General features: G+C 70.7%; 55 protein-coding genes and 1 pseudogene. 25 read left to right on the top strand and 31 right to left on the bottom strand.

The genetic code is table 11. The features are described 5' to 3' along the window. Positions 1-177: FAD-binding protein (locus IEZ19_RS38730; protein WP_229841301.1), on the bottom strand; the 177-nt coding region annotated here is incomplete at its 3' end. A gap of 100 nt (positions 178-277) precedes the next feature. Further along, complete coding sequence (locus IEZ19_RS38725; RefSeq protein ID WP_189316087.1) at positions 278-1,174, bottom strand: RNA polymerase sigma-70 factor; 897 nt, start codon at positions 1,172-1,174, stop codon at positions 278-280. A 270-nt stretch (positions 1,175-1,444) separates the two neighbouring features. Between IEZ19_RS38725 and IEZ19_RS38720 the strand changes: the two genes are divergently transcribed. Both IEZ19_RS38720 and IEZ19_RS38715 read left to right on the top strand, forming a co-directional pair. Then, the gene (locus tag IEZ19_RS38720; RefSeq protein WP_189316086.1) at positions 1,445-2,176 is read left to right on the top strand and encodes an SDR family oxidoreductase; all 732 of its coding nucleotides are present in this window, start codon (positions 1,445-1,447) and stop codon (positions 2,174-2,176) included. A 35-nt stretch (positions 2,177-2,211) separates the two neighbouring features. Then, a complete protein-coding gene (locus IEZ19_RS38715) occupies positions 2,212-2,658 on the top strand; it encodes a cupin domain-containing protein (RefSeq protein WP_189316085.1) in 447 nt (148 codons plus the stop codon). A 15-nt stretch (positions 2,659-2,673) separates the two neighbouring features. Here IEZ19_RS38715 and IEZ19_RS38710 read toward each other — a convergent pair whose 3' ends face one another. From IEZ19_RS38710 to IEZ19_RS38700, 3 genes are all read right to left on the bottom strand, one after another. Then, positions 2,674-3,156 carry a cupin domain-containing protein gene (locus tag IEZ19_RS38710; RefSeq protein WP_189316084.1) on the bottom strand — a complete coding sequence of 161 codons (483 nt, stop codon included), beginning with the start codon at positions 3,154-3,156 and terminating at the stop codon, positions 2,674-2,676. Positions 3,157-3,225: 69 nt separating this feature from the next. Then, the gene (locus IEZ19_RS38705) at positions 3,226-3,990 is read right to left on the bottom strand and encodes an SDR family NAD(P)-dependent oxidoreductase (RefSeq protein WP_189316083.1); all 765 of its coding nucleotides are present in this window, start codon (positions 3,988-3,990) and stop codon (positions 3,226-3,228) included. A gap of 24 nt (positions 3,991-4,014) precedes the next feature. Further along, positions 4,015-4,488 carry a carboxymuconolactone decarboxylase family protein gene (locus IEZ19_RS38700; protein ID WP_189316082.1) on the bottom strand — a complete coding sequence of 158 codons (474 nt, stop codon included), beginning with the start codon at positions 4,486-4,488 and terminating at the stop codon, positions 4,015-4,017. A gap of 223 nt (positions 4,489-4,711) precedes the next feature. On the opposite strand from IEZ19_RS38700, the gene IEZ19_RS38695 reads away from it, so the two are divergent. Together IEZ19_RS38695 and IEZ19_RS38690 are read left to right on the top strand one after the other, a co-directional pair. Next, a complete protein-coding gene (locus IEZ19_RS38695) occupies positions 4,712-7,174 on the top strand; it encodes a SpoIIE family protein phosphatase (RefSeq protein WP_189316081.1) in 2,463 nt (820 codons plus the stop codon). Positions 7,175-7,272: 98 nt separating this feature from the next. Then, positions 7,273-7,899 carry a PadR family transcriptional regulator gene (locus IEZ19_RS38690; RefSeq protein ID WP_189316080.1) on the top strand — a complete coding sequence of 209 codons (627 nt, stop codon included), beginning with the start codon at positions 7,273-7,275 and terminating at the stop codon, positions 7,897-7,899. A gap of 72 nt (positions 7,900-7,971) precedes the next feature. Here the strand turns inward: IEZ19_RS38690 and IEZ19_RS38685 are convergent, their stop codons facing one another. After that, positions 7,972-8,400, bottom strand: coding sequence for a type II toxin-antitoxin system Rv0910 family toxin (locus IEZ19_RS38685; protein ID WP_189316079.1), 429 nt, complete (start codon positions 8,398-8,400; stop codon positions 7,972-7,974). Between the two features lie 490 nt (positions 8,401-8,890). Between IEZ19_RS38685 and IEZ19_RS38680 the strand changes: the two genes are divergently transcribed. From IEZ19_RS38680 to IEZ19_RS38670, 3 genes are all read left to right on the top strand, one after another. Continuing rightward, positions 8,891-9,469, top strand: coding sequence for a Clp protease N-terminal domain-containing protein (locus IEZ19_RS38680; protein WP_189316078.1), 579 nt, complete (start codon positions 8,891-8,893; stop codon positions 9,467-9,469). A gap of 222 nt (positions 9,470-9,691) precedes the next feature. Next, complete coding sequence (locus IEZ19_RS38675; RefSeq protein WP_373297121.1) at positions 9,692-10,684, top strand: EamA family transporter; 993 nt, start codon at positions 9,692-9,694, stop codon at positions 10,682-10,684. 178 nt (positions 10,685-10,862) lie between these two features. Further along, positions 10,863-11,810 (top strand): DMT family transporter, encoded by a 948-nt coding sequence (locus tag IEZ19_RS38670; protein WP_189316076.1) that lies wholly within the window; start codon positions 10,863-10,865, stop codon positions 11,808-11,810. A gap of 196 nt (positions 11,811-12,006) precedes the next feature. Here the strand turns inward: IEZ19_RS38670 and IEZ19_RS38665 are convergent, their stop codons facing one another. After that, positions 12,007-12,639, bottom strand: a complete 633-nt coding sequence (locus tag IEZ19_RS38665) for an FMN-binding negative transcriptional regulator (protein WP_189316075.1) — start codon at positions 12,637-12,639, stop codon at positions 12,007-12,009. Continuing rightward, positions 12,639-13,322, bottom strand: a complete 684-nt coding sequence (locus IEZ19_RS38660; protein WP_189316074.1) for a pyridoxamine 5'-phosphate oxidase family protein — start codon at positions 13,320-13,322, stop codon at positions 12,639-12,641. The genes IEZ19_RS38665 and IEZ19_RS38660 overlap by 1 nt, the downstream gene beginning before the upstream one ends. 35 nt (positions 13,323-13,357) lie before the next feature. On the opposite strand from IEZ19_RS38660, the gene IEZ19_RS38655 reads away from it, so the two are divergent. Next, positions 13,358-14,689, top strand: coding sequence for an aminotransferase class I/II-fold pyridoxal phosphate-dependent enzyme (locus IEZ19_RS38655; protein WP_189316073.1), 1,332 nt, complete (start codon positions 13,358-13,360; stop codon positions 14,687-14,689). A 462-nt stretch (positions 14,690-15,151) separates the two neighbouring features. Here IEZ19_RS38655 and IEZ19_RS38650 read toward each other — a convergent pair whose 3' ends face one another. Further along, complete coding sequence (locus IEZ19_RS38650; RefSeq protein WP_189316072.1) at positions 15,152-16,081, bottom strand: DMT family transporter; 930 nt, start codon at positions 16,079-16,081, stop codon at positions 15,152-15,154. Between the two features lie 74 nt (positions 16,082-16,155). Between IEZ19_RS38650 and IEZ19_RS38645 the strand changes: the two genes are divergently transcribed. Further along, complete coding sequence (locus IEZ19_RS38645; protein ID WP_189316071.1) at positions 16,156-17,058, top strand: LysR family transcriptional regulator; 903 nt, start codon at positions 16,156-16,158, stop codon at positions 17,056-17,058. A gap of 6 nt (positions 17,059-17,064) precedes the next feature. Here the strand turns inward: IEZ19_RS38645 and IEZ19_RS38640 are convergent, their stop codons facing one another. Next, positions 17,065-17,532, bottom strand: coding sequence for a pyridoxamine 5'-phosphate oxidase family protein (locus tag IEZ19_RS38640; protein WP_189316070.1), 468 nt, complete (start codon positions 17,530-17,532; stop codon positions 17,065-17,067). Positions 17,533-17,618: 86 nt separating this feature from the next. Between IEZ19_RS38640 and IEZ19_RS38635 the strand changes: the two genes are divergently transcribed. After that, positions 17,619-18,263 carry a cysteine hydrolase family protein gene (locus IEZ19_RS38635; RefSeq protein ID WP_189316069.1) on the top strand — a complete coding sequence of 215 codons (645 nt, stop codon included), beginning with the start codon at positions 17,619-17,621 and terminating at the stop codon, positions 18,261-18,263. A gap of 3 nt (positions 18,264-18,266) precedes the next feature. Here the strand turns inward: IEZ19_RS38635 and IEZ19_RS38630 are convergent, their stop codons facing one another. Then, a complete protein-coding gene (locus IEZ19_RS38630) occupies positions 18,267-18,746 on the bottom strand; it encodes a Rieske (2Fe-2S) protein (protein WP_189316068.1) in 480 nt (159 codons plus the stop codon). Between the two features lie 194 nt (positions 18,747-18,940). Here IEZ19_RS38630 and IEZ19_RS38625 point away from each other — a divergent pair, with 194 nt between their 5' ends. From IEZ19_RS38625 to IEZ19_RS38595, 7 genes are all read left to right on the top strand, one after another. Next, positions 18,941-19,705, top strand: coding sequence for a HipA family kinase (locus tag IEZ19_RS38625; protein WP_189316067.1), 765 nt, complete (start codon positions 18,941-18,943; stop codon positions 19,703-19,705). Continuing rightward, positions 19,702-20,151: a DUF3037 domain-containing protein gene (locus IEZ19_RS38620; RefSeq protein WP_189316066.1), complete on the top strand. Its 450-nt coding sequence runs from the start codon at positions 19,702-19,704 to the stop codon at positions 20,149-20,151. The genes IEZ19_RS38625 and IEZ19_RS38620 overlap by 4 nt, the downstream gene beginning before the upstream one ends. A gap of 160 nt (positions 20,152-20,311) precedes the next feature. Next, a complete protein-coding gene (fabG, locus tag IEZ19_RS38615) occupies positions 20,312-21,073 on the top strand; it encodes a 3-oxoacyl-ACP reductase FabG (RefSeq protein ID WP_189316065.1) in 762 nt (253 codons plus the stop codon). A 20-nt stretch (positions 21,074-21,093) separates the two neighbouring features. Further along, positions 21,094-21,855 (top strand): SDR family oxidoreductase, encoded by a 762-nt coding sequence (locus IEZ19_RS38610; protein ID WP_189316064.1) that lies wholly within the window; start codon positions 21,094-21,096, stop codon positions 21,853-21,855. A 217-nt stretch (positions 21,856-22,072) separates the two neighbouring features. Continuing rightward, positions 22,073-23,650: an ABC transporter substrate-binding protein gene (locus tag IEZ19_RS38605; protein WP_189316063.1), complete on the top strand. Its 1,578-nt coding sequence runs from the start codon at positions 22,073-22,075 to the stop codon at positions 23,648-23,650. A gap of 92 nt (positions 23,651-23,742) precedes the next feature. Next, entirely contained in the window at positions 23,743-24,426 is a 684-nt protein-coding gene (ung, locus tag IEZ19_RS38600) for a uracil-DNA glycosylase (RefSeq protein ID WP_189316062.1), read from the top strand. A gap of 106 nt (positions 24,427-24,532) precedes the next feature. Beyond that, on the top strand, positions 24,533-25,051 hold the full coding sequence (locus IEZ19_RS38595; RefSeq protein WP_189316061.1) for a hypothetical protein: 519 nt from the start codon (positions 24,533-24,535) through the stop codon (positions 25,049-25,051). A gap of 30 nt (positions 25,052-25,081) precedes the next feature. Here IEZ19_RS38595 and IEZ19_RS38590 read toward each other — a convergent pair whose 3' ends face one another. The 3 genes from IEZ19_RS38590 to IEZ19_RS38580 all read right to left on the bottom strand — a co-directional run bounded on the left by IEZ19_RS38590 (position 25,082) and on the right by IEZ19_RS38580 (position 26,796). Next, positions 25,082-25,537, bottom strand: a complete 456-nt coding sequence (locus tag IEZ19_RS38590) for a flagellar biosynthesis protein FlhF (RefSeq protein WP_229841299.1) — start codon at positions 25,535-25,537, stop codon at positions 25,082-25,084. Between the two features lie 113 nt (positions 25,538-25,650). Next, positions 25,651-26,163, bottom strand: coding sequence for a DinB family protein (locus IEZ19_RS38585; RefSeq protein ID WP_189316059.1), 513 nt, complete (start codon positions 26,161-26,163; stop codon positions 25,651-25,653). A gap of 42 nt (positions 26,164-26,205) precedes the next feature. After that, positions 26,206-26,796, bottom strand: a complete 591-nt coding sequence (locus IEZ19_RS38580; RefSeq protein WP_189316058.1) for a TetR/AcrR family transcriptional regulator — start codon at positions 26,794-26,796, stop codon at positions 26,206-26,208. Positions 26,797-26,882: 86 nt separating this feature from the next. Between IEZ19_RS38580 and IEZ19_RS38575 the strand changes: the two genes are divergently transcribed. Together IEZ19_RS38575 and IEZ19_RS38570 are read left to right on the top strand one after the other, a co-directional pair. Next, positions 26,883-28,061 carry an FAD-dependent monooxygenase gene (locus IEZ19_RS38575; protein WP_189316057.1) on the top strand — a complete coding sequence of 393 codons (1,179 nt, stop codon included), beginning with the start codon at positions 26,883-26,885 and terminating at the stop codon, positions 28,059-28,061. Between the two features lie 10 nt (positions 28,062-28,071). Then, positions 28,072-28,983 carry a Gfo/Idh/MocA family protein gene (locus tag IEZ19_RS38570; RefSeq protein ID WP_189316056.1) on the top strand — a complete coding sequence of 304 codons (912 nt, stop codon included), beginning with the start codon at positions 28,072-28,074 and terminating at the stop codon, positions 28,981-28,983. Here IEZ19_RS38570 and lnt read toward each other — a convergent pair. From lnt to tgmA, 4 genes are all read right to left on the bottom strand, one after another. Beyond that, positions 28,901-30,475: an apolipoprotein N-acyltransferase gene (gene lnt, locus IEZ19_RS38565; RefSeq protein ID WP_189316055.1), complete on the bottom strand. Its 1,575-nt coding sequence runs from the start codon at positions 30,473-30,475 to the stop codon at positions 28,901-28,903. The genes IEZ19_RS38570 and lnt overlap by 83 nt on opposite strands. A gap of 73 nt (positions 30,476-30,548) precedes the next feature. Then, positions 30,549-31,034 carry a nuclear transport factor 2 family protein gene (locus IEZ19_RS38560; RefSeq protein WP_189316054.1) on the bottom strand — a complete coding sequence of 162 codons (486 nt, stop codon included), beginning with the start codon at positions 31,032-31,034 and terminating at the stop codon, positions 30,549-30,551. A gap of 66 nt (positions 31,035-31,100) precedes the next feature. Further along, complete coding sequence (locus tag IEZ19_RS38555) at positions 31,101-32,039, bottom strand: MvdC/MvdD family ATP grasp protein (RefSeq protein WP_189316053.1); 939 nt, start codon at positions 32,037-32,039, stop codon at positions 31,101-31,103. Positions 32,040-32,066: 27 nt separating this feature from the next. Continuing rightward, positions 32,067-32,258 (bottom strand): putative ATP-grasp-modified RiPP, encoded by a 192-nt coding sequence (tgmA, locus tag IEZ19_RS38550; RefSeq protein ID WP_229841298.1) that lies wholly within the window; start codon positions 32,256-32,258, stop codon positions 32,067-32,069. Positions 32,259-32,487: 229 nt separating this feature from the next. Between tgmA and IEZ19_RS38545 the strand changes: the two genes are divergently transcribed. Continuing rightward, a complete protein-coding gene (locus IEZ19_RS38545) occupies positions 32,488-33,228 on the top strand; it encodes an SDR family NAD(P)-dependent oxidoreductase (protein ID WP_189316051.1) in 741 nt (246 codons plus the stop codon). A gap of 24 nt (positions 33,229-33,252) precedes the next feature. On the opposite strand, the gene IEZ19_RS38540 is transcribed toward IEZ19_RS38545, so the two are convergent. From IEZ19_RS38540 to IEZ19_RS38525, 4 genes are all read right to left on the bottom strand, one after another. Beyond that, positions 33,253-33,804: a chloramphenicol phosphotransferase CPT family protein gene (locus tag IEZ19_RS38540; protein WP_229841297.1), complete on the bottom strand. Its 552-nt coding sequence runs from the start codon at positions 33,802-33,804 to the stop codon at positions 33,253-33,255. A gap of 26 nt (positions 33,805-33,830) precedes the next feature. Further along, entirely contained in the window at positions 33,831-34,010 is a 180-nt protein-coding gene (locus IEZ19_RS38535; protein ID WP_189316049.1) for a hypothetical protein, read from the bottom strand. A 244-nt stretch (positions 34,011-34,254) separates the two neighbouring features. Next, positions 34,255-35,130 (bottom strand): undecaprenyl-diphosphate phosphatase, encoded by an 876-nt coding sequence (locus tag IEZ19_RS38530; RefSeq protein WP_189316048.1) that lies wholly within the window; start codon positions 35,128-35,130, stop codon positions 34,255-34,257. 132 nt (positions 35,131-35,262) lie between these two features. Further along, positions 35,263-35,733: a winged helix-turn-helix transcriptional regulator gene (locus IEZ19_RS38525; protein WP_189316047.1), complete on the bottom strand. Its 471-nt coding sequence runs from the start codon at positions 35,731-35,733 to the stop codon at positions 35,263-35,265. Positions 35,734-35,860: 127 nt separating this feature from the next. Between IEZ19_RS38525 and IEZ19_RS38520 the strand changes: the two genes are divergently transcribed. After that, positions 35,861-37,030 (top strand): thiolase family protein, encoded by a 1,170-nt coding sequence (locus IEZ19_RS38520; RefSeq protein ID WP_189316046.1) that lies wholly within the window; start codon positions 35,861-35,863, stop codon positions 37,028-37,030. A 5-nt stretch (positions 37,031-37,035) separates the two neighbouring features. Here IEZ19_RS38520 and IEZ19_RS38515 read toward each other — a convergent pair whose 3' ends face one another. Further along, positions 37,036-37,818: a TVP38/TMEM64 family protein gene (locus tag IEZ19_RS38515; RefSeq protein ID WP_189316045.1), complete on the bottom strand. Its 783-nt coding sequence runs from the start codon at positions 37,816-37,818 to the stop codon at positions 37,036-37,038. Between the two features lie 337 nt (positions 37,819-38,155). On the opposite strand from IEZ19_RS38515, the gene tuf reads away from it, so the two are divergent. The 3 genes from tuf to IEZ19_RS38500 all read left to right on the top strand — a co-directional run bounded on the left by tuf (position 38,156) and on the right by IEZ19_RS38500 (position 41,166). After that, entirely contained in the window at positions 38,156-39,325 is a 1,170-nt protein-coding gene (gene tuf, locus IEZ19_RS38510) for an elongation factor Tu (protein WP_189316044.1), read from the top strand. A 112-nt stretch (positions 39,326-39,437) separates the two neighbouring features. After that, on the top strand, positions 39,438-40,277 hold the full coding sequence (locus IEZ19_RS38505) for a patatin-like phospholipase family protein (RefSeq protein ID WP_189316043.1): 840 nt from the start codon (positions 39,438-39,440) through the stop codon (positions 40,275-40,277). A 43-nt stretch (positions 40,278-40,320) separates the two neighbouring features. Then, complete coding sequence (locus IEZ19_RS38500) at positions 40,321-41,166, top strand: spermidine synthase (RefSeq protein ID WP_189316042.1); 846 nt, start codon at positions 40,321-40,323, stop codon at positions 41,164-41,166. A gap of 96 nt (positions 41,167-41,262) precedes the next feature. Here IEZ19_RS38500 and IEZ19_RS38495 read toward each other — a convergent pair whose 3' ends face one another. Further along, positions 41,263-42,264, bottom strand: a complete 1,002-nt coding sequence (locus IEZ19_RS38495) for a DUF8017 domain-containing protein (protein WP_189316041.1) — start codon at positions 42,262-42,264, stop codon at positions 41,263-41,265. 137 nt (positions 42,265-42,401) lie between these two features. Then, positions 42,402-42,586 (bottom strand): annotated as a pseudogene (locus IEZ19_RS53810) (integrase); the annotation flags it as partial. 167 nt (positions 42,587-42,753) lie between these two features. Here IEZ19_RS53810 and IEZ19_RS38490 point away from each other — a divergent pair. Next, on the top strand, positions 42,754-44,340 hold the full coding sequence (locus tag IEZ19_RS38490; RefSeq protein ID WP_189316040.1) for a Na+/H+ antiporter: 1,587 nt from the start codon (positions 42,754-42,756) through the stop codon (positions 44,338-44,340). 12 nt (positions 44,341-44,352) lie between these two features. Here the strand turns inward: IEZ19_RS38490 and IEZ19_RS54260 are convergent, their stop codons facing one another. The 6 genes from IEZ19_RS54260 to IEZ19_RS38465 form a co-directional block, all read right to left on the bottom strand. Continuing rightward, entirely contained in the window at positions 44,353-44,559 is a 207-nt protein-coding gene (locus IEZ19_RS54260; protein ID WP_444545201.1) for a DUF7848 domain-containing protein, read from the bottom strand. A gap of 553 nt (positions 44,560-45,112) precedes the next feature. After that, positions 45,113-45,958, bottom strand: a complete 846-nt coding sequence (locus IEZ19_RS38485) for a helix-turn-helix domain-containing protein (RefSeq protein ID WP_189316039.1) — start codon at positions 45,956-45,958, stop codon at positions 45,113-45,115. Between the two features lie 25 nt (positions 45,959-45,983). After that, the gene (locus IEZ19_RS38480) at positions 45,984-46,493 is read right to left on the bottom strand and encodes a DUF6879 family protein (protein ID WP_189316038.1); all 510 of its coding nucleotides are present in this window, start codon (positions 46,491-46,493) and stop codon (positions 45,984-45,986) included. Then, positions 46,471-46,698 (bottom strand): hypothetical protein, encoded by a 228-nt coding sequence (locus tag IEZ19_RS38475; RefSeq protein ID WP_189316037.1) that lies wholly within the window; start codon positions 46,696-46,698, stop codon positions 46,471-46,473. Before IEZ19_RS38475 ends, IEZ19_RS38480 begins: the two co-directional genes overlap by 23 nt. A 52-nt stretch (positions 46,699-46,750) precedes the next feature. Then, positions 46,751-48,034 (bottom strand): DUF3987 domain-containing protein, encoded by a 1,284-nt coding sequence (locus IEZ19_RS38470; protein ID WP_189316036.1) that lies wholly within the window; start codon positions 48,032-48,034, stop codon positions 46,751-46,753. A gap of 238 nt (positions 48,035-48,272) precedes the next feature. Further along, a partial coding sequence (locus IEZ19_RS38465; protein WP_506005010.1) for a transposase family protein occupies positions 48,273-48,764 on the bottom strand: 492 nt, incomplete at its 5' end.

Below are 48,764 nucleotides of genomic sequence, written 5' to 3'. Positions count from 1 at the left end.
CTGCCAGCTGTCCTCGGGGTCCATGGTGGCCAGCGCCGCGTTGATGCCGCCGGCGGCCAGTGCCGTGTGGGCGTCGTCCTTGGGGCGCTTGCCGACCGCCAGGACATCGACCCCGGACTCGGCCAGTTCGATCGCGGCCCGCAGCCCCGCACCTCCGGTACCGATCACCAGCACCATGGTGGACAGACGTCGTTCGGTGATAGCCACGGCCTTGCTCCGTTCGCCTGGGTTGCCACTCAGTACGACCGGGCAGTACGGCGATCTGTGACAGCTTTCGTCACTGCTGCAGCGACGTCACGTAGGGATCCAGTTTGGCGGGGTTCATGACCCACAGCAGGCGCTCGATGCCGCGCGCCGACGCCTCGACGGACAGGAGAGCCGACGCGTTGCCACCGGCCGTGACCAGGACGGCCGGCCTGCCGTTGGCCTCGACCCAGCGCACCTCGGTGTCGGGCCAGAAACGCGGGGCGAAGGCGGCGACGAACTTGGCGACGTGCTCACGGCCGACGACCGGAATCCTGGCCGCGCCGCGCATGCCGTCACCGTCGGTGTAGCTGACCACGTCCTCGGTGAGGACGTTCTCGAGCGCCGACAGGTCGCCCGTCTGGGCCGCGGCGAGGAACACCTCCAGCAGGCGTCGGTGAGCGGTGGAGCTGACTGGCTCCGTGCGTTCCGAGGACAGATGCTTGCGTGCGCGGCTCACCAGCTGCCGCGTGTTCGCCTCGCTCGTCTCCAGCATCTCCGCGATCTGCTTGTACGGGTAGTCGAAGGCTTCCCGCAGCACATAAGCGGCCCGTTCCACCGGGTTCAACTTCTGCAGGAGGAAGAGGACCGCCAGGTCCAGCGCCTCGGCCCGTTCCGCGCCCAGTTGCGGATCCGCGCGCGTGTCCACCGGCTCGGGGATCCAGGGCCCGACATACGACTCGCGGCGCACTCGTGCGGACTGGGCCACGTTGATCGCCAGCCGCGCGGTGACCGTGGCCAGGAACGCAGCCGGCTCGTGAACGTCCGCGCGGTTGGTGTTCTGCCACCGCAGCCAGGCGTCCTGGACGATGTCCTCGGCTTCCGCGACGCTGCCGAGCACGCGGTAGGCGATGCCGAAGAGTTGGGGACGCGCCGAGATGAAGTCCCTCGTCGCCTGGTCCAGGGAGTCGGCGTCGTCCCGGTTGCGCATGAATTCCTCCAGCCTGTGAGCACCATGCTACAAGCGGGTCCCCCGTCTCTCACCCAGACCATGGAGTGCCGGCGTCGTACTCGGTCGACGCCCATGTGGTCACGCCGAGTTGAGAGGTGTGAGGGCGGCCGGGCAGCGACCGTCGGCTCCGTTCCCGGCACACAGAGCCACCGGGCCACCCGGAGCGCGCGCCGGGTGCGGGGCGCACCCCGGCGTCGCAAGATGGACGCATGGTCACATGACCGGTCGGTGCGCGACGGGAGGTCCCCCATGAAGTTCGCGGTGTTCGGCGGTACCGGATTGATCGGATCGCAGGTCGTGAAGAGACTGAACGGCGACGGACACGAGGCGGTACCGCACTCCATGTCAACGGGCGTCGACGTGATCACCGGCCAGGGCGTGGAGGAGGCGGTGGCCGACGCAGAGGTCGTCGTCAATCTGACGAACTCCCCGACCTTCGACGACGCCTCACCGCCGTTCTTCCGGACCTCGATGGACAACATCCTGGGCGCCGCCCGGAAGGCCGGGGCCGGGCACGCCGTCATCCTCTCGATCGTCGGCGTGGACAAGGTGCCCGAGCTGGACTACTACCGGGCCAAGCTCCTCCAGGAGGACATCCTCAAGGACGGGTCGATCCCCTACTCGATCGTGCGGGCCACCCAGTTCATGGAGTTCATGGACGCGGTCCTGTCCTGGACCACGGAGGGCGACGCCGTACGGCTGCCGAGCACCCCGATCCAGCCGATCGCCGCCCGGGAGGTCGCCGACACCGTCGCCGACGTCGCCGCCGGCACCCCCTTGAACGGCACCGTCGAAGTCGGCGGACCCGATGTCTTCCCCCTCGACGAGCTGGGCCGGATCACCCTCGAGGCCCGTCCCGACGGTCGCACCGTCGTCACCGACGACACCGCGGGCATGTTCGCCGCCGTCCCAGGCGATGCCCTCGTCACCAAGGCCGGCGCCCTCATCGCCCCCACCCACTACCGCGACTGGCTCTCCTGAACCAGCAGCCCAGCCCCACCGAGGGAGGCCTCACCATGGCGAACGACGATCCGGCGACAGGCAGCCCCGCGACCCGACCGCGCTCGGAGGCATGGAAGACGGCGCTCACCGTGCTGCAGACGGCGCAACCGCCGTTCGTTCCCGAAGGGGCGGAGGTGGCGACGGTTCTCGTCGCGTTCCCTCCCGGCGACCCCGGCACCCCGCCGCACCGGCACTCGGGGCCCGCCTTCGGCTACATGCTCGAAGGGGAGATGCTCTTCGAACTGGAAGGCGAGCCGGAGCGGGTCATCAAGGCCGGGGAGACGTTCTGGGAGCCGGGCGGCGACGTCATCCACTACCAGGACGGCAACAACCGGACGGACTCCTGGAGCCGTTTCCTCGTCACCATGATGTGCATGCCGGGTCAGCCCATGCTCACACTGGTCGACGAAGAGGAACTGGCCCAGCGCAGGCACCTGCGTGCTCCGCGCCCGGACGCCTGACCCGCCTGCCTTCGCTCACTCCACGAAGTACGAGTCGTGCTTGTCCAGGAACGCGGCTCGCTCCTCGTCCGTGGCGTCGGCCAGCTCCGACAGCTTCTCGAAGTACTCCTCGCGCGGCGCTCCCGGCGTGAAGAGCAGCAGCATCCCGGCCGGTGCGTCCGAGTCGTTGCGGAAGGCGTGCAGTCCGCCCTGCGGCACATGCAGGAAGTCGCCCTTCTGCCCGTCGATCCACTGCGCGCCGTCGAAAAGGCGAACGTTTCCGTCGAGGATGAAGAAGGACTCCGAGATGCGCTTGTGGAAATGCGTCTTCGGGCCGCCGGCCCTCGCGCTCATCTCCACTCGGTAGAGACCGAACTCGCCCCGAGTGGTATTCGTGCTCGCCAGATAGTGAATGGCGTCCTTACCGGCTTCGCCGACATTCGGCGGGGTGCCCGCCGGACGGAATTTCGCACTGACCTCGCCGCTGTCTCCCCCATAAACCTGCTCCGGGTACGACATGGTGACCATCCCTCAATGTGCGTTGGTATGCGACATCTCACGTGACATCTCACGACGGCCCGCCGGAGGTCAGTCGAGCTCGAGGCCCCCGTCGACCGTCAGTACCTGACCGGTGATGTGCGCGCCCAGGGGATCGGCGATGCGCAGGATCCAGTCCGCGATGTCCTCGGGATCGCCGAGACGTCCCGTCGGGATGCGGTCTCGTTCATGGCTGCGTATCTCGTCGATGGTGTCCCGGGGGAGCCCGGCCGCCACCAGGACGTCCGTCCTGGTGGGTCCGGGTGCGATCGCGTTCACCCGGACCCCTTCCGCCGCGAGTTCGAGCGCCCAGCTCCGCGTCAGCTGTTCGACGGCGCTCTTGGTCGCGGCGTAATGGGCAGCGCCGGCCAAGGGCCGGTGACCGTAGGTGCTCGACACGTTCACGATGGAGCCGGACGACTCACGCAGATGCGGCAGCGCCGCGTGGGCGAGCATGCTCGGCGCGGTCACATTGAGCTCGAACAGCCTGGTGATCACCGACCGATCGGTCTCGGCCAGGGGCATCACGGCGGTGGCGCCCGCGTTGTTCACGAGCACGTCGAGCCGTCCCCACCGTTTCACGGCCTCGGTCACCACGGTGTCCGCGGCTCCCTCCTCGCAGAGGTCGAGCGGCAGGACCGCGATGTGGGGGTCGGCGCCGGCCGTCTCCTCCAGGGCCTCGACACGGCGGCCCACACCGAGGACGTGGGCCCCGGCCCCGGCGAGGGCGATCGCGGCCGCCCGGCCGATGCCAGACCCCGCTCCCGTGACGATCGCGACGCGGTCCACGAAGCGGTGTGGGGTGGAGCTGAGCATGGTGCCGGTTCCTTCGTGGGTCGGTCAGCCGAACTGGCCGGGCTGGTAGTCGCCGGCGGGCTGCTGGTTGATGACGTTGATGCGGTTGTAGGCGTTGATGACGGCGAGGAGTGAGATCAGTGCGGCGAGCTGGTCGTCGTCGTAGTGCTTGGCGGCATTGGCCCAGGCGTCGTCGGTGACACCGCCGGCCGCGTCGGCGATGCGGGTGGCCTGTTCGGCGAGTTCGAGGGCGGCGCGTTCGGCGTCGGTGAAGACGGTGGCCTCGCGCCAGGCGGCGACGAGGTTGAGGCGCTGCTGGGTCTCGCCGGCGTGGGCGGCGTCCTTGCTGTGCATGTCGGTGCAGAAGCCGCAGCCGTTGATCTGGCTGGCGCGGAGTTTGACCAGTTCCTGGACGGCGGCCGGCAGTGTCGAGTCCGAGACGGCCTTGCTGGCCGAGTTGAGGTGCCTGAGCACCTTGCCTCCGAGGGGGCTGCCGAAGAAGTCGAGACGTGCTTCCACAGTGATCTCCTTGCCGTAGTGCGGATACACACCACTGACCGGATGGCCCCGCCACCTGTGACAGGGCGGCGCAGTCACTTCGATTCCAGTTGGGTTGTCACAAAAAGGGCGGTAATCCAGTCAAGTACCCGAAAGATGCGGATGAACAACTGATGCCCGCGTCTGTCTGGATCGCGAACCGCCCCAGACCCGTCTACCCGAGGACAGAAGCCCGGTGATCAGCATGGACAGGGTGACAGCCGGTGAGCAGCTGCTGAGCACGCGTGAGATGTCCGACTCGGCCATCGCGATGCTCGGCGAGCAGGGGACCGTGGTCGGCTGGACGCGGGTCGCCGAGCGACTTCTCGGGTACTCCGCCGGGGACGTGGTGGGCCGCTCCGCCTCACTCGTCCTGCCGACGTCCGAGGACACGCCGACGGCGACGGCGTTCGTCGAGCGGTGCCGTGCCCGGGGTGGCTGGTCGGGTACCACGTCCGTGCGCCATCGCGACGGCCGCACCCTTGTCGTCAGTCTGCGGATCTCCATGGTGCGCGGGCGGGACGGAGCAGTCGCCTGGCTCGTGTCCGTGACCGACGCCGGAGCGCTGTCCGGGGACACGGCGACCGGATCGGTGCGGGATTCGCTTCTCGCGCGCGTGCCGATCGGCATCGTGTTCCGTGACCTGGGGCTGCGCTGTACGTGGGTGAACGACACGATGGAGAGCCACGACGGCGTCCCCGCTGATCGACGGCTCGGACGTGGTTTCCCCGATGTGCTGTCCGGTCCCAAGGCCGCGGCGCTCGAGGCGACGATGCGGCAGGTGCTGGCCACCGGCGCCAGCGGCGTCCACACCTACCGGTCGTGGCTCGCGTCGGGTTCGCGCCGGGACCACACGTTCGCGGCGTCGGTCTTCCGTCTCCAGGGCGCCGACGGCCGAGCACTGGGGGTGTGCGTCATCAGCGTCGACGTCACCGAGAGCCGGCGGGCGTACGAGCGCCTGGCCATCCTCACCGAGGGCAGCGCGCACCTGGGCGGCTCCCTGGACGTGATGCGGACCAGCCAGGAACTGGCCGACCTCGCCGTGCCCCTGTTCGCGGACTACGTCGCCGTCGACCTGGAGCAGTCGATCCCCTTCGGACACGAGCCCCCGGTCCGTGTCGGCCCGACGGGCGAGCGTCTCCCCGTGTTCCGGCGGGCCGGTCTGGCCTCCATCCACCAAGGGGTCCCCGAATCCCCCTGGGGGCGCGGTGACCCGGTCCTCATGCCGCCCACCTCACCCTTCACGGAGGTGCTGCGCACCGGGCGGCCGCACCTGGAGCCCGTCCTGGACGCCGCCGAGGGCACCTGGTTCGACCAGGACCCGGCACGGGCGCGAAAGGTCAGGGAGAACCGAGTCCATTCGCTGATGGTGGTTCCCATCCGCGCGAGGCGCGCCCTGCTCGGGGTGGCCGTGTTCGTCCGCACCGAGGACCCGGTGCCGTTCCAGGAGATCGATCTGCTCCTGGCCGAAGAACTCGTCGGCCGCGCCGCGCTGTCGCTGGACAACGCCCGCCAGTACTCCCGAGAACACACCGCGGCCCTCGCGCTCCAGCGCAACCTGCTGCCGCACCGGTTGCGGGGCGGCGCGGCCGTCGAGGCGGTCTCGCGGTATCTGCCGGCCGACCTCCACAACGGCGTCGGGGGCGACTGGTTCGACGTGATCCCGCTGTCCGGTGCCCGGGTGGCTCTCGTCGTCGGCGACGTCGTCGGACACGGGCTGCACGCCGCCGCGACCATGGGCCGGCTGCGCACCGCCGTCTACACCCTCGCCGACATGGAACTGTCCCCCGAGGAACTGCTCACCCACCTCGACGACACGGTCCAGCGACTGGCCGAGGACGACGCCTGCGCACCGGACCAGACCCCCGCGGTGACGGGTGCCACCTGTCTGTACGCCGTCTACGACCCGGTCACGCGGAAGTGCGTCATGGCACGGGCCGGGCACCCGCCGCCCGCGATCATCGACCCGCGAGGCCGGGTCACGTTCCCCGACCTGCCCGCCGGTCCGCCCCTGGGGGTCGGGCTGGGCGTTCCCTTCGAGGCCGTGGAACTGGACCTGCCCGAGGGGAGCCTCCTCGCCCTGTACACCGACGGCCTGGTCGAGAGCCGCGCCGAGGACATCGACGCGGGCATGCGCCGGCTGGGCGCGGCCCTGGCGGCGCCGGCCCGCTCCCTGGAGGAACTCTGCACCCGCGCCACGCAGACCGCCGCGGGGCGGGCGCCGACCGACGACGTCACCCTGCTCCTGGCGCGGACCCGCTCGCTCGATCCGGAGCAGGTCGCCTCCTGGGCGCTGCCGCACGACCAGTCCGCCGTCGGCGAGGCCCGGCAACTGGCCGCCGGCCGGCTGGCCGTATGGGGCCTGGAACGTCTCGAGGACACCACGAAGCTGATCGTCAGCGAACTGGTCACCAACGCCCTCAGCCACGGCACCGGCCCGATCGGTCTGCGGCTGATCCGGCACCAGGTCCTGACCTGCGAAGTGTTCGACGCCAGCGGCTGCTCCCCCCGGCTGCGTCACGCACGCGCCGTCGACGAGAACGGGCGCGGTCTGTTCCTGGTCGCCCAGCTGTCCCGCCGCTGGGGCAGCCGCTCGGTGCCCGGCGGCAAGATCGTCTGGGCCGAGGAGGACCTCGCCACCGCCCTCGAGCGCCGCAGAGCCGCCTGACCGACGAACCCCCAGGTCGAGGGATATTGCCATCCGATCGGTTCCGATATATCGTTGAGACATCGCGTTAGATCGACGATGGAATGGGAGTGATCGCGATGCGTACCCACGGATTCGAGCACGGACATCGACATGACGGCCCCCACCGGCACGGCTGGGGCGGCTTCGAGGGACTGCGCGCGGCTTTCGGGCCCTTCGGTCCGGGTGGTCCGGGCTTCGGTCCCGGCGGACCCGGTTTCGGACCGGGGTCCTGGGGGCCACGAGGGCGCGGCGGCCCGAGGGGAAGGGCGCGGCGCGGTGACGTGCGGGCCTCGATCCTGGCCCTGCTGAAGGACCGGCCGATGCACGGCTACGAGATGATCCAGGAGATCGCCGAGCGCAGCGGCGGCGCGTGGAAGCCGAGCCCCGGCTCGGTCTACCCCACCCTGCAGCTGCTGGAGGACGAGGGCCTGATCGCCAGTGAGAGTGAGGGCGGCAAGAAGCTGTACTCGCTCACCGAGACCGGTCGTACCGCCGCCGACGAGGGTCCCGAGGCCCCCTGGGAGGAGGCCTCCCGCGGGGTCGACTGGGAAGCGCTCGGTGAGATCCGCCAGGCCGGCTTCGGCCTGATGGAGGCTTTCGGCCAGGTCTGGAAGACCGGCAGCAAGGAGCAGCGTGAGAAGGCGCTGGCCGTCATCAACGAGGCCCGCAAGAAGCTGTACCTGATCCTCGCCGACGAGGACTGACGGCCGTACGACCGTCCGGGCGCCCCGTGGAACCCTCCGCGGGGCGCCTTCGTGCCGGCGCCGTACGGCGGTTCAGGCCACCAGCCCGTCCAGCTTGCGCAGCGACTCGTTCAGGGCGGCCGTCGCCGAGTCCTTGAGCTTGCCCGCCATCAACGACACGGCCGCGCCGGTGAATTCACCGTCGATGCGCACGCTCGTGGCGCCGCCGTCCGGGGTGAGGGTGTAGCGGGTGGCGACCACGACCGCCATCGGGCCCTTGCCGCGAATGGCGAGCACCCGGGCCGGTTCCAGTTCCTCGATGGTCCACTCGACCTCCGCCGGGAAGCCCATCAGCTTCATGTTCTCCTGGAAGGTCCCGCCCACCGTCAGGGTCTGCGGGCCGCACCTGGGGAAGTTCGTGTGGGTGGCGTTCCACTCGCCGTACGCCGACCAGTCCGTGAGCTGCGCCCACACCTGCTCGGCCGGTGCCTGGATGCGTGCCTCCGCGCTGACTTCGGCCATGGGGCCGCCCCTTCGTGTCGGGCTACGGTGTCGCGGAACGTAGCCGGAGGGTCCCGAACATTCAATACTGATGAACCGTCAGAAAATGTGGAGGGCGGCGACTCGGCCGACCCGCCGTATCGACGTCGCGTCGAAGAGGTCCCACGCGCGCGGGAACGTGCTCTCGTGTGTGGGTCACGCGTCCGGAACAGGTCGGCGGGCAGCGCGTCCTCGGGGGCGTGCCCGGTACACGTACTGCCTCCGTCGACCGCCGGCAGTGCCACCAGCCGGCACTCGTACCAGTACTTGTCCTTCACACCCGCGAGGACACGGAAACGCGTGGTGGTTACATCTGGGATGCGGGGCAAGGCGGCACGCGCTCCTCGGGGAAGTTCGGCCTGATCTCATCCCTGAGGAGGAGATTGCGGCGGACGACGTCCACTTCGTGTGGGACGGGAAGATGGTTCCGGCCGGGGATGACGCGAGCCGGAGGGGCTGATGGGGTGGAGATGTGCAACCCCGTATTCCCCATCAGTCCGCCGATGAGCAGGACCTGCGTACCGCGGACGACGATGCCGGGCTCAGTGCCGAGCTGGCAGCGGTGGTGGCTGGTGCCCGCCGGCGGGCCGTCCGGGACGGGGACCGGCAGGTCGACACCGCCCATCTGCTCCACTCGCTCCTGGAGTCCGACTTCGACGTGCGCGCAGTGATCGGCGAGGCCCCGCAGCTCGCCCGCCTCCTCGGCTACCTCGTACAACGCAGCATCGGCTACGGGCTGCGCTGGCAGAGCACGGTGGAGGACTCGGGCACGCCGGCCGTGGTCGCCGGACCCGGGATCACCGAGACGAAGGACGCGGGAGGAGGCTGGTCACCGCTGGCCGCGGCCGCCATGGGCCGCGCTCGTGACCGCGCCGAGCGGCGCGGAGCCGACCGCGCCGCGGGCACCGACCTCCTCGCGGCGATCGTCGCCGACCCGCAGGCCCGCGCCGTGGAGGTGCTCGGGCGCGCCGGGGTGGGGGCGACCGACCTGGTCGCGCGGATCGACAGTCGCTCGGGGGAGTACGCCGGTGACGGTGGGGCGGCTTGCTGAGGAGCGGGGACCGGTTCGTCGGGGCCGCCTGCCGGGGTCTGCTGGGGGGACGAGGGAGCGGAAGGGGCAGGCTGTCGGCCACCGGCTGCCGAGCCGCGGGACCGGGATGCCCGGACCGCCCGCTGTGCCGTCGAGGCCGCGGCGTCGTCCCATCCAGCCGGTGAGACAGGTGTCATCGGGGGTGACGGTCATGTCGTCGCCTGTCATCATGTGCCGGTGCGTATGTCGGAGAGCAGTCACGGCAGCCGCGGAAAGGGCGTAGGGCTCGGCCTCGCGCTCGCGTCCGCGCTCGCCTTCGGGGGATCAGGTGTCGCGGCCAAGCCGCTGATCGAGGCGGGCCTCGACCCGCTGCACGTGGTATGGCTGCGGGTGGCCGGTGCCGCCGTCGTGATGCTGCCCCTCGCCGTGCGCAACCGCGCCCTGCCACGCCAACGGCCCGCGCTGCTCGCCGGGTTCGGACTGCTCGCCGTGGCGGGCGTCCAGGCGTGCTACTTCGCCGCGATCTCGCGCATCCCGGTCGGCGTCGCCCTGCTCGTCGAGTACCTGGCCCCCGCCCTCGTCCTCGGCTGGGTGCGCTTCGTGCAGCGCCGGCCGGTGACACGGGCCGCGGCGCTCGGCGTCGTCCTCGCCGTCGGCGGGCTCGTCTGCGTCGTCGAGGTGTGGTCGGGGCTCGGTTTCGACGCCCTCGGGCTGCTGCTGGCGCTGTGCGCGGCCTGCTGTCAGGTGGGCTACTTCGTCCTGTCCGACCAGGGCAGCGAGGCGGGTGCCGAGGCCCCGGACCCGCTCGGCGTCATCGCGTACGGCCTGATCGTCGGCGCCCTCGTCCTGACCGCCGTGGCCCGCCCCTGGACCATGGACTGGTCCGTACTCTCCGGCACCGCCCGGATGAACGGCGACGCGGTCCCGGCCGTCGCCCTGCTCGCCTGGATCGTGCTGGTCGCCACAGTCGTCGCGTACGTCACGGGCGTCCTGTCGGTACGGCGGCTCTCCCCGCAGGTCGCGGGCGTGGTGGCCTGTCTGGAGGCGGTGATCGCGACCGTGCTCGCGTGGGTGCTGCTCGGCGAGCACCTGTCGGCGCCACAGGTCGTGGGCGGTCTCGTCGTCCTGGTCGGCGCGTTCATCGCGCAGTCCTCGACGCCCGCCAAGGGCGCCGCCGAGCCGGTGTCGAGCGGCCCTGCCGAAAGCGAGTTGGCCGTCCGGGAAACCGTCGTCTAAGGTGTCGAACATGCCGACGAACGCACTTGTCCTTCCGCCTCCGGCCGCCTGAGGCGGGCCTCCGGGAAACACGCCTGGCTGATCGCCGGGCGGGACGGTGCTGCCCGCAGATGAAGTCCGCGCGCCCCGCTGGACCGGGGTCGCCTTCCGAACTTCTGCACCTCTGCGGAGATAACTCGTGTCGAACGTCGCTTTCGGTCTGCCCGTCGGGCGTGGCCTCCTCTACCTGATCGTCGCCGGTGCCGCCTGGGGCACCGCGGGCGCCGCCGCCTCCCTGGTCTACCGGGCCAGCGACATGGGCGCCGTCACCCTGTCCTTCTGGCGCTGCGCCGTCGGCCTCGTCCTGCTGCTCGCCGGACGCCTGCTGCGCCGGGGCGCGCGCCGGCCGGCGGTGCCGGAGACGCTCGGCCGCAGGGCCGTGAAGGCCGTCACCACCGGCCTCGGGCTGGCCGTCTTCCAGACCGCCTACTTCGCGGCCGTGGAGGCCACGGGACTCGCCGTGGCGACCGTCGTCACGCTCGGCGCCGGCCCCGTCCTCATCGCGCTCGGCGCCCGCCTCGCGCTGGGCGAGCGACTCGGGCGTGGCGGGGCCGCCGCCGTCGCCGGAGCGCTCGCCGGTCTTGCCGTCCTCACGCTCGGCGGCTCGGGCGCGAGCGTGCGCCCGGCGGGCGTGCTTCTCGCGCTGGCGTCGGCGGCGGGCTACTGCGCCATGACGCTGCTCACCCGCTGGTGGGGACGCGACGGCGGCACCGACAACTCCGGTACGACGGTCTGGGCGTTCGCTGTCACGAGCGTGTGCCTGTTGCCGTTCGCCCTGTCCGACGGCCTGGTGCCGCACACCGCCGACCCCGTCAGGGTGCTGTGGCTCCTCGCCTACATCGCCGCCGTGCCCACGGCACTCGCGTACGCCCTCTACTTCGCGGGCGCAGCCGTCGTGCGGTCCGCGACCGTCTCCGTGATCATGCTCCTGGAACCGGTGAGCGCGGCTGTCCTCGCTGTCGCCCTGCTCGGCGAACACCTGACGGCCCCCACGATCGCGGGCACCCTGCTGATGCTGTGCTCGGTCGGCGGCCTCGCGGTGGCCGAGGCCCGCGCGGCACGCGAGGTCGCGCCGCTACCCGCCTGACCCGGGGAGGGGCGTCGTTCGGGCGGGCATCACGCCGGCTCGTCCCGCTCGGCGGCGGTGCCGGGGCACCCGGGCCTGCGTGTGGGCGCCGTACGACAAGGCGCCGGACCGCCGTGACAGTCTGAGCGCAGCCCGCGCGGCAGGCGGCTCGCGCGGGCTGCGCGGCGTGTCCGCCCACCGTGCGGGCCGGCTCCCCTCACGCTCGGCGTCGCCGCACCAGATGGTCCCGTGCCGCCCCGTCCCCCGGACCGCCTCGAGCCGCCAGGCCCGCGGCGATACGGTCCTTGACCTCCTCGGGCTTCTGGCTCGCGTACTTGAACTTGGCCCGGACGCCGGTCACTTCGAGGCGCAGGCCGCGGATGCCGGACAGCATGCGGCCGTACGGCGCCTCGCCGGGCACCGCCAGGGCCGAGCCGCCGTCGGGCTGGAAGTGGCCGAGCTGGCGGTTCACCAGCTCGGCCTTGGCCGCCGGATCGTCCACGACATGGGCCGTGCAGCGCAGTTGGACGGCCGTGTAGAAGCTCGTGGGGACGCCGTGCTCGGACGGCACGTCCGGCGGGGCCTGCCAGGGGCCGGGAACGTACACGTAGTCGTCGACCACGCTCAGCAGCACGACCGGGTTCGCCTCGAGGGACGGCCACAGCGGGTTCGTGCGGGCGAGGTGGGTGACGGCCTCACCGCGCTCGCGATCGTAGGCGAAGTGCAGCGGCTGGACGAACGGCGGCTCGCCGGACGGGCCGTTGACGGCGAGCTGGCCGAAGTCGTGGGCGGCCAGCCAGCCGTGCCACTCGGCGTCGTCGCGTGCCGCGTCCCAGGGGTGGATCAGCATCACAGGGTTCCGAGGTAGCCGGGGAGCGCGATGCCGGGCGCCAGGTCGGCGTTGGCGACCGGCGCGTCGTAGCCCTTGCGCAGCGGGACGACGCCGGCCCAGTGGGGGAGGCCCAGGTCCTCGGGCTCGTCGTTCGCGCCGCCCGTGCGGACCTTGGCCGAGACCTCGTCCAGGTCGAGGCGGATCACCGCGGTGGCGGCCAGCTCCTTCTTGTTCGCGGGGCGCGAGTCGGCGGAACGGCCCGGTACGACGTGGTCGACCAGCGCGTCCAGGGCCACCCGCCGCTCCTCCGGGTCGGTGACCTCGTGCGCGGTGCCGTGCACCACCACCGAGCGGTAGTTGATCGAGTGGTGGAACGCCGAGCGGGCCAGCACCAGACCGTCCACATGCGTCACCGTCAGACAGACCGGGAGTCCCGGGTCGGCCGCGCCGGTCATCCGCAGTGGGCGTGAGCCTGTCGAGCCGTGGACGTACAGCCGCTCGCCGACCCGGCCGTACAGGGTCGGCAGCACCACCGGCGCGCCGTCGCGGACGAAGCCGAGATGACAGACGTAGCCCTCGTCGAGTATCGCGTGCACCAAGTCCCTGTCGTACGACGCCTTTTCGGCGGCACGCGTGGGCACGGTGCGGTCGGTCGGGACGTAGGCGGCGGACGGCGACGGCGTCTGCGGGCTACCCGGCATGGCGCTCTCCATTGCACTAGTGCATAATCTGGTTTGTGCTAGGAGAGTATCCGATCCAAGGTCGGGGCGCAGCCGAGATTGCGGCGAGCGTCGAACACGCGGTGAGCACCGGCGAGCTGGATCCCGGCCAACTGCTGCCACCCATGCGGGAGTTGGCCACGAGACTGGGGGTGAATCCCAACACCGTCGCGGCCGCCTACCGCACCCTGCGCGAGCGCGGGGTCATCGAGACCGCCGGTCGCCGGGGCAGCCGTGTCCGCCCCAAACCGGCCACGACCGGACGCGAGCACCTGCGCGTCGACGTGCCTGCCGGGGTGCGTGACCTGTCCGACGGCAACCCCGACCCCGCCTTGCTCCCCCCGCTCGCGCCCGCCCTGGCGGCCGTGGCCGAGGAGGGCGACCGCGCACCGGTGCTGTACGGCGCCGAGGCGGTGGAACCGGAGCTGGCGAGGATCGCGCGGGCCGAACTCGACGCCGGCGGCGTGCCCGCCGGACCGCTCACCGTGGTCTCCGGCTCCCTGGACGCGATCGAGCGTGTCCTCGCGGCCCACCTCAGACCGGGCGACGCCGTCGCCGTCGAGGACCCCGGCTGGGGCCGCACCCTCGACCTGGTCCCGGCGCTCGGCCTGCGCACCGTCCCCGTGGGCGTCGACGACGAGGGACCGCGCGCCGACGACCTGCGCCGCGCCCTGGAGTCCGGCGCCCGCGCCCTCATCGTCACCGACCGCGCGCACAACCCCACCGGCGCCGCCGTGAGCGCCCCCCGCGCGCGTGCGCTGCGCTCCGTCCTCCGTGACCACCCGCAGACCCTCCTCCTCGAGGACGACCACGGCCACGGCATCGTCGACCTCCCGCTGCACCCCCTGGCGGGCGTCACCCAGCACTGGGCGTTCGTCCGCTCGGTGGCCAAGGCGTACGGCCCCGACCTGCGCCTGGCCGTCCTCACCGGCGACCCCGTCACGGTCGACCGGGTACGGGGACGGCAGCGACTGGGCCCGGGCTGGGTGAGCCGCCTGCTGCAACGCACGGTGGTCCACCTCTGGTCGGACGGCGCGGTGGACGGCCCCGCGGTGGCGGCGGCCTACCGCGCCCGTCGGGACCTCCTCATCGACGCCCTCGCCGAACGCGGCGTCCCGGCCCACGGCCGCAGCGGCATGAACGTCTGGGTCCCGGTGCCCGACGAGACGGCGGCGGTCGCCCGCCTCCTCCACGCGGGCTGGGCGGTCTCCCCCGGCGCCGGCTTCCGCCTGAACGCCCCACCGGCGATCCGCATCACGATCTCGACATTGACACCGGAGGAGACGGCCCCGTTGGCGGAAGTGGTGGCGACGGCGGTGGGCCCGACACCGGCGCGAACTTATGTCTAGTGCTGTGGCCGGGAAGGTTTGCCGAGCCGGTGAACCTTTCCGGTCACAGCACTGGGCGTGAGCAACTTCCCTGAGAGTCATCACGTAATTCACGTGACGTCCGATGGTTGGGCAGAACGCTCCGGCGCGGGCCTTGTGCCGCGTGGTCGCGGGTCGGGTCTCATCCGGGGCTGTGCTGCTTCCCTGTCGGATGTGCCGAGCAGAGGCTGCTGTCACCGCAGGTGGAGCAGCTGCCGCGGCCGGCAGCCCGAAGGTGTGCCGTGGCACCGCGGTTGACTCGACGGAGCCTCTTGCAGCCCCGGAGAGATCCTGCGGCAACCGTCGTCCGACTATCGGGCACTTTCGCAATCACGTGATGACTCTCAGGGGCGCGGGGTTGTGTTCGATATGCGGCTCCGCCGCGTGGGCGCTAGCGGCCACGACGCATCCGCACCCGCGCACACTGCACGCGGCCTCACCTCGTCAGGCGCCCCGTCGCACCTGAGTGAGTGCCGCCCCGGCAAGAACGACCACCGCCCCCACCGGAGTTGTCCACCGAAGCGATTCACCCAGAATCGCAACGCCCGCCGCCGTGGCGATGACCGGAATGAAGTAGGTGACCATCTGCGCGGTCGTGGGCCCGACTTCCGCGACGAGCCCGTACTGAATGAGAACGGCCAGCCCCGTACCGAGCGCCCCCAGCGCGGCGATCGCAAGCAGTGGAACCAGCGAGAAGTGTGCGGGAAAGGACGTGAACAGCGGTGTCACCACGGCCAGTTGGACCGTGGCGACCAGCAACTGCGCGCCTGTCATCGCGAGATGCGAACCCCCGGCACCCGCAAGCGTGCGCCGCACATAGATCCACCCGACCGGATAACTCAGCGAGGCGAGCAACGCCATCACCGTCCCCGTCGCGTCCAGCCCGTGGAACCCCTGCCACGCACCGAGAACAGTCAGCACCCCCAGGAACCCCAGGCCGAGGCCGGCGAAGCGCACCCGTGTGGGACGGTCCTCCGACAGCGCCACCAACGACAGCGCCATGCCCCACAGCGGCGACGTCGCGTTGCAGATCCCGGCCAGCGTCGACGGGATCGTCAGCTCGGAATAGGCGAAGAGCGAGAACGGCAAGGCGTTCAGCAGAAACGCGGCGACCGTCAGATGCCCCCATGTGCGCGCCCCGCGCGGCAGCCGCTCCCGCTTCACCGCCATCGCGGCCGCGAGCACCGCTGTACCGAACACCAGCCGCCCCAGAGTGACCTGGAAGGGTGCATAGCCATGGGTGCCCACCTTGATCAGCAGGAAGCTGAAGCCCCAGATCAGGGACAGGGCGGTGAAGCGGAGACGCCAGTCGGGACGGGGGCGCGGTCGCGCGGCGGCGTCGGCCGGGGTGCCGGTCGTGGTGACGGTGCTCATGGTCGTAACGATGCAACAGCCAACTTCGTAGCACAATCGAGATTTCTCACGGGATACCTCGTAGTATCGCTTACATGTTAAACCTCGAGCGCCTGCGCACTCTCGACGCCCTCGCCCGGCATGGCTCGGTCAGCGGTGCCGCCGAGGCGCTGCACGTCACGACGTCCGCGGTCTCGCAGCAGATGGGCAAACTGGAGCGCGAGGTGGGGCAGCAGCTCCTCGCCAAGAACGGGCGCGGGGTGCGCCTCACGGACGCGGGCCGGCTGCTGTCCGAGCACGCGGCGCGGATCCTCTCCCAGGTGGAGCTGGCCCAGTCCGACCTCGAGGCGCACCGCGGACAGGTCGTCGGCGAACTCCGGCTGTCCGCGTTCCCCACGGCCGCCCGTGGCCTGTTCCCCACCGCGCTCGCCGCCCTGCGGACCCGGCATCCGGCACTGCGCGTGCGCTCCTGTGAGCTGGAGCCCGAGAACGGTGTCGCGGGCGTCGTGCGCGGCGACCTCGACCTCGCCGTCGTCCTCGACTGGTACAACAAGCCGATGCCCGTCCCGGACGGACTGGTCAAGGCGCCGCTGTTCGACGACCCCGCCGACGTCGCCATGCCGGCCGGCCACCGGCTCGCGGACCGGGACGAGGTGGACCTCGGGGAGTTCGCCGAGGACGAGTGGATCACCTGGGGCGAGGGCGAGTTCTGCCACGAGTGGCTGATGTTCACGCTGCGCTCCCGCGGCGTCGAGCCGATCGTCGGCCACCGCGCCGCCGAGACGCACACCCAACTGGGTCTGGTGTCCGCCGGGCTGGGCGTCTGCATCGCCCCGCTCCTGGGTCGCCGTCCCGTGCCGCCCGGCGTCGTCATGGTCCCGCTCACCCAGCGGGTGCGCCGCCATGTGTACGTCGTCTGGCGGGCCGACGCCGACCGCCGCCCGTCGATCCGGGCTGCGGTGGAGGCACTGCGGGAAGCGGCCGGGCAGGTGGACTGAACGGGTCTACAGCGAGCCCAGCTTGCGGAAGTCCCAGGAGACGATCTTGTCCGGGGCCAGCCGGATCCAGGCGTGGCGACCGTCGTACGGCATCTCCTCGATGCCGAAGTTCTTGCGCGCGAACAGGATCTCGGGAGCATCGAGTTCGGCACACAGCTCGCCGGTGCGGGGGATCTCGCCCACGAACTCCACGGTCCCGGACAGCTCCACGCCCTGCAGCTGGTCGTACTCCTCGCCGGAGTCCACCACGACCGCCACCCGCGGATCGCGGCGCAGATCGGCCCACCGCTTGCTGCGCACCACGGAGTACAGCCACAGCGAGGTGCCGTCCCAGGCGAACCACAGCGCGCTCACGTGCGGGAAGCCGTCCACGGACACGGTGGCGACCCGGCAGGTGCGCTGGCCGGTGAGGAACTCGTCCAGCTCGCCCGGAGTCATCATGATCCTCCGGCCCCGGCGCTGAGTGACGGTCATGCGGCGCTGCCCCCTTCTCGGTCGTTCCCCTCTCGCGCGACGCTGGCTGGTCTCGCCCGACCCGCACCAGGGCGAAAGGGGGCGTCGTGCCGTCGTACGAGCAACTCACCGAACTCCTCGATCCCGTCAGCACCGTGCTGCTCACCGTGGAGTGCCGGCATGGCGTGGTCGGACCCGGCAGCGCGCTCCCGGAACTCGCCGAGGAGGCCCGCGCCTCCGGCGCCCTCGGCAATGTCGCCCGGCTCGTCGCCGCGGCGCACGACACCGGCGTCCAGGTCATCCACGCCGTCGCGGAGCGCCGCCCCGACGGCCGCGGCGCGAACCGCGACGCGCGGCTCTTCCGCGCCGCCGAACGGCTGCCCGTCCAGCAGCTGTCCGGCACCACCGCCGTGCGCGTCGCGCCCCCGATCGAGGTCGCCGAGGAGGACTTCGTCGTACGACGGCTGCACGGCCTGTCGCCGATCCAGGGCACCGACCTCGACGCCCTGCTGCGCAATCTGGGCTGTCGCACGCTGATCGTCGCCGGGGTCTCGGCCAACGTCGCCGTACTCAACGCGGTGTTCGACGCGGTGAACCGCGGCTATACCGCCGTCGTCCCCGCCGACGCGAGCGCGGGCGTGCCGGCCGACTACACCCCGGCGATGATCCGGAACACCCTCGCGCTGGTCGCCACGGTCGCGACCACCGACGAGGTGCTCGGCTGTCTCGAACGGTCCCGCCGGCGGGCCTGACGCTCAGGCGAGCGTGATCTGGTCGCCGGACACCGTGACGTTCTCCGACGCCAGCGGCTGCGTCGCCGGACCCTTCTTGACACTGCCGTCCTCGACGGAGAACTGGCTGCCGTGGCACGGACAGACGATCGCGCCACCCGTGATGCTGGTCACCGCGCACCCCTGGTGGGTGCACTTCGAGGAGAACGCCTTGTACGTGCCGGCCGTCGGCTGGGTGACGACCACGCCCTGGTCCTTGAAGATCTTGCCGCCGCCCTCCGGGATCTCGGAGGTCTTCGCGAGAGCCGTGCCACCGGCCCCGGCGGCGCCACCGGAGCCGTTGCTGTCCTGCGTAGTGCCGGAACCCGACACGTCGGAGGAGTCCGCCGAGCCGTCGTCGGAGCCGCAAGCGGTCAGCGCGACGGCGAGCCCCGCCGCTCCGGCCGCCGCCATGACGGTACGGCGGGCCGGTCCCGTTGCGGAGTTGAGCGATGCGCTGGTCATGAGGGAGTTCCCTTCCGAGGAGCGTTTCGTCGATGCATCGATGTGCCGTTTCGTGATCCGCCCAGGGGTACGGCCGCCGGCCGCCACCTGTTCAGACGGTTCCGAGATCCTGACGTCCGCGCGGTCGGAGGGCCGTGAGCTGCAGCTGTCGTTCCGCTGTCGGAACCCCGGGATCCGCCCAGTAACCTGGGGCGATGCTCAAGGAAGTCATCGCGACCCGTTACCTCACGCCCCTGCGTGAGGGCGGCTCGTTGCCGGGGCTCGTCGAGGCCGACGACTTCGGGACGTACGTCATGAAGTTCACCGGCGCCGGGCAAGGCCGCAAGACGCTGGTCGCCGAGGTCGTGTGCGGGGAACTCGCCCGCCGCCTGGGGCTCCGGGTGCCGCGGCTGGTGACGATCGCGCTCGACCCGGTGCTCGGCCTCGGCGAACCCGATCACCAGGTGCAGGAGCTGCTGCGCTCCAGCGGCGGCACCAATCTCGGCATGGACTTCCTCTCCGGCGCCCTCGGCTTCGATCCGCTCGCCTTCGCCGTGAGTTCCGAGGAGGCCGGGCGGATCGTCTGGTTCGACGCGCTGATCAACAACGTCGACCGCTCCTGGCGTAACCCCAACCTCCTGATGCACCACGGCGACCTCTGGCTCATCGACCACGGTGCCACGATGATCTGGCACCACAACTGGCCCGGCGCCGAGGCCTCCGCGAACCGCCCCTACGACGCCTCGGACCACGCCCTCGCCGGGTTCGCGCCCGATGTAGCCGCTGCCGCCGCGCAGTTGGCCCCCCTGGTCACCGGCGAGCTGCTCACCGAGGTGACCGCCGAGATCCCCGACGCCTGGCTGACCGGCGAGCCCGGCTTCGACACCCCGGACGACCTCCGCCGGGCCTATGCGCGGCCGCTGCTCGCGCGGGCCGCCGTCGTCCACGAGCGCGTCACCGGCCTCGAGGAGGGCAAGTGAGCGAGACCCATATCCACATGGCCGGTCATGTGACCGAGCGCCACATCACCAGGGCGGGCCAGGGCGGCGACCGCGACGTCTTCGAGTACGCCCTGCTGCGCGTCGTCCCCCGCGTCGAGCGCGGCGAGAGCATCAACGCGGGCGTGGTCGTGTACTGCCGGGCCAAGGCCTACGTCGGTGCCCGCACCCACCTCGACGAGGCACGGCTGCTGGCCCTCGACCCGTCGGCGGACGTGACCGGTGTGCGGGCCGCTCTGGGCGCCGTCGAGAAGGTGTGCGCCGGTGGCGCCGCGGCCGGGCGGGCGGGCGAGGACGACCCGGGCCGGCGTTTCCGCTGGCTGATCGCGCCCCGCTCGACGGTCGTGCAGCCGGGACCCGTCCACACGGGGCTCACCACCGATCCGGCGGCCGAGGCGGAGCGGTTGCTGGACCTCCTGGTGAGGTAATGGATCACACGCGGCGGGTGTGCCGTTGACACCGGGTGCCAGGGCTTCTAGCGTCACTTCCGCTGAAGGTACTAAGCGGTCGCTCACCGGGTGGGCGTACCGTGGGAGCCGCAGACCAGGTTTGCCGACCAGGCTTTCTCGAGGGCGAGGAGAACCAGCAATGTCCACCACTGAGCAGCGGGTCGCCGTAGTCACCGGCGGTGCGCGCGGCATCGGCGCCGCCACCGCCGTACGACTGGCCGCCGAGGGCCGTGCCGTTGCGGTGATCGACCTCGACGAGGCCGCCTGCAAGGACACCGTGGAGAAGATCACCGCGGCCGGCGGCAAGGCCATCGCGGTCGGCGCCGACGTCTCCGACGAGGCGCAGGTCGAGGCGGCGATCGCACGCGTGGTCGAGGAGCTGGGCGCGCCGACGATCCTCGTCAACAACGCGGGCGTCCTGCGCGACAACCTGCTGTTCAAGATGACGGCCGCCGACTGGGACACCGTCCTGAACGTGCACCTCCGCGGCTCGTTCCTGATGGCCAAGGCCGTGCAGAAGCACATGGTCGAGGCCGGCTGGGGCCGCATCGTCAACCTGTCGTCGTCCTCCGCCCTCGGCAACCGCGGCCAGGCCAACTACTCCGCCGCCAAGGCCGGTCTGCAGGGCTTCACCAAGACCCTCGCCATCGAGCTGGGCAAGTTCGGCATCACCGCCAACGCCGTCGCCCCCGGCTTCATCGCCACCGAGATGACCAAGGTCACCGCCGAGCGCGTCAAGATGGGCTTCGAGGAGTTCAAGGCCGCGGCCGCCACCCAGATCCCCGTGCAGCGCGTCGGCGAGCCCGAGGACATTGCCAATGCCATCGCCTTCTTCACCGGCGAGGCCGCCGGCTTCGTCTCCGGCCAGGTGCTGTACGTGGCCGGCGGGCCGCTCGACTAGGGACACCGGGGATCACGGACATGACTGAACCGCCTGCACTCTCCGGCAAGGTCGCCCTCGTCACGGGCGCCAGCCGCGGCATCGGCTACGGCGTCGCCGAGGCGCTCGTCGCGCGCGGCGACCGCGTCGTCATCACCGGTCGAGGCGAGGACGCCCTCAAGGAGGCCGTCGAGAAGCTCGGCTCCGGCCGGGTCGTCGGCGTCGCCGGCAAGGCCCACGACCTCGACCACCAGGCCGAGGCCGTCGGGCGCGCCATGGAGGCCTTCGGCCGCATCGACTTCCTGGTCAACAACGCCGGTACGAACCCCGTGTTCGGGCCGATGGCGGACCTCGACCTGAACGTGGCGCGCAAGGTCTTCGAGACCAACGTCGTCTCGGCGCTCGGCTTCGCCCAGAAGACCTGGCACGCCTGGCAGAAGGACAATGGCGGCGCGATCGTCAACATCGCCTCGATCGCGGGCCTCGCGCCCTCGCCGTTCATCGGCGCGTACGGCGTGAGCAAGGCCGCGATGATCAATCTGACCCAGCAGCTGGCGCACGAGTTCGCGCCCAAGGTGCGGGTCAACGCGATCGCCCCGGCCGTCGTGAAGACCAAGTTCGCGCAGGCCCTGTACGAGGGCCGCGAGGAGGAGGCCGCCGCGGCCTACCCGCTCGGCCGGCTCGGTGTGCCCTCCGACATCGGCGGCGCCGCCGCGTTCCTCACCTCGGACCAGTCCGACTGGATCACCGGGCAGACGCTTGTCGTCGACGGCGGCATCTTCCTGAACGCGGGCGTGGGCTGACACGGTTTCGGACACCTCGACGGGCGTCGCTTTCCCGAGGGGGGAGCGGCGCTCGTCGTCGTGAACGACGAAATTCACCGCACAGGATCCGCACAACCGGATGACAACGTCGTCATCGGAAATTTGATCAACTGGCCTGTTCCGCAGCAGGTTCAGGGGCCGCAACGCTGCGGTATGGTCTGCCGACCCTTGGTACGGCGGATCGAGGAGCGTGCGCATGTCCAACCGGAAGCGAGGCCTGCAGAAGGTGGCGGCGATCGCGTCCGTATCCCTGGTGGCCGGATGTGGTGTCTTCTCCGGCGGCGACCCCGACAGCCAGGGACCGATCGTCGTGGGCACCACCAGCGCCCCCAGCACGCTCGATCCGGCCGCCAGCTGGGACGGTTCCTGGGAGCTGTTCCGCAACATCTACCAGACGCTCCTCGCCTACCCCAGCGGTGCCACCACCCCGCAGCCCGACGCCGCCGAGAAGTGTCGTTTCACCGACAGCTCGAACCGCACCTACCGCTGCAAGCTGCGGTCGGGCGTCAAGTTCTCGGACGGCGACGCGCTGAACGCGCAGGCGGTCAAGTACTCCATCGATCGCATCCGGGACATCGACGCCCCCAGCGGCCCCGCCGGACTGCTCGGCAGCCTCGACCGCGTCCAGGTCCTGGGCGACGACGAGGTGGTCTTCCACCTCAACAAGGCCGACGCGACCTTCCCGTTCGTGCTCGCCACCCCGGCCATGTCGATCGTCGACCCGAACGAGTACCCCGCCAAGGAACTGCGCAAGGACAACAAGATCGACGGCTCCGGGCCCTACCGGCTCGAGTCGTACACGGAGGGCAAGCAGGCCGTCCTCGTCCGCAACGACCGGTACGACGGCTTCGCCGACCGCAAGAACAACGCCGTGACCATCCGCTACTTCCAGGACTCGGCCACCATGGTCAAGGCGCTGCGCGCCGGGCGGATCGACATGACCTACCGCGGTCTCGCCGCCGACGACATCATCGCCCTCCAGGGCCATGACTCGGCCGACCTCCAGCTGGTCGACGGCGCGGGCATCGACATCAGCTACCTGGTGTTCAACCCGAAGGACCCGTGGGCCAGGAACCCCGCCGTACGCAAGGCCGTCGCCCAGGTCGTCGACCGCGCCGCGATCGCGCACAAGGTCTACAAGGACACCGTCGACCCGCTGTACTCCATGGTCCCGGCGGGCCTGACCGGGCACACCACCGGATTCTTCGACGACTACGGCAACCCCGACGTCTCCAAGGCCCGCAAGATCCTCACCCGCGCGGGCATCACCCAGCGGGTCCCGCTGACCTTCTGGTACACGACGGACCGCTACGGCTCCGAGACCGCCAAGGAGTTCCAGGAGCTCAAGACCCAGCTCGAGGACTCCGGCCTGTTCACCATCACCCTCATGAGCCGCCCCTGGAAGACCTACGTGGTGGGCTACCAGAAGGGCGAGTACCCGGTGTTCGGCCGCGGCTGGTTCCCCGACTTCCCCGACGCGGACAACTTCATCGCCCCGTTCGTGGGCCAGAACAACGCCCTGGGCACGCCGTACCGGACGAAGGAGATCACCGACAAGCTGCTGCCCGAGTCGCGTGAGGAGAGCGACCGCGGCCGTGTGGTGAAGCAGTTCGAGGAGGCGCAGCAGATCCTGGTGGACGACGCGCGGCTGCTGCCGCTGTGGCAGGGCCGGCAGTACGTCGCCGCCAGCGACGACGTCTCGGGCGGCGAGAAGGCCCTCGATCCGTCGACGATCATGATGATGTGGGAGCTGCACCGCAAGACCAGCTGGTGACGTCCCGCGGTCCGGTCCGCGGGCGGCGATTGTCAGTGGCCGCCTGTAGGTTCTGAATCCGGCAAGTGACCGCACACGATAAGGACGTTGACGTGACCGACACCGCCATGCTGCCCGAGTCCTGGCGCGGGGTTCTGGGCGACGAGCTGCAGCAGCCCTACTTCAAGGAGCTGACCGAGTTCGTCGAGGAGGAGCGGGCGAAGGGTCCTGTCTACCCGCCGCGCGAGGAGGTCTTCGCCGCGCTGGAGGCGACGCCGTACGACAAGGTCAAGGTGCTGATCCTCGGCCAGGACCCGTATCACGGCGAGGGCCAGGGCCACGGGCTGTGCTTCTCGGTGCGGCCCGGCGTGAAGACCCCGCCCTCCCTGCGCAACATCTACAAGGAGATGAAGGAGGAGCTGGGCACGCCGATCCCGGACAACGGCTATCTGCTGCCGTGGGCCCGGCAGGGTGTCCTGCTGCTCAACGCGGTGCTCACGGTGCGCGCCGGTGAGGCGAACTCGCACAAGGGCAAGGGCTGGGAGAAGTTCACCGACGCGGTGATCCGCGCGGTGGCCGGCCGCCCCGACCCGGCGGTCTTCGTGCTGTGGGGCAACTACGCGCAGAAGAAGCTCCCTCTCATCGACGAGACGCGGCACGTCGTGGTCAAGGGCGCGCACCCCTCGCCGCTGTCGGCGAAGAAGTTCTTCGGCTCCCGCCCGTTCACCCAGATCGACGAGGCGGTCGCCCGGCAGGGCCACGAGGCGATCGACTGGACGATCCCGAACCTGGGCTGACCGCCGTGACGCGGCGGCCCCGTGTCGTACGGGGCCGCCTGACGTGGATTGCCGGTGCCGCCGGTTAGCGTCGACAGGGACAGCCGACGAGTGCCCGGAGGACGCGGTGGCGGAGCGAAGAGAGCAGGCGGCACCGGATGCCGTCCTGACGCGGATCGGGCAGGTCGTCATGCTGCACCACGGTGGGGACCGCGAGGAGGCCCGCCGCCGGCTGCTCGACCTGTGGGCGGAGATCGGCGAGGACGGCGACCCGTTGTACCGTTGCACCCTGGCGCACTACCTGGCCGACACCCAGGACGACCCCTCGGACGAACTGGCGTGGGACCTGCGGGCGTTGTCGGCGGCGGACGAAGTGACGGACGGCCGCGCGGGGGGCGATCCCGCGGCGGTCCGGGGCTTCTACCCCTCTCTCCACCTGAACCTGGCCGCGGACTACGTGAAGCTGGGCCGCGCCGAGGCCGCCCGCACCCACCTGACCCGGGCCCACGGCACGGCCGACGCCCTGGGCGACGACGGCTACGGCGACGGGGTGAGGGCGGCGATCCGCCGCATGGAACTCCGGCTGGCGGAGGAGGGCCCGGCGGGAGGAGAGCCCTGGGGGCCGCCGCGACAGCGGCCGCGGTGACCTGGGGTGGGGGATCCGGCCCAGGCCATGTCAACGCCCGTACGCCCGCTCGCAGATCCTTGCCTCCGGGCTGCCGGGGCGCCAGCCGCCGTATTTCTTGCCCAGGCCGCAGATGTCCGGCTTCGGCGGGGCGGCGCGGGGCACGTCGGGGGCCTCGACGCGCTGATGGCGCGAGGGTGCGGGGTGGGGCTGCGGGCGAGGAGGTACGCGGGGCGACGCCGGACGTGGGGTGTCCGACGGGGCCGCCGGGCGGCTCTGCGCGAAGCGCTCGGGGTCGTGGGACGGGCCGACCATCTCCAGCGCCTCACGAGCCGGTGCCTGGACGACCTTCGGCGTTGCTCTGCCGTCCGGCCGGGGCGCCGACGGCTGTGAGGGCGCCGTGTCCGGAGGTCCCGGTGCCGGCGGGCGCTGGACGGTCACACAGCCGGAGAGGGCGGAGACGGCCACGGTGACCAGAAGTGCTGCGGTGGTCGACGTACGATGCACCCGCGTCACTTTGCTGGGTCGGCCCCGCCCGTGGGGCCACGAACAGGCGATTCATGCCCCGCACGGGTGATCTCACGCCCCCTACGGGGGGTGCCGGCGGGTGGAGGCTGACGTCAGTCGCCGGTGGCGCCGTCGATCCGCTCCCGGATGAGGTCCGCGTGACCGTTGTGCCGGGCGTACTCCTCGATCATGTGGGTGTAGATCCAGCGCAGGTTGAACGGCTCCTGGGTGAAACGGCCCTTGCCCAGGGAGAGGTCGTCGAGCGCGAAGTCCGCCGCGTGTCGCCGGGCGGCCTCGATCTCGGTCTGCCAGGTGGCGTACGCCTCCTGCCAGGTGTCCGCCTCGGTGGCGTGGAAGTCGCCGTCCTGGTCCGCGTCGGTGAAGTAGATGGGCCCGCGGTCGTCGCCGGCCAGCACCTTGCGGAACCAGCTCCGCTCGACCTCGGCCATGTGCCGGACCAGTCCCATCAGGGACAGCTCGGAGGGCTCCACCGGCGCGGTCCGCAGCTGCTCGTCGGTCAGCCCCTCGCACTTCCAGGCCAGGGTCTGCCGGTGGTAGTCCAGCCAGCCCTCCAGCATGGCGCGCTCCGAGGCGTTCTGGGCGGGTTCAGTGCGCTCCGTCGTCATGCCCCGCATCCTTGCTCAACCGGCCCCGGCGCTCAAAGGGTTTCAGCCGTCCAGCATCCCGGTCAGCAGCTCGCGCAGCCCGGCCCGGACCTCGTCCAGGCTCGGCACCTCCGCGTGGAACGTCCCGGCCGCGCACGAGAACATCAGCCCGTCGGCCCAGGCGACCAGCGACAGCACGTGCCGGTCCGGCTCGGTGGAGCCCAGGGCGGTGACCATCGCCTCCAGGCGGCGGCGGAAGACGCCGCCCGCCGCGTCGTAGAACGCCCGCAGCTCCGGCCGGCGCGTGGCCTCCAGGGCCAGTTCGTAACGGGAGATCAGCAGCTCGCGGTTGCGTGTGACGGACCGGTGCGTGGCCAGGGCGAGCCCGTCCACCAGGGAGTCGAGGCCGCCGCGTGGATCGGGCATCTCGTCGAGCGCCAGCACCTGGGCCTCGCGCTCCGCGTGCCGCCGTACCACCAGCTCCAGCAGGGCCAGCCGGGTGCGGGCCAGGTTCGAGGTAGAGCCCAGGGGCAGCCCGGCAGCCTCGTCGACCGCCCGGTGCGTCAGGCCGCGCAGGCCGCGCCGGGCGATGAGCGTGATCGCGGTGTCGGCGACGAGGGTCGCGCGGGAGGCGGCCGGGGGGTGTACGGACATGGCACGACCCTATCTGTGGGACTACGGATGTAGTACGGTCGAGGCCGGGCTCACTACATCTGTAGTAACCGGCTGTTGGAGGAGACATGCCCCACCCATCACGCGCCGTCGTCATCGGCGGCGGTATCGGAGGCCTCACCGCGGCGGCGGCCCTGCTGCGCCAGGGTCGGCAGGTCACCGTGCTCGAACAGGCCCGGTCCCTCGAGCCGGTCGGGGCGGGCATCTCGCTGGCGCCGAACGGCCTGCGCGCCCTCGACGTCCTCGGCATCGGCGACGAGATCCGCGACCTCGCCGCCTGGCAGGGCGACGGCGGGCTGCGCACCCCCGCTGGACGCTGGCTCTCCCGCACCGACGCCGCGGCCGCCGCGGCCCGCTTCGGCAGCCCGATCGTCCTGCTCCACCGGGCCACCCTCATCAACAGCCTCGCCGCGCTGCTCCCGCCCGGCACCGTCCGCACCACGGCCGCCGCCACGCTCACCGACCCCGGCGACACCGGCCGGCCGGCCCGTGTGCGGACCGCCGACGACGAACTGGAGGCCGACCTGGTCGTGGGCGCCGACGGCATCGACTCCGGGGTGCGTGGCGCGCTGTTCCCCGGACACCCGGGGCCGGTGTACTCCGGGTTCACCACCTGGCGGGTCGTGATCCCGGTACCCGGCGTGGTGGAGTTCGCCTCCCACGAGACCTGGGGGCGCGGCCGGCTCTGGGGCACGCATCCGCTCAAGGACGGCCGGGTGTACGCGTACGCCGCCGCCATGACACCCGCCGGAGGGCACGCACCCGACGACGAGAAGGCCGAGCTCGTCCGCCGGTTCGGCGACTGGCACGACCCGATCCCCGCCGTCATCGCGGCCGCCCGCCCCGAGGACGTGCTGCGCCACGACGTCCGCCACATCGCCGAGCCGCTGCCCGCCTACCATCGCGGCCGCACCGCGCTCCTCGGCGACGCCGCGCACGCCATGCCGCCCACCCTGGGCCAGGGCGGCAACCAGGCCATCGAGGACGCCGTGGTCCTGGCTCATCATGCGGACGACCTGCCCGCGTACAGCTCGGCCCGACTGCCCCGTACGACCGCGATCGTCCGCCAGTCCGTCCGGGTCGCCCGCGTCAACATGACGGGCAACCGCGCCGCCATCGCCGTACGCAACACCGCGGTCGCCGCGCTGTCGAAGGCCGGACCGGCGCTGCTCCTGCGCGGATTCGACGGCATCGCCGACTGGCGGCCCCCGTATGCTGCCCGGAAGGCACCGGTGGACGAGCGCTAGGGGAGAGCACGTGAAGGTCGGCTGTGTCGGGCTCGGGGACATCGCGCAGAAGGCGTATCTGCCGGTGCTGGGAGTGCAGCCGGGGGTCGGCCTGCACCTGCAGACCCGGACCCCCGCGACCCTCACCCGCGTCGCCGACGCCCTTCATCTTCCGCCGGAGCAGCGGCACACCACGCTGGACTCGCTCCTCTCCCAGGACCTCGATGCCGCCTTCGTGCACGCGCCCACCGACGTCCACCCCGAGATCGTCGAGCGGCTCCTGGACGCGGGCGTACCGACCTACGTCGACAAGCCGCTGGCGTACGAACTCGCCGACTCCGAGCGGCTGGTGGCCCTCGCCGAGCAGCGGAACGTGTCGCTCGCGGTCGGCTTCAACCGGCGTCACGCCCCCGGGTACGTGCAGTGCCTCGACCACCCGCGCGAGCTGATCCTGATGCAGAAGAACCGCATCGGGCTGCCGGAGGAACCACGCGCGATGGTCCTCGACGACTTCATCCACGTCGTCGACACGCTGCGCTTCCTCGTCCCGGGCCGGGTCGACGACGTGACCGTGCGAGCCCGCGTCGAGGGCGGGCTGCTGCATCACGTCGTGCTCCAGCTCGCCGGGGACGGTTTCACCGCGCTCGGCGTCATGAACCGGCTCAGCGGCTCGGCGGAGGAGATCCTCGAGGTCTCCGGGCAGGACACCAAGCGTCAGGTGCTCAACCTCGCCGAGGTCGTCGACCACAAGGGACAGCCGACGGTGCGACGGCGCGGCGACTGGGTGCCGGTCGCCCGGCAGCGCGGCATCGAGCAGGCGGCGCTCGCGTTCCTCGACTCCGTGCGCGCGGGGAAGGTGCTCAGCGCCCGGGATGCGCTGGCGACTCACGAACTGTGCGAGCGGGTGGTACGTGCGGTTCAGGAGCGCCACGGCGCGTCCTGAACGCCCTCACGCCCTCCGTCGCGCACAGCGTGGCGAGCACCAGCAGCGCGCCGTGCACCGGCCAGTCACCGTAGCGGACGTACGGCGTGACACCGTGCGCCAGCGGCACCTCGTACACCCGGGCCGTGCTCGCGTCGGTGCCGAGCCACGGTCCCAGCCTCTGTCCGCCGGGGCCGTAGACCGCGGACACCCCGGTCAGTGTCGCGTGCACCATCGGTCGGCCCGTCTCGGCGGCGCGCAGCGCGGCCAGCGAGGCGTGCTGCTCGGGAGCCCAGCTGTGCTGGAACGTCGATGTCGAGGACTGGCCGAGCAGCACGTCGGCGCCGTCCTCGGCGAGGTGCCGGCTCATGTCGGGGAAGGCGGTCTCGAAGCAGACCATCGGGCCGACCCGCAGCCCGTGCCCGACGTCCATCACGACCTGCTCGGTGCCCCGCCTGCGGTCCTCGCCGGCCGCCCGGCCGACGGAAGTCGCCCAGCCCAGCACGGAGCGCGCCGGTATGTACTCGCCGAAGGGGACCAGCCGCATCTTGTCGTAGCGGGCACCGGTCGCGCCGTCCGGGCCGATCAGGACCGAACTCTTGTAGATGCCGGGCCGGTCGGAGCGGCGGGCGTCCACGTTGACCAGGACGTCCGCGCCGGTCTGCCGTGCCAGTACGGCGACCCGCCGGGCCAGGTCCGGGCGGGCGCCGAGGTCGAAGCCGACGCTGCTCTCGCCCCAGACGACCAGGTCGACGTCCTGGCCGACGAGCCCCCGGGTGAGCTGCTCCTCGCGGTCGAAGCGCCGGTCCCCGCTGTCCGGGCCCCCGACGACCCCCGGCTGGACCACGGCGACCCTGACCCGGCCGTCGACGTCGGGGTGTGGTGACCACGCCCAGGCCGCCGACGTCGCGGCGGCCGTCGCGACCAGCGAGGCCAGGGCGGGTATCCGCGCCTCGCGCACCGACACCAGCACGGTGACGGCGACGTTCACGGCCACCACCAGAAAGCTCAGCAGCCACACCCCGCCCACCGAGGCGAGCCGCAGCGCCGCTTCCACCTGCCACTGGCTGGAGCCGAGCATGCCCCACGGGCCGCCGAGTCCCTGCCAGGACCGGACCAGCTCCACCGCCAGCCACGCCGACGGAAGAACCACCAGCGCGGCCGCGCCCCGGCCGGGCGAGGGTGCTCCGCCGAGGAACCGGCGCACCAGCCAGCCCCAGGGCGCCCACAGCGCGCCGAGCAGCGCCGCGATCAGGAAGATGAAGACGTGCAGGCTCGGCAGCAGCCAGTGGTGCACCGCGACCATGAACCCGATACCGCCGAGCCAGCCGTCGTACGCCGCCCTGCTGCCGGTCGGGGCGGAGCGGGCGAGCAGGATCCACGGGACGAGGGCGACGTACGCGAACCACCACAGCGAGGGTGCCGGAAAGGCGAACACCGGCAGGGCGCCCGAGCCGACGGCGACGAGGGAGCGCCGCCACGGTGAGGCGAGCCAGCGGTGGAACGTGTTCATGCGTCGCCTCCCTGCCCAGCGGCTTCCTCCAGTGTGCGCGCCGGGCGGCCCTCCCCGACAGAGGGCCTCGGACTCAGCCGAGCACTGGTGCCGCACGCCGTTCGGGCAGGCGGCGCCACTTCTCCTCGACGACGACCTCGCGCAGCCGCCAGCCGTCCTGGGTCCGCAGCAGCCCGAAGGCGTACCGGCCGCCGCACACCAGGTCCGGTGCCGTGGAACCGCTGTCGCGGTCCGCCAGCCGCATCGGATTGACGTAGTCCGCCTGCACGCGCGCGGTGTCCCCGGTGTCCTGTTCCAGGATTTCGAACCGCACCCGCCGGTTGACGATCAGATGCTGACGCATCGCGAACGGTGCCAGACTCGCGGCCAGCCAGTCGGCGACCTGCCCGGCGTCGCCCTCGATGCCACCGGCGCCGCGGTAGTCCGCCCGCCCGTCGGCTGTGAACAGTCTCCGGTACGTCGCCCAGTCCCCGTCGTCCACCGCCACCGCGTACTCGGTCACCAGGCCGTCCACGGCCAGCCGGTCCATCACTGTCGCGAGCTCCACACGCTGCGTCATCGGCACAGTGTTGGGTACGGGGCGCCAGGAGCCAAGAGGGAGTGCGGGACATTCGGGCCCGTTCGCCTACCGACCGCCACCGGTGAGGCAGGTCAGCCACTGGGCGACCGCCTGCGCGATCGGCTGGCCGGTCGCCAGCTCGACGAAGCCGAACTGGCCGCCCTGGTTGCACTCCAGGAACCACCAGACGCCCTCCCCGTCCTCGGCGAAGTCGAAGGCGGCGTACGCCAGTCCGGCGAGGTCGGTGTACTGGTGCACCGACTTGCGGATGCGTTCGGGCACCGCGACGGCCTCCCAGCCGTGTCCGGTGTCGCCGTAGCGCCCGTCGACCTGGCCGGGACGGGCCCGCTTGCGCGCGGCGAAGAGCTGGGTGCCGACCGCCGTCAGCCGGATGTCGGCGCGTTTGCGGATGTAGCGCTGCAGCAGCGCGGGACCGGCCGCCACTGCGGAGAAGTCCGCGTCGGGGCCGATCAGAGTGGTGGGCAGGGCCAGCGCGGGATCACCGGGCGGCGGCCCCGATGCCGACTTCACGACCACGTCCCGGTGCTCGTCGGCGAACTCCCGGGCCAGCCGCGGGGACGTGGTGAAGACGGTCGGCGGGATGGCGAAGCCGCTGAGATGAGCGGTTCTCAACTGCCATGGTTTCAGGCGGGCCAGCTCCGCGTTCCGGGGATGGTTCATCCAGCGCGCGGAGCTGGAGAAGAGCATGCCGTACAGCGCCTGGCGGGTCTCCGCGGTCAGCCACGGCGAGCGATGCGCCGCGTGCGCCGCCGGTTCGCCCGGTCTGCGCACCCATACGGAACGCAGCCCGCCCATGCTGAGCACCTGGCCGTTGACGGACAGGTGGCCGTCGAAGTCACCGTGGGCGTAGTGGGCGGACAGGACGGCCTTGCCGGGCAGATCTGCGGGGTCCAGCCGCACGACGGGAGCTCCCGACGCGTGCAGCTCGGACACCACCATGTCTCCGGTCACGTCCTCCTCGGACGTGAGGATCAGAACAGTCATGAAGTCACGGATCGTCAGTGGTCGCCGTCAGTCGTCGAAGTGCGTCTTGGAACCGGCGGTGGACGTGGTCGTGCCGGCCGCCAGCAGCAGGGCACGGTCACTGACGGCCGGGCGGCCGTCCGGAAGCACGTTCAACTGACGTCTTGCATCGAAGCGGTACGGCGTCACTACGGTCGGAAGCCTCTGGGGGAAGACGTACTTGAGGGTGAACGGTCGCACTCTGAACCTCCACGTATGTACAGGACCTGGTATGGCGGGGTGAAGGGCTGTCACCATATCCCCACTGGTCACTCATCGCGCGAGGCTTCACAACTGTCACACGGGGTACACGGTGTAGTTATGCCCTCACTCCTGGAAGGCCCTTCCGGCCTGGAAGGGCATACTCCAGATACCGTTCAGCCTCGGGACCAGGGTTTTCAGCAGTGAAGTCGTATCAGGAGGTACACACATGGCACGTCCGGTCACCGTGGTCACCGGCGGCAGCCGGGGCATCGGCGCCGCCACCTGTCTGCGGCTCGCGGCGGACGGGCACGACGTGGCCGTGGGGTACGTCCGTGACGCCGACGCGGCCGAGACCGTGGCGCGGGGGGTGCGCGAGGCGGGGGCGCGGTGTGTGACCGTGCGTGCGGACACCGCCGAAGAGGCCGACGTGGAGCGGCTGTTCGACACGGCGGAGGAGCGGCTCGGTCCGGTGACGGGGCTCGTGAACAACGCGGCGGTGACCGGGCCGCTGGGCCGGTTCACCGAGGTGCAGACCGCCGATCTTCGCCGGGTCGTGGAGGTCAACCTGCTGGGCACGCTGCTGTGCGCGCGCCGCGCCGCCCGGCTGATGACGGCGCGGGGGAGTGGAGTGATCGTCAACGTCTCCTCGGCGGCCGCCACGCTCGGAAGCCCCGGTGAGTACGTCCACTACGCGGCGACCAAGGCCGCCGTCGACGCCCTGACCCTGGGTCTCGCCAAGGAACTCGGCCCGGACGGGGTCCGGGTCAACGCGGTCGCGCCCGGAGTGATCGACACGGAGATGCACGCGGCCATGGGCGCCCCGGACCGCGCCCACCGGGCGGCACCGACGATTCCGCTGCGCCGGCCGGGCCAGGCGGAGGAGATCGCAGCCGCGATCGCCTGGCTGATGTCCCCGGAGGCGTCGTACACCACGGGTGCGGTGCTGCGGGTGTCGGGCGGGCGGTAGCGGTGGCGGTGGGGAACAGGGCCTTCAGCCGCCGGCGCGCAGGCGCTCGAAGGCCGTGGGGCTCGGGCGGTCGGGCAGGAAGTCCCTGATCCTGCGCGCGCACTGCGCCGGATCGGCCCGGCTGGTGTCGCACTCGATGTCGTACACCCCCTGGGCGTGGGCCTGCTTCAGCTGGCGTGCGGCGAGTCCGCCGGGCCGGTCGCCGCGCTCACGCTCCCGGCGCTCCAGCTCCGCGAGCGGGCAGCGCACGCCGACGAAGACGACGTCCCGCGGGTCGAACAGATCCAGGCAGTCCGTCAACCGCCAGTCCGCGCTGAGGACATGGTCCATGACGACGTTGTTCCCGGCGGCGGCCATCCCGGCGACGGCACGGTGGAAGCCGTGCCAGGTGCGGTGCAGGATCTCGTCGAGCCGGTGCGCGGGGAATTCCCGGCGGCTGCGGATCGCGTGGAACATGTCGGCCGACATGTGGAAGTACGGTTCGTCCAGGACGTTCAACAGCTCGGTCGCGATGCTCGACTTGCCCGAACTCGACGTGCCGTTCAGGAAGATGATCAGCCCGCGGCGCTCGGGCACACGGCTCAGGTGCTCCATGCAGCGGCTCAGGCCGCCTCGATGATCTCGCTGCGAATCGCCTCGGCCCACTCGATCACCAACAGCTCGTACTCCGCGTGGTCCTGGGCCGAGAGGTACCCGCCCGCACGCAGCCACAGCGCCCGGATCTGCTCGTTCACCTCGGCAGCAGACCGCACGGAACCAGGGGGGTCGGAATCGGGGGACATGCCCACAAGCGTAGGGGCAAGCACTGACACTGCGCTACCGCACCGCTACGCGCACTGCATGGGGTCGGTCACCGCCTACGGCACGGCAGGCTGCGCCGCCCGCCCGGGACGTCCCCGGTCGGCCCAGGCCAGGTGGCATATGCCCCACGGGGAGAGCGGGCAGTGCCGGGAGTACGGCGTCCAGGTGCACGTCATCCGGCGCACCGGAGATGTCCGAAACCGCACGGGCTTCCGGCTGGGTCCGTCAGTTCGCCGACTCGGCCGCGTGGGGGCTCAGTACGCCCGCCGTGACCAGCGCGATGATGACGATGCCGAGGGCGATGCGGTACCACACGAACGGCATGAAGCTCTTGTTGGAGATCCACTTCATGAACCACGCGATGACCGCGTACCCGGAGGCGAAGGCGATCACCGTGGCGAAGAGCGTCGGCCCCCACGCGACATGGTCGCTCTCCATCGCGTCCTTCAACTCGAAGACCCCGGAGGCGAGTACGGCCGGAATGGCGAGCAGGAAGGAGTAGCGTGCGGCGGCCTCGCGCCGGTAGCCCATGAACAGACCGCCGCTGATCGTGGCGCCGGAACGGGAGACGCCCGGGACGAGCGCGCAGGCCTGGCAGAGGCCGTAGATCAGACCGTCCTTCACGCCCAGGTCCTGCAGGGACTTGCGCTGCTTGGGCGCGCGGTGCCGGCCGCCCGTCTCGTCGCGCGCCGCCAGCCGGTCCGCGATGCCTATGACGACGCCGACGACGATCAGCATGGTCGCGGTGATGCGCAGATCCCGGAACGGCCCCTCGATCTGGTCCTTGAGTGTCACGCCCAGCAGACCGATCGGGATCGAGCCGACGATCACCAGCCAGCCCATCTGTGCGTCATGGTCCTGCCGCATCGCCTTGTCGAACAGCGACCGGAACCAGGCCGAGACGATCCGGCTGATGTCCTTGCGGAAGTAGATCAGTACCGCGGTCTCGGTGCCTATCTGGGTGATCGCGGTGAAGGCGGAACCCGGATCCTTCCAGCCCGAGAAGGCGGCGGTCAGCCGCAGATGGGCGCTGGAGGAGACGGGGAGGAACTCGGTCAGCCCCTGGACGAGTCCGAGGACGAGGGATTCAAACCAAGACATGAAGGTGAGGCGTCCAAGTGCTGATCGGGGAAACCGGGATATGTGCTGATCATGTGCGCTGGGGGGCAGCGTAGCGTCCCGGTGAGACGGGCCCGACACAGGGGTTCGCGCCCGCGCGCGGCCCGGCCGGTGTTACGCGGCGGCCGGGCCGCGGACCGTCCAGCCCGGGGCCTGCGGGTGGGAGGTCAGGTCCTCGTGGCGTACGGGGTCGCCACAGACGGCGCAGGTGAGGACCGGGAGCAGCTCGTTGCCGCAGGCGTGCTCGATCACCATGGGGCGCTCGTCGTCCGCGTGGAGATGACGGTCACCCCAGGCCATCAGGGTGATCAGGACAGGTTCCAGCTCCAGACCCGCCTGAGTGGGCCGGTACTCGAAGCGCTGCGGGCGTTCGCTGTAGGCGCGCTTCGTGAGGATCCCGGCGTCGACGAGCCGGCGCAGCCGGGTGGCCAGGATGTCGCGCGGCGCGCCGATGTTGCGGACCAGCTGGTCGAAGCGGCCGTTGCCCAGGCAGACCTCGCGCAGGACCAGCAGCGAGTACTTCTCGCCGACGAGCGCGAGGGCGTCGGCGATGGAGCAGGGGCGCGGGTCTTTCATGGCGGCCATGGCGCCCAGTCTAAAGGAGGGTTTGATTTTCAAACTGATGGAGTTATGGTGAGTTCGGATTTCCTACTCACCGGTAATCGCGTCGGGCGGCCGGAAGATCGCCCCCGTGGCCAAGGAGGCCGGCACCATGCGTGACGCAGTAATCGTCGAAGCCGTACGCACCCCCATCGGCAAGGGCAAGCCGAACGGCGCCCTGGCGCACGTCCACCCCGTGGAACTCCTCGCGCACACCCTGCGCACCCTCGTCGAGCGTTCCGGTGTCGACCCGGCCCTGATCGACGACGTCATCGGCGGCACCGTCGACCAGGTCGGCGAACAGGCCATGAACATCACCCGGTACGCCGTGCTGTCCGCGGGCTTCCCCGAGACCGTCCCCGCGACCACCGTGGACCGTCAGTGCGGCTCGTCCCAGCAGGCCGTGCACTTCGCCGCCCAGGGCGTGATGTCGGGCGCGTACGACCTCGTGGTCGCGTGCGGCGTCGAGTCGATGAGCCGCGTGCCGATGTGGTCGAACGTGCCCGCGGGCAAGGACCCCTTCGGCCCCGGAGTCGCCGGCCGCTACCCCGAGGGCCTCGTCCCGCAGGGCATCAGTGCCGAACTCATCGCGGCCAAGTGGTCCATCACCCGCGACCGGTTGGACGCCTTCGCCGTCTCCTCGCACCGGAAGGCGGCCGCCGCCTGGGACGCCGGCCTGTTCGACGCCGAGGTCGCGCCCCTGGAGGGCGTCACGCGCGACGAGTGCGTGCGGCCCGGCAGCACCCCCGAGATCCTGGCCGGCCTCAAGCCCGCCTACTACGACCCCGGATTCGCCGAGCGCTTCCCGCAGATCGAGTGGAACGTCACCGCCGGCAACGCCAGCCCGATCAACGACGGCGCCTCGGCCGTCCTGATCACCTCCGGCGAGACCGCGGAACGCCTCGGCCTGCGCCCGCTCGCCCGCCTGCACAGCTTCGCCGTCACCGGCTCGGACCCCCTGCTGATGCTCACCGGCGTCGTCCCCGCCACGGAGAAGGTGCTGCGCCGGGCGAACCTGCGCCTCGACGACATCGACCTGTTCGAGGTCAACGAGGCCTTCTCCAGCGTCGTCCTGGCCTGGCAGCAGGAGACCGGCGCCGATCTCGCCAAGGTCAACGTGCACGGCGGCGCGATCGCCCTCGGCCATCCGCTGGGCGCCAGTGGCACCCGGCTGACCACCACCCTGGTCCATGCGATGCGCGGGCGCGGCGCCCGCTACGCCCTCCAGACCATGTGCGAGGCGGGCGGACTCGCCAACGCGATGGTGCTGGAAGCCGTCTGAGTGGCTCAGCGCGGTCGCAGGTGGTGGCGCTTGCGCCAGGCCACCACCGCGCCCGCCAGCGCCGGTACGGCGATGAAGGCCAGCGCGATCAGGAAGGCGGGCGATGTCGGCGCGGCGGCACGGGCGCCCGCGACGACGTAGGCGGCGGTGTTCGGGATCGAGCCGAGCGCCGTCGCCAGCAGGAACGGCAGCCAGTGCATCCGGGAGACGGCCGCGCAGTAGTTCGCCGCCCAGAACGGCACCCCGGGGAACAGCCGCGCCGCCATCATCGAACGGAAGGCGTGCCGGCTGAGCTGCACGTCGGCCGCCTTCAGCCAGCGGCCGCGCAGCAGCGGGCGCAGGGCGTCCTGGCCAAGGGCCCGGCCCAGGCCGAAGGAGGCGGCGGCGCCGAGCACGGTGCCGGTCAGTGACGCGGCGAGGCCCAGCTCGGAACCGAAGAGGGCGCCGGCCGCCAGGCTCATCAGCGGACGCGGGACGAACGCCACCGAGCACAGCCCGTACGCCACCGCGAACACCAGCGCCGCCGCTGCTCCGCCGAGCTGCGGCGGCCAGCCGTGGGTGAGCAGCCGCTGCGGCTCGAAGAGCAGCACGGTCGAGGCGGCGCCCGCGAGGATGACCACCAGCAGTACGAGACGCGCCCAGGGTGACAGCAACACGCGCGTGCAGCGCGTCGCGAAGCCCGCGCGCGGGGACGGGACGGGGTCCGCCGTGGGGACGGCGACGGCGAGCTCCGTGGCGGCGGCCCGGGGAGAGGCCGTGGCGGTGCCAGAGCGGTTGGCATCGAGCATTCAGCGACACTAACCGACGAACATGACCGATCGCCGTACGGACCGTCTCACGACCGCAACAGCCGTGGGTCCGGCCGGAGTACCGCCGGGGCCGCGGAAAACCATTCGACGTGTGACGACCCGTCGGCGATGATCGGCCTCATGTTCCGGCACGCCTTCGTCCTCGCAGCATCCGCAGTCGCGGATGCCCCGAAGGCTGCCGCCGTGATCATCGTGGCCACCGTCGACGGCGCCCGAAGCTGACCCTTCCCGGATCGTCCGGCGGACCCCGCAGGGGGAGGGTCGGCCGGACGATCCGGGGTCCGCGTCATCACTCACGACGCTTCGAGGTACAGCCATGCCCAAGACGGCGTACGTGCGCACCAAGCCGCATCTCAACATCGGCACGATGGGCCACGTCGACCACGGCAAGACCACTCTGACCGCCGCCATCACCAAGGTGCTGGCCGAGCGCGGGACCGGCACGTTCGTGCCCTTCGACCGCATCGACCGGGCCCCGGAGGAGGCCGCGCGCGGTATCACCATCAACATCGCGCACGTGGAGTACGAGACCGACACCCGGCACTACGCGCACGTGGACATGCCGGGCCACGCCGACTATGTCAAGAACATGGTCACCGGCGCCGCGCAACTCGACGGGGCGATCCTCGTCGTCTCCGCGCTCGACGGGATCATGCCCCAGACGTCCGAACACGTCCTGCTCGCCCGGCAGGTGGGTGTCGACCACATCGTCGTCGCCCTCAACAAGGCCGACGCGGGCGACGAGGAACTGACCGACCTCGTCGAACTGGAGGTCCGCGAACTCCTCACGGCACAGGGCTACGGCGGCGACTCCGTCCCCGTCGTACGGGTCTCCGGACTCAAGGCCCTGGAAGGGGACCCGCGCTGGACGGCGTCCATCGAGGCGCTGCTCGACGCGGTGGACACCTACGTGCCCATGCCGGAGCGGTACCTGGACGCGCCGTTCCTGCTGCCCGTCGAGAACGTGCTCACCATCACCGGCCGGGGCACGGTCGTCACCGGCGCGGTCGAGCGCGGCACGATCCGGGTCGGCGACCGGGTCGAGGTGCTCGGCGCCGGTCTCGAGACCGTCGTCACCGGCCTGGAGACCTTCGGCAAGCCCATGGCGGAGGCGCAGGCGGGCGACAACGTGGCGCTGCTGCTGCGCGGGGTGCCGCGGGACGCCGTGCGGCGCGGTCACGTCGTGGCGGCGCCGGGCAGCGTCAAGCCGAGCCGCCGCTTCACCGCGCGCGTGTACGTCCTGGCGGCGCGGGAGGGCGGCCGGACGACCCCGGTGTCCACCGGTTACCGGCCGCAGTTCTACATCCGCACCGCGGACGTGGTCGGGGACGTCGACCTCGGCGGGACGGCGGTCGCGCGGCCCGGTGACACGGTCGCCATGACCGTGGAGCTGGGCCGCGAGGTGCCCCTGGAGCCCGGCCTCGGCTTCGCGATCCGCGAGGGCGGCCGGACGGTCGGCGCGGGCACCGTGACCTCCGTCGGCTGAACGGCCGTCGGTGCCCGCCCCCACACCGGGGCGGGTGCCGGCGGAGCCTGTTGTCGGTGCCGTGCGTCAGACTTGATCGCACACATGGCAGGCGAAGGAGTCGGGGGACAGGATGACCAAGCGGGCGCTGGTACTCGGCGGTGGCGGTGTGGCCGGGATCGGCTGGACGGCGGGTGTGCTGTACGGGCTGTCCGAGGCCGGGACCGACTGGGCGGACGCCGATGTGGTGATCGGTACGTCGGCGGGGTCCACCGTCGCCGCGCAGCTCCTGGCCGCCGACACGGTCAAGGAGGTCTACGACCGTCAACTCGAAGCCCCCTCGGGCGAGTTGCCCGCACGGCTAGGCCGTGGCGCGACCTTCGGACTCATGTGGGCCGCGCTGACCTCCCGCAGCCCCGAGGCGTTCGGCCGAAGGATCGGCCGTCTGGCCCTCACGGCCCGCACACCGTCCGTGGCGGCCCGGCGCGCCGCGATCGAGAGCCGTCTCATCTCCACGGACTGGCCGGAGCGTGCCCTGCGGATCACGGCGGTGGACACCGCCACGGGTGAGCTGAGCGTGTTCGACACGGACAGCGGCGTCAGCCTGACGGACGCGGTCGCCGCGAGCTGCGCGGTGCCGGGTGTCTGGCCGGCCTGGCCCGTCCAGGGCCGCCACTGGACCGACGGCGGCGTCCACTCACCCGCCAACGCCCACCTCGCCGAGGGATACGACCGCGTGATCGTCCTCGCACCCCTCACCCGAGCCGGCGGCGCGATCGCCTCTCCCGCGGCCCAGGCCGCCCGCCTCGAGTCCGGGGGCGCCCACGTCGCCCTCGTCACCCCGTCCGCTGCCGCGCGGGAGGCGATGGGCACCAACGCCCTCGACCCGTCGACACGGGCAAAGGCAGCCCGGTCGGGCCGGGAACAGGCGTCGGCGCATGCCGAAGAGGTGACGCGGGTGTGGGCGGTCTGACGCCCCGGCGCCCCCGCCCCGCTCGGCCCGGCACAATGGAGCCGTGGACGAGCCCATACCCGTGACCAGGATCGTCGATCACGGAACCGCCAAGCTGATGCCAGACATCGACCGGGAGCGGGCCTGGCTGCTGACGGTCGACGGGGCGCCTCAGTCGTACGTCGATCTGGACGAGCCGACGCATCTGGAGTTCGAGTACGCGCGGCGGCTCGGGTACGTCCTGGACGCCGTGGGGGAGCCGGGGCGGCCCCTGGACGTGCTGCACCTCGGCGGGGGTGCGCTCACGCTGCCCCGGTACGTCGCGGCGACCCGGCCGGGTTCACGGCAGGACGTCGTCGAGGCCGACCGGGCGCTGCTCGCGCTGGTCACCGAGCATCTGCCGCTGCCCGACGGGGCCGGGATCGCCCTGCACACCGCCGACGCCCGAGCCTGGCTGGAGAGCGCCCCGGACGACTCCGCAGACGTCCTGATCGCCGACGTCTTCGGCGGCTCCCGGGTCCCCGCCCACCTCACCACCCTCGCCTACGCCCACGAGGCCCGGCGCGTGCTGCGTGCCGACGGCGTCTATCTGGCGAACCTCGCGGACGCCGCGCCGTTCGCCTTCCTCCGCTCCCAACTCGCCACGCTCGCGGCCGTGTTCGAGGAGCTTGCGCTGATCGCAGAGCCGGGCGTGCTGCGCGGCCGCCGGTTCGGGAACGCGGTGCTCGTCGCCTCCCGTCACCCCCTCGACGTGGCAGCCCTCGCTCGCCGCACCGCCTCCGACGCCTTCCCGGCGAGGGTCGAACACGGCTCGGCGCTGGGGGACTTCATCGGCGGCGCCGCACCCGTGGAGGACGAGGACGCCGTTCCGTCGCCCGAGCCCCCCGACGGAGCGTTCGGTATCGGCTGAGGTGCTCGCCCCCGGAGTTGGCCAGTTGGCCGCCCAGCGCCGTTGCGTCGGGCGGCCGTTCGCGGCGCGGTCCCGCCCGGCTCCGGCCCGCGGCCGTCAGGACTCCGTAGGCTCCCCGTGCAGTCGCACCGTGCTGAGGATCTTCATGATGGTGGCCGTGTCGACCTCGCCGTCCACGCCCTTGGCCGCGTAGAGGTTCCACGACACGATGTCACCGGCCGAGTTCTTGAAGGCGAACGTGATCGCCTTGCCGTCGCTCGCGCACTTGCCCTTGCGGGGCGTGTTCGTGGAGCGGGCCCAGGCGTAGGCGCCCGCGACACCGGACTTGGTCGTGTAGTCCGTGGCCTTCTTGTCGTAGGTGATGCTCTTCTTGTCCGGCTGGGTGTAGCCGCCGTAGATCCACCACGGCACTTCCCGGACCGCCGCGTCGCCGGGGCTCTTCGCACCGCTCTCGCCCTTGGTGCCGACCGCGGCGAGCGCAGTGTCCTCGGTCCGGCCGTCCTTGTTGTCGTCGGTCGTGCACCACTTCGGCTTGTACTCGGCCGGTGCCGACATGATCACCAGCGGCTTGCTGTCCGCCGACTTGCGGTCCTCGAAGCCGATGGACAGGGTCGGCGACTCGACCACCCAGTCCGCCGGAACGTCGAAAGCCGTGCCGCGCTTGGGGTTGATCACGACCTTCCAGCCCGCGACGAGCGGCTTCTCGGTCTCGTCGCCGCGCGGATTGTCGTCCGAGCCGGACGACGACGCGGTGGGGTCGGCCGAGGGCGACCGGCTCGCCTGCTTGTCCCCGCCGCCGTCCGCCTTGTCGTCCTTCTTCCCGCCCAGGACCAGGAAGCCCGTCACACCGGCCGCGACGACGACCGCCACGGCCGCGATGATCGCGACCAGCTTCGTCCGGTTCCCGCCGCCACCGCCCTGCGGCGGCTGCGGGCCGCCGATCGGCACGGTCTGGTCCCACTGCGGCTGCTGCGCATACGGGTTGGGCTGCTGATAGCCCGGCTGCTGATACGGATTCGGCTGCTGGTAACCCGGCTGCTGGTACGGGTTCCCCTGCGGGTTCTGCTCGCCCCCGGGCGGCTGCTCTCCTGGCCACATGGCCCATAACCCTAGTGCCGAGCGAGACACGATTCGGTCACTGGCCCTTGTCAGGGACGTACCGAAAACGCGATCACGTTATTGGCGCCCACAGTGTCGAGCTTTGTCTGTGCCGCTTCCTTGTCGCGCTGTGCTTCGAGCAACTCACCGTGGATCCGGCGATTTCCCCAGCCGGGATTTCATTCGCCAGGCGCAGGACCAGAATGCGTATAGAGCGCACTGTCCGCGGCCGACCCGGGCGCTTGGGCCGGGAGGCGGCGGCATGGCGGCGCGCGAGAAGGTTGCGGGGACAGCGCAGTACAGTGTCCGGCCGCACCAGCAGCCGCGGCCGCCGGCGTCGTCGGGCCGTGCGTGCCGCGGGGTGCCGACCTGCCGGGGCAGTGGACGGTCGGTGCTCCGTGTCGGCTGCATCACCGCCCGAGGTCGGTTACGTTGGTAAAGCACCTGGCCAGAGGGGGGTAACAAGCCGTAACCCACCGGGGATGCTCCATGACCGGCCTGATCGTCGTCCTGCTGTTGGTGGTCGTGGCCACAGCCGTGGCGACCGGTGCCCGGCGCTGGAGCTTGCCCGCCCCCTCGCTGCTTGTCATTGTGGGTCTGGTCGCGGGGCTGATCCCCTGGGTTCCCGAGGTGCGCCTGCCGCCTCACGTGATCAACGTGGTGGTGCTGCCACCTCTGCTTTATGCCGCGGCCGGCGAAATCTCGGTCCGCGACCTGCGCACCGTGTGGCGGCCTGTGACCGGCCTGGTCTTCGGCCTGGTCCTGGCGTCGGCCATCGCCGTCGGGTACGTGGCCCGCGCGATCACCCCGCTCACGGCCGCGACCGCGTTCATCCTCGGCTCTGTCCTGGCCAGCACCGACCCCGTGGCCGTGACCGCGCTCGGCCGGCGCCTGTCTCTCCCACCGAGCGTGCAGGCCATGGTGCAGGCAGAAAGCTTGTTCAACGATGCCACCTCACTGGTCCTGTACAAGGTCGCTGTGGCCACTGCGGTGTCCGGTAGCGCGATCAGCGTGCCCGGGACTGTTGAACAGTTCCTGATCCTTGCGGGTGGAGGAGCCCTCATCGGCGCGGCGGTCGCCGCAGTGGTGACCCTGATCCGCAGGCGGACCGACGATGCCATGCTGGAGACGGTCATCGCATTGGTCACTCCATACGCTTCCTACGTCATCGCGGAGCAGTCGCACACCTCTGGCGTGACCGCCGTCATCGTGTCCGGGGTCGTCCTCGGCAGCACCGGCCATAAGCTCAGCAACGCCCCCGTCCGCCTCCAGGCCCACGCTGTCTACGACACCGTGACCTTCCTGCTGGAGAGCGTCGTCTTCGCCCTGATCGGCCTCGAGCTCCCCTGGGCCGTCCGTCATCTCGCGCGCGACGAGCACGGCTGGCCGCTGTGGGTGCCGGTGATCGCCCTCACTCTGCTGGCGGTCCGCCTGCTGTGGATCTTCCCGCTGTCCGCCCTGATCCACCGCCGGCACAGGGAGGGTGACAATCGCCTCTCCTGGCGCGTTCCGGCCGTCCTGTCCTGGGCGGGCACCCGAGGTGTCATGCCGCTGGCCGCCGCGCTCTCCATCCCCTTGGCCACCCACACAGGGGCGCCGCTGCCGCACCGGGCGCTCATTCTCATGCTCACCACCGGGACCATCGCACTCACTCTTATCTTCCAGGGTTTTACCCTGGCCCCCGTCGTCCGCAGCTCCGGCATCGCTCTGGAGCCAGAGCACACCGCCCGCGAGGAGGCCCGGACCCGCCGACACATTGCCCACGCCGCTCTCGACGAGCTTAAACTGCTGGGCGATCCGGAACAGCTCGCCGATCTGGGTGCCGCGGCCGAGGCTGCCGTGAAACAGGCCCGTCGTCATCTGGAAGCGCGCATCCACCAGGTTGAAGACGCCCACTACAGCGACCCGGACGCCCGTCCCGCCGACGCCTACCGTGAGATACGCCGGACACTCATCGCCATCGAGGCGGCCGAGCTCCAGCGCCTTTACGAAGCGAACAAGATCAGCAACGCCACCCGGCGCCGGATCCAGCACGAACTCGACCTCGAAGAAGTCAGCCTCCGCCCTCGCGACTGACTACCGGCCCCATCAACCGTCGATAACAGCTCGACGGAAGAGATCATGGCCAGTCCGACCCGTGTGCCGTAGACACCAGTCCTGAGCCGCTTCCTGCGCCAACTGGGGGTCGGATGACTCTTCACAGCCGGACGCCGCGCAGAACGCTTCGTACAGGACTTCGCTGTCTGGCTCGTGCCGGATCGTATGGCGCATGTAGCGCAGAATGGCCCGGCTCATCCTGACGCCTCAGCGGGCAATCCGGGGGCGTCGTCGGCCCTGTCCATCACGAGTGCCAAGGGAAGCGCGTTGAGCAGCTTCACCGCCGAGCCGAGTGGAAGTGCCCCAACTTCCACGTACGCACGTCCCCTGCCGGTTACCAAGGCACGCACCCGCGCGGTTTCCTCTTCGGGGAGTCCGACGCGTTGCAGGGCCGCACGTAGTAGCGCCGCCGTGTGCTCCGCTTCAGCGCGTGCGCTCTTGTACTGGGTCATGGGGATCATGAGCGGCGCCGCCTCCTGCCCTTGTGCGGATGGTTACGGATCTCGACATTCAGGTCCGACACCTTGGACATTTCTCCCTTGGCTCGCGCCTCACTGCGCTCACGGTCCAGCGCTCGGCATACATCGCACTCCGATGCCGGAGGCGGGTCGCTGTCGAGTCTCAGTGGCAGTTCCACGGGTGGGCTGGGGTAGGTCTTGGTCATTTGGATCCCCTAGCGTCGTCCTGATGACGACAACGCTAGGAATGTCGGAGAGCCAGCCTCAATGAACGTGCACGAACTTGCACGCGGTCACCTGAGAGAGTCGATTGCCGACGTGATCAGTGCGCGTGCAGGAGCACCGTAGACAGCCGAGTCGGCCAGCTCCGAGAAGGTTTGGGCGTACATGCCGACCTCGTGAGGCTGCGTGATGGTCAGGAAGGCAGACACCAATTCGACGTTGACTTGGGCATCATCGAAGATCCAGAAGTCTTCGACGGGCCACAGCGCGGTGCGGTCCGCACTGAGTGGGATCACACCCAGGCTGACGTTCGGCAGGGTCGCCAGAGACAGCAGGTGGCCGAGCTGGCCGGCCATGGCCGCAGGACCGCCGATTCGGTGCCGTAGTGCGCTCTCCTCCAGGAGGACAGCGAAGCGGCGCGGTCCCTCGTACAAGATGCGCTGCTTGTCGACGCGGACCTGAACGGCTTCCTCAAGGTCATCTGGGAGGGCACGCCGGTCACGAATCGACCTGAGCAATGCCTCAATGTACGCACGGGTTTGGAGCGGTCCGGGGATGAGCCATGACGAGTAGGCCCGGAAGTGCCGCGTTCGCTCCCACAGCGGGATGACCGACTCTTGCGCACGGCGCAGGCCGGAACGCTCCATGCGCCGCCACTCGACATACGCGCCATCGATGTTCCGCGCAGTAGCGATCAGGTCGTCCGTCTGGTCCGCAGCGCCGCAGTGCAGCGTGTATGCACGCAGGTCGTCATCTGACGGCACCGTACGGCCGTTCTCGATACGGCTGCACTTGCTTTCATGCCAGCCAGCCCGAGAGGCAAGCTCTCGCGCTGTCAGGCCGGAGTCCTTCCGGATCTCACGCAGACGCTTGCCGAGAGCCTCTCGGGCTTGCTGGACACTGGACGATGAAGTCACGTTCGACTGTTCTGGGTGTGTGCTGTCAGGCGGGCCGGTACTCCTCGTGAGGGATGGCGCGTTCCCAGACAGCGGCAAACGCGGAGCTACACAGTTCGACCACGGCAGGGTCAGTTACCAGCTCTTCACCGGTCATCGTCCCGTCCCCAGCGAAGTGGTTGAACAGGACTGACGTGCCGTCGAACAGCCAGAAGTCGTTACCGGGCAGCGCCAGCCCGGAGGCTTGCCGACGGGGCAGCCAACGCACGACCTCACCGGCCTTGACGTTGTGTCCGCTCGTTAGCTCGTATTCATAACGGATGTACCGGGAGATGGGTTCCGAAACGATGCGGGCTCGGTGCATGGCCACGCCACGAGCCACCGACGCGGACGCCACTTCGATCCACCAAGGCCAACGCTCAGCCGGGTCGAACCGGTTGCCTGACTCCCACTCCTGATAGTCGTCATCGAGCCCGTACGCGTCCCTCATCTCCAGGTGGTACGCGCTGTGTTGAGCGGAGCGGATCAGATCCTCAAACGTCGGCTCCGTCGCCACCGTTCACCTCCGGGAAGAACTGCATCATGCGCCTCGGGAACTCGATCACGGTCTCATGATCCGGTATGTCCATCTGCGCCAGCCGCTCAGGGTCTGTGACCCGCCAGCCTTGCAGGATGTAGTTCCCGGTCTCGTCGTCGAGGTACACCGTCGGAGAGCCGTTGTTGGGGCTCTCCGGGTCCTTGCCAAGCCGGTGCAACGCCATGGTGTCCTCCCACGTCATCGGTGACGATCAACATGTTCGAGCTTGCGCCGTCTCACCTGCGCACGCCAGCAACTTGCACGAACTTGCACGAACGAACCCCCACTGCCAGCCATCGGGAGACAGCCAGTGGAGGGGGTTCCTTTGATTGCTTAGCAGTGTCAGAGCAGTGCGAGGAACAGATTGGAGTCTCGGCGCGGCTCCGCCCGCTTCGGTTCGGGTGCGGGCTGCCGGGGCTGCGCCGGTTCCTGACGGTAGGCGTCCAGCCGGACGACGGCTGCGCGGTTCTGCTCACGTTTCGGTTCGGCCGGCATCGGCTTCGCACCCGTTTCTGTCGTCTCCCGTGTTCAGAAGTGTCACCGCGGAGTGTGAAAACGGTGACTGGTCGGCCTGTCCTGCCCGACCGCTCCACGGTCACTACAACTTCGGGAAGCGCTCGAACCGCAGCGGCCGTTGCTCCGACGAACGGGAGAACCTGGGAAGAAGTGGTCCGACCGCCGTGCAACTCGATCCCGGCCCCGACCTTGTCCGCGAGGCTGAGAGGCTGACGCTTGCTGGGCTTGCTCCCGCTGCCCGTGGCGATGGTTTCCACCGTGTCCATGGCGTATGTGACCAGGGAGGCCGCCGCATGCAGATCATCAGAGGTGATCTGGGAGCGCAGGTCGAACAGCGCCAACAGAGCAGCGATCCGACGCACCTGTTCATTGCAGCGGGCCGCGAACGGCTTCAAGTCCTCAGACTCTCGGGCCTTGCTCAACAGGTCGTGGCGGATCATGTCGGCCACGTCGTACGCGTCCTCAGCCAGAGCGATCGTGCCTACCCTCTGCCCGAAGCGGACGGCACGCGCGAACTGCTCACCCGCCGCCGGGATCAGGTGAGCAGGCATCCGTTCCCGCTCGCTCAGCCACCGGATCTGAGACACGGGCAGAGTCAACAGCCTGTTGTAAGAGCCGCCGTCCCGGTCAGTCCCGGAGAGGTTCGCCGAGAACTCCTCCGGCGTGATGTGGCCCATGATGGCGACCCGGGGAGCGTCGACCCGGACGGGATCCTTCGCCCTGGACGTAGCCACAGGCGCACCGTCCCAGAGATCACGGAGTAGCTGTGAAAGGTTGGCCTGTCGACGTCCGGCCCGCAGGACATGGGCGTACTCGGTATCGATGATCAGGGCGTGTTCGCCGCAGTCGGCCACGGCCTGGATGAGCCCGGCTCCACCCACGACGCCGTGGATCACATTGCCGGACATGAAGGTACGGTTCGCATCCTTGGCAATAGCCTCTGCGATGCCCCACGACTGGCCCATGCCTTCACCCGTGCCGCCGCACAAGAGCACGTGAAGCATGAGTGGCATGGATCCGGAACCGCGCTGGACTCGGGTCTGCGGCAGCATAGCGGAGAAGGCACACAGCAACCCGCCGAGCAGACCGACCGGGGACCACTCCACGTGGGGAGCGAGAGAGGCCACGACTCCCCCCAGTCGGCCGGTGCTCATCGCGCGGAAATCGGGAGCGCTCATGCTGCCTCTATCTCGAAAAGGGTTGGTTGGGTGGCCACTGGCCGGGTGTGCGGGTGCCGAAAAATCATCCGGCCTGGTCATGCGGCATGTTGGTACTCGTGGAGGGTTCCGCCGAGTCGGTTTCGTCGATGGATGTCCAGGTTGCTGTGCTGTGCTGGAGGGTTGATCGGTCGTGTAGCGGGCGCAAGGGTGCGGCTTGTCCCAGTGTTCGGTGTGGCCGGTGCTCGTTGTAGTGGGTCTCGAACTTGCGGGAGTTCATACGGAGTGTCCGGATGCCGGTAGTTACGATCTTGGTTCCGGTGTCGGTCATCAGGGCGTCAATGGCAGCGGTGAACTTGGAGTCGCGGTCGTGGATGAGGAACTTGGCTGTGCTGCCCGTGTCCTCGAGGTGCATGAGGAGGTTGCGCCTGAGCTGCACGACCCAGTCCGCGGTGGGGTGCGCGGTGGCGCCCAGGATTCTGACGTGCCTCGTGGCGTGTTCGATGACGGCGAAGGGGTACAGGCGTGCCCCGGCCAGCGTGCGGACCTCGAAGAGATCGCAGGCGAGCAGGGCCTC

The sequence above is a fragment of the Streptomyces brasiliensis genome (genome assembly GCF_014647875.1).
Classification (GTDB): Bacteria; Actinomycetota; Actinomycetes; order Streptomycetales; family Streptomycetaceae; genus Streptomyces; species Streptomyces brasiliensis.
The sequence above is the reverse complement of the archived record's forward strand: the minus strand, read 5'-3'. Positions and strand labels throughout refer to the sequence as shown.

Coding starts and splice junctions, on each gene's coding strand:
- IEZ19_RS38690 (WP_189316080.1), top strand. CDS start 7,273: ATGCGTACCCACGGATTCGAGCACGGACATCGACATGACGGCCCCCAC.
- IEZ19_RS38650 (WP_189316072.1), bottom strand. CDS start 16,081: ATGAGCACCGTCACCACGACCGGCACCCCGGCCGACGCCGCCGCGCGA.
- IEZ19_RS38645 (WP_189316071.1), top strand. CDS start 16,156: ATGTTAAACCTCGAGCGCCTGCGCACTCTCGACGCCCTCGCCCGGCAT.
- IEZ19_RS38580 (WP_189316058.1), bottom strand. CDS start 26,796: ATGTCCGTACACCCCCCGGCCGCCTCCCGCGCGACCCTCGTCGCCGAC.
- IEZ19_RS38640 (WP_189316070.1), bottom strand. CDS start 17,532: ATGACCGTCACTCAGCGCCGGGGCCGGAGGATCATGATGACTCCGGGC.
- IEZ19_RS38660 (WP_189316074.1), bottom strand. CDS start 13,322: ATGCCGGGTAGCCCGCAGACGCCGTCGCCGTCCGCCGCCTACGTCCCG.
- IEZ19_RS38705 (WP_189316083.1), bottom strand. CDS start 3,990: ATGCTCAGCTCCACCCCACACCGCTTCGTGGACCGCGTCGCGATCGTC.
- IEZ19_RS38725 (WP_189316087.1), bottom strand. CDS start 1,174: ATGCGCAACCGGGACGACGCCGACTCCCTGGACCAGGCGACGAGGGAC.
- IEZ19_RS38490 (WP_189316040.1), top strand. CDS start 42,754: ATGACCGGCCTGATCGTCGTCCTGCTGTTGGTGGTCGTGGCCACAGCC.
- IEZ19_RS38525 (WP_189316047.1), bottom strand. CDS start 35,733: ATGGCCGCCATGAAAGACCCGCGCCCCTGCTCCATCGCCGACGCCCTC.
- IEZ19_RS38530 (WP_189316048.1), bottom strand. CDS start 35,130: ATGTCTTGGTTTGAATCCCTCGTCCTCGGACTCGTCCAGGGGCTGACC.
- IEZ19_RS38625 (WP_189316067.1), top strand. CDS start 18,941: ATGCTCAAGGAAGTCATCGCGACCCGTTACCTCACGCCCCTGCGTGAG.
- IEZ19_RS38610 (WP_189316064.1), top strand. CDS start 21,094: ATGACTGAACCGCCTGCACTCTCCGGCAAGGTCGCCCTCGTCACGGGC.
- IEZ19_RS54260 (WP_444545201.1), bottom strand. CDS start 44,559: ATGAGCCGGGCCATTCTGCGCTACATGCGCCATACGATCCGGCACGAG.
- IEZ19_RS38585 (WP_189316059.1), bottom strand. CDS start 26,163: ATGACGACGGAGCGCACTGAACCCGCCCAGAACGCCTCGGAGCGCGCC.
- IEZ19_RS38630 (WP_189316068.1), bottom strand. CDS start 18,746: ATGACCAGCGCATCGCTCAACTCCGCAACGGGACCGGCCCGCCGTACC.
- IEZ19_RS38545 (WP_189316051.1), top strand. CDS start 32,488: ATGGCACGTCCGGTCACCGTGGTCACCGGCGGCAGCCGGGGCATCGGC.
- lnt (WP_189316055.1), bottom strand. CDS start 30,475: ATGAACACGTTCCACCGCTGGCTCGCCTCACCGTGGCGGCGCTCCCTC.
- IEZ19_RS38515 (WP_189316045.1), bottom strand. CDS start 37,818: ATGCTCGATGCCAACCGCTCTGGCACCGCCACGGCCTCTCCCCGGGCC.
- IEZ19_RS38535 (WP_189316049.1), bottom strand. CDS start 34,010: ATGTCCCCCGATTCCGACCCCCCTGGTTCCGTGCGGTCTGCTGCCGAG.
- IEZ19_RS38695 (WP_189316081.1), top strand. CDS start 4,712: ATGGACAGGGTGACAGCCGGTGAGCAGCTGCTGAGCACGCGTGAGATG.
- IEZ19_RS38675 (WP_373297121.1), top strand. CDS start 9,692: ATGTCGGAGAGCAGTCACGGCAGCCGCGGAAAGGGCGTAGGGCTCGGC.
- IEZ19_RS38575 (WP_189316057.1), top strand. CDS start 26,883: ATGCCCCACCCATCACGCGCCGTCGTCATCGGCGGCGGTATCGGAGGC.
- tuf (WP_189316044.1), top strand. CDS start 38,156: ATGCCCAAGACGGCGTACGTGCGCACCAAGCCGCATCTCAACATCGGC.
- IEZ19_RS38720 (WP_189316086.1), top strand. CDS start 1,445: ATGAAGTTCGCGGTGTTCGGCGGTACCGGATTGATCGGATCGCAGGTC.
- IEZ19_RS38470 (WP_189316036.1), bottom strand. CDS start 48,034: ATGCTTCACGTGCTCTTGTGCGGCGGCACGGGTGAAGGCATGGGCCAG.
- IEZ19_RS38475 (WP_189316037.1), bottom strand. CDS start 46,698: ATGGCGTTGCACCGGCTTGGCAAGGACCCGGAGAGCCCCAACAACGGC.
- IEZ19_RS38710 (WP_189316084.1), bottom strand. CDS start 3,156: ATGTCGTACCCGGAGCAGGTTTATGGGGGAGACAGCGGCGAGGTCAGT.
- IEZ19_RS38520 (WP_189316046.1), top strand. CDS start 35,861: ATGCGTGACGCAGTAATCGTCGAAGCCGTACGCACCCCCATCGGCAAG.
- IEZ19_RS38495 (WP_189316041.1), bottom strand. CDS start 42,264: ATGTGGCCAGGAGAGCAGCCGCCCGGGGGCGAGCAGAACCCGCAGGGG.
- IEZ19_RS38685 (WP_189316079.1), bottom strand. CDS start 8,400: ATGGCCGAAGTCAGCGCGGAGGCACGCATCCAGGCACCGGCCGAGCAG.
- IEZ19_RS38555 (WP_189316053.1), bottom strand. CDS start 32,039: ATGACTGTTCTGATCCTCACGTCCGAGGAGGACGTGACCGGAGACATG.
- IEZ19_RS38505 (WP_189316043.1), top strand. CDS start 39,438: ATGACCAAGCGGGCGCTGGTACTCGGCGGTGGCGGTGTGGCCGGGATC.
- IEZ19_RS38560 (WP_189316054.1), bottom strand. CDS start 31,034: ATGACGCAGCGTGTGGAGCTCGCGACAGTGATGGACCGGCTGGCCGTG.
- fabG (WP_189316065.1), top strand. CDS start 20,312: ATGTCCACCACTGAGCAGCGGGTCGCCGTAGTCACCGGCGGTGCGCGC.
- IEZ19_RS38605 (WP_189316063.1), top strand. CDS start 22,073: ATGTCCAACCGGAAGCGAGGCCTGCAGAAGGTGGCGGCGATCGCGTCC.
- IEZ19_RS38665 (WP_189316075.1), bottom strand. CDS start 12,639: ATGCTGATCCACCCCTGGGACGCGGCACGCGACGACGCCGAGTGGCAC.
- IEZ19_RS38715 (WP_189316085.1), top strand. CDS start 2,212: ATGGCGAACGACGATCCGGCGACAGGCAGCCCCGCGACCCGACCGCGC.